The following is a 57671-nucleotide window of genomic DNA, read 5'->3' as shown; positions in this document are numbered from 1 at the left end:
AACATCCAGCCAGAGCGTGAAGAAGTGTTTAAGCGCTTACCGCGCAGTTCGGATCACAGGCGCGGGCCGTCAACGACGCCCCTCGCGCAACCAACCGCCCAGCAGGAAGCCGCCCGCCAGAAGCAGCACCAACCACGGCGGCAGCAAACCGGCCTGCGTGACGTCCCGAGTTTCATAAGCGTCACGCGGCGTCAGGCCAATCCAACCGCGCCCGGATGCCGGTCGTCCCGCACGCACGTTGCGGATCGCGGGCAGGCCGTCCTCCAACTTGATCGCCCCACCGCGCAATTCAGCCAGCAGCGGATCCAGAACGTCCGAGGTTGCGATGGTGCGCTCAAATTCTTTCGGCGCGGCCGGACCTAACCCGATAACGGCGGACAACTCGCCTTCCTGCAAACGGTAAAGTCCGATTTCCGGCCCGAAATACTGTGCCTCGAACCGGCCGGGGGAAATCATGTCGAGCGTGATGTCCAGCGTTTCCCCATTCGGGCGCGTGACCGTAACTGGACCGACCTCATCCTCAAGGGTCTGCCGAATGATCCGCATGATCTGGCCGTTGGCTTCGGCCCACAGCGCTTCTTCCTCAAGCTCGGGTTCTTTCATCATCCAATGCGCTAGCCGGCGCAGCAGTTCAAGCTGCGGCCCGCCCCCCTCGAACCCACGATTCCAAAGCCACGCATGATCCGAGGCCAGCATTGCCACGCGGCCTTCACCCACACGATCAAGAACCAAAAGCGGCCTGTCTTCAATCCCGGTCATCAGCAACTCGCCCGAGCGGTGCTTTACGTCGATCTGGCGCAACCACGCGCCCCATTGTTCGGAATCGCCAAGATCAGTCGTGACCGGATGGCGATGCCCCAGATCGGTCACCATCGGGACAAAGCGTTCCTCGATCACCCGTGCGGTTGGCTGCGCCGGTAGGATCGGTGCCAGGGGCGAGCGAAAGATACTGTCCGCGCTGGCAAAGTCAGGCCCGGCCGCGATCAGGACGGCACCGCCGTCGTTAATATAGTTGTTGACGTTGTCCAGATAGATCGCAGGTAAAATGCCGCGCCGCTTGTAACGGTCAAAGATGATCAGATCGAAATCGTTAATCTTTTCCAGAAACAGCTCTCGAGTTGGGAACGCGATCAGCGACAACTCATCCACCGGAACGCCGTCCTGTTTCTCAGGTGGCCGCAGGATCGTGAAATGCACCAGATCGACTGAGCTGTCGGATTTCAGCAGGTTGCGCCATGTCCGCCCGCCCGGATGCGGCTCGCCCGATACCAACAGCACGCGCAAACGATCGCGAACACCGTTCATCTGGATCAGCGCCGTGTTGTTTCGGTCTGTCAATTCACCTTCGGCTTCGGGCACCGTGAATTGAATGACATTACGCCCGCCATGGGGCAGGCTGACGGGCAATTCCACGTCGACACCGATAGGGATCGAGAATTGTTGGGGCTCGGCACCGTCGACCGAGATTTCAAGCGGCGCGCTGGTCGCGCCAGCAGGGGCTGCACCGCTATCTTCTACGCGCAAGGTCAGGGTGACCGGCTCACCGATAATGGCAAAGGCGGGGGCATTTCGCACAATCAAGCGGCGGTCCCAGTCGGTGGCGCGCCCGGTTTGCAGCAAATGCATCGGCGCTGGCAGGTCGGGTGCCTGATCTGCATCGTGCACAATCCCGTCGGATACAACAAGAATTCCTGCGATCCGCGCGCGCGGTTCTTCGGCCAACGCCTCGTTCAGCGCAGCCATGACCTGCGTACCTTCGTCGCCGTCGCCATCACCGACTTTGATCCGGCGCAACTCGGTATTGTCGCGCGACTCGATCTCGGCCGCCAGTTCTTCGGCTGCCAGCGCGGTCTGCTCGGCGCGGTCCGAAAGGGTCTGACTGGCGCTTTCATCCTCGATCATCAATACGATGTCCGTCAGGGGCGCGCGATCCTCGATCTGGTAGACCGGACCAGCCAGCGCACCGATCACGACAAGGGCCGCCAAACCGCGCAGGGCCCAACCGGACAGACCCTGCCAAAGGGCCAGAACCACCCCGGCAAGGGCTACCGCAGCAACGGTGGCCAAAACAGGCCACGGGATCAGGGGATCAAAGATAACGGTTCCTGTCATTGTCCCAACCTGTCCAGCAAGGCAGGCACATGCACCTGATCCGATTTGTAGTTCCCGGTCAGGACATGCATCACCAAATTGACACCAAAGCGATTAGCCAGCTCTCGCTGACGCTCACCTGCATAGCCGCGTCCAACGGGCAACAGGGCCTGACCGTTGCGGTCAACGGCCCACGCTCCGGCCCAGTCATTGCCGCCGATCACCACCGGCGTCACGTTGTCGTTGAGGTTGCGGAACGGCATCCCCTCGATCTGTTCGGCATCCAGTGGCGCGGCCTCGACCCAGACCTCGGTTCCGGCGTAGCGCCCGGGAAAATCCTGCAGCAGATAGAAAGCGCGCGTCAGCACGTGGTCACGCGGGACAGGCTCTAACGAAGGAATATTCAAGGGCGCGGCCAACTGCTGCAATTTGCGTCCATTGGGGCTGGAGGCGCCAAACCGCGCCACATCCGAATCCCGCGTATCAAACAGGATCATCCCACCCGAGCGAAGGTAAGCGTTGAGCTTGGCGTAGGCTTCGGCAGACGGTTGCGGTTGCTGGGGGGTTATGGGCCAGTAGAGCAAAGGGAAAAAGGCCAGCTCATCCCGTTCCAGATCAACGCCGATCGGTTCGGCCGGTTCGACGGACGTGCGATAGAATAGGGTTTGTGCAAGACCCCGCATTCCGGCACCTGCAATGTCATCGACCTGCGCGTCGCCTGTCAAAACATGCGCCAGCACCAATTCCTTGGTGGCGTTCAGCGCAAAATCGGTATCCGCGGGCGTCTGCGCGTCTGCTTGGGGCACAAACAGCAAAACTCCGATCGCAGTGGCCGCGGCCTTGGCCAGACCCAACCGTCCTGACAGCGCCAAAGACGCAATGACATCCACCGTCAGCAACAGCAGCGCAAGGCTGAGCAGGATACCTCCGATGGGCGTTTCCGTGCTAATTTCCTGCCCCTTGATAGGCACATCCGGCGGCCAGACCGCAGGGCTAAGCACCGTGTCGCTGGTCAGAACATTCAGCGCCAGCTTTTGCTTGCCGCTTTCGTAAAGCCCCGGACGCAGATCTGGGCCAATTGCACCCGACACAAGATCGACGCCATCAACGCCCGACAGATTGCCGGCATCAGACAAGGTGCCAAACCCATCCATCACCTGAATTGGCTCCCACGTGGTGCCCTGCAACTGGGACTCCTGCCGAGACTTGGCGGCCGAGGCGACGGCCAGCCGATCCAGCATTTCGACAAACAGGCCCGACAGGGGAAGGCTGGACCATTCTGCATCAGCCGTTACGTGGAACAGCACGACCTGACCCAACCCAAGCGCCTTGCGGGTCACCAATGGCGTGCCGTCCGACAAAGATGCAATCACGCGATCCGCCAGATTAGGGTCTGGTTGCGCCATGACCTGCGTGGTCACAGATACATCTCCGGGGACCTTAAGCCCATAAAACGGTGAGCCTTCGGGGAACGGTGCAAGCCCCTTGGCCTCACCCCAGCTCATCGCGCCGCCAACGGATCGTCCGCCGCTGCGCAGGCGGACAGGCAACAGGATATCTTCCTCGTCACGGCCCAGATCACTGGCAGCCATACGCGGTCCGGCAAAGCGCAACAGCAAGCCACCCTCTTCGACCCATTCAACCAGTGCCGATTGTTCGCCCCCCGACAGTTTGGCGACATCGGCCAGAACGATCACATCCGGGTTGGCCGGCAGTACGTCAAGCAATCCGCCATCAACAAAATCCGCTGTCGGGATCAAAACCTGCGTCAGGTAATGCAACGGTGACAGCAACTCCAAACCTTCGCGGTTCCGCGTCCCGGCGATCAGGGCAACTTCGCGCCGCCGCAGGCTGTCATCGGTCAGTGTCACAGCCCCCGCAGACCGTTCACCTTGAATTTCAAACCGCGTGATCCGCGCGCGCAGTTCTGACGGCAGGGCCAGTTCTATCTGGGCCTGCGTTTCGCCACCTGCAAATTCCACCTCGGCAGATTGAAGAACCCGCATCACCCCGGCCGGGTCGCGGCCCTGCGCCAGAACCGTGATGCGTTCAGCCGGGCCCGCCTCGGCCCGTTGCGCCGTCAATTGAATGACGCCATCCTGATAGCCGGCCGGCAATAGTCCAACAACCGAGGATGGCGACTGATACACAGTGACACCCCCGCGCGCCTGCAAAGCCGCAAGGATCGTTTCGCTGCGATCATATGCCAGACGGTCACTGAACCAATGCGTTTCAAATCCACCTTCAACCTCATCCAGCGCGGCCAAAGCCTGTTCAATCTGCGGCAGCGTAGGCTGCCATGGCATCGGAGCCAGCCCAGGCAATCGACCGCTCCACGCCTCGGCGGCCTGAAAGACAGGGACTTCGGGAACCGTCAGGTTAAGGATCGCGACCGTGCGCCCGGCACGCCCGGCCTCGGTCAGTTGCGCGTCGATCTGGTCCAGCGTCGAAGACCAACGGGATGCGCCCGCCCAGCTTCCGTCCAGCACCAACATCAATGGCCCTGATCCGGCTTGCTCTCGGGACGGGTTCAGAACCGGGCCAGCCAACCCGATGATAATCGCCGCCGCTGCCAGCATGCGCAAAAGCAGCAACCACCACGGGGTGCGGTCCGAAACGCTTTCTTCATCCTTCAACCCAAGCAGTAGTGTGACCGCCGGAAACAGTCTGCGGATCGGCGCTGGTGGCACGGCGCGCAGGATCAGCCACAGGATCGGAAGGGTCAAAAGACCCAGCAACACCCACGGTGCGGTAAATCCAATGCCCGCCAGAACCGTCATGCCGTTCCCCCGTCCAGCGCACGATAGAGCCACAACAGAGCCGCTTGCCCGCTGTCACCCGTGTGGTGCAGACCAAGCTGCCATCCGGTCGCGCGACACAGTTGCGTCAGCGCGTCCTTGCGACTGGCGAGACGCTCTAGATAGCGGTCCCGCAACTCTCCGGCCTTGAGGGTTTCGTGTCGCGCTGTGCCGCCAACGCTTTCAAATATGGTCCGCCCGCGATAGGGAAAGCTTTCCTCGGTTGGGTCCAGAACCTGCAACAGGACACCGCGCACGCCCCGGTCGGCGGCTTTGGTCAGGGCCAGTTCGACCTCATCCATCGGCCCTAAGAAATCGGAAATGAAGACGGCACGCGCATGTGGGATCATGGCCCTATGTTCGGGCGGGGCGTAATCGGCTGCGGCATCTTCGGACCAAGCCTGCGCCAGCCGCACGATTTGCGCGTTGCCGCGCCGGGGCGGAAGGGTTGTTCCGGTCAGTCCGACACGTTCCCCGCCGCGCACCAGCAGGATCGCCGTTGACAGACCAAGCAGGCGCGCCCGGTCCGCTTTGGTGTGCAGGGATTTGTCGGACGCAAACCGCATCGACGCGCCCTGATCGACCCAGAGCATCACCGATTGCGCGATCTGCCACTCGCGTTCACGCACGAATTGCTGATCCCCCCGCGCAGACCGCCGATGGTCGATCATCCGACGACTGTCTCCGATCTGCGCCGGTCGGTACTGCCAGAAATCATCACCCAGACCGGACCGCCTGCGTCCGTGATCACCCAGCAGGACGGTTCCCGCCAGATGTTCGGCCCGCGCCAACAGGGGCGGCAGCCGGGACGCCTCGGCCTCGGATCTTTCACGAAGGGTCAGCGCGGCATTCACGCCGCAGCCTCGGTGCGGATCAAGCCGGCAGCAGTGCTTTCGATCAGCTCAGCTAGGCTGTCCCCGCGTGCACGCGCCGCAAAGTTCAACGCCATCCGGTGGCTGAGGACTGGGCGGGCCATGTCCAGCACGTCCTCGGCATTCGGGGCCAGTCGCCCCTGCAGCATCGCCCGCGCCCGCACTGTCATCATCAGCGCCTGCGCCGCACGTGGACCCGGCCCCCATGCAACGGTTTCGGCAACACGCTCAGACACACCCGCCTCATCCGGGCGGAAGGCACGAACCAGATCGAGGATCAGCTCAACCACCGAATCTCCGACGGGCATGCGCCGCAACAGAACCTGAGCGGCCAGCAGCTCTTCTTTGGTGAAAATCTCATGCGCGTCATCTTCTTCAACGCCCGTGGTGGCCAGCAGAATGTCACGCTCGGTTTGGCGATCAGGGTATTCCACGTCGATCTGGACAAGGAAGCGGTCCAACTGCGCCTCGGGCAGCGGATAGGTGCCCTCTTGCTCAATGGGGTTCTGCGTTGCGAGCACGTGAAACGGTGTTCCAAGAGAACGATCTTCGCCCGCTACCGTCACCGTGCGTTCCTGCATCGCCTGCAGCAGCGCCGATTGGGTCCGAGGGCTGGCGCGGTTGATCTCATCTGCCATCAGCAACTGGCAAAAGATAGGGCCAGAAATGAACCGGAAATGGCGGCTGCCATCTTCGGCGGTATCCAGAACCTCGGACCCCAGAATATCGGCAGGCATCAGGTCCGGCGTGAATTGGATGCGGTTGCCGTGCAAGCCCATCACGGTCGACAGCGTTTCAACCAGTCGCGTCTTGCCCAGACCGGGCAGACCGATCAGCAACGCATGCCCGCCGCACAGCAGCGCGGTCAGGGTCAGTTCCACGACCCGTTCCTGTCCGATAAAGCGGCGGGTGATCGAGGACTTGGCCTCTTGCAGTTTGGTTTCCAGCGCTTCGATCTCGGACACGAGGTCGGCAGGTTCGGTCATGACTTTCCCTTCCGTGGACTAATATGGTTGAAGTGTATCGCGCGAAAAGGAAATGGCAAAAGTAATGAGCGGACAAAAACCTGTGACACCCTCTCCTGATGGCATTGCGGCATCAGTCAAAGCCGCCAAAACCAAGGGCTTGCCCCCGGTTCACCTGTGGAATCCTCCGTTTTGTGGCGATCTGGACATCCATATCGCCAAAGATGGCTCTTGGTTTTATCTAGGGTCACCGATCAACCGGTTCGAGCTTGTGAAGTTATTTTCCTCAATTCTTAAGAAAGAAGAGGGGAAATATTATCTTGTCACCCCGGTCGAAAAGGTGGGAATCACCGTCGAGGACGCGCCCTTCGTCGCGGTCGATTTCGATGCGACGGGCGCCGGCGCGGCGCAGGTGCTGACTTTCACGACACATGTCGGCGATACCGCCATCGCAGGGCCAGATCACCCGATCCGCATTGTTATCGACCCTGAAACAGATGAACCCGCGCCCTACATATTGGTGCGTGCCAACCTCGAAGCGCGGATCGACCGCAAAAGTTTCTACCGGCTGGTCGACATTGCCAAACACAATGGCGAATGGTTTGGCGTTTGGTCAGGTGGACAGTTTTTCCCCCTGATCCGGTCCGAGGACTTGCCGGACTAAGCCCGGCGCACCACCCGACGATCTTGCGCCAGCACCACGGCCACAGCCACGATCCCCGCGCCCAGCGCGCGAGTCCAGTTCCACTCGTCCCCCAGCACAAGCATGATCAACATCACGTAAAACGGCGCGATGTTGATGTGGAACGACGCCAGCGCCACGCCGATTTTCCCGACCGAGGCGATAAAGAACACCTGACTCAGCCCCATCGAGATCAGCGCATAGATCACCAGCATTCCCGCTTGCTGCATATCAACCGGAGCCGTGGGGATGACATCCATACCCAACTGCCCTGCCGTGAAGAACAGAAAGAAGGCCACGACCAACCCGCCCACGAATGTAATGGTACTGCGCCCGGTCTGGCTGAGTTCTGGAAAATCCCGCGCGGTTGCCATGCTGGCCCAGCAGAACAACCCCGTCGACACAATGGCACACCCTGCGCCAAGCCCTAGTTGAGCGGGGGCCACCGCGCTGGTTGCGATTAACCCACCGATGATCGACACTATGACTCCGATGGCAAAATTCCACCGCAAACGTCGCGTACCCGTCGCCAGCTCCAACAGAGTCGCAAACAAGGGCGCGCACGAGGCGATGATGGCCACGGTCACCGGGTCGGTCAGCTTTTGCGCCAGAATGATCAGGAACATCCCAGCGCCCAGCGTTCCACCGACCAGCATCGCATGCCCCCAACGGGCGCGCAGTACGCGGGTCGGCCCGTCAAACAACACCCAGATCGGCACCATCACCAACACCGCAATCGCCAGTCGCGCCACCAAGAGCGCGACGGGGGGCCAGCTTTGCAACAGCACCTCGGCCGCCGGAAACCCGGCTGCCCATGTCAGCATGCTTGCCACCGCCAAGCCATTGCCGGGCAAGGCAGAACTGCGCCCGGCAGACACAGAAAGAGTGTTCCCGCGCACGGGGTCAGGGCTCATTGCCATGGTGTCAGACCTTTTGTTGGAACGGCGACCGAAAATGATTCGCCGCATTGTCCCGAATGTCTCTGAATTGCCCCGGGCGATCTGGCCGATTTTCGACAATCTGTCGTTTTCAGTCCCTTTCCCTGAAATCACCCGACAGCTAAGGTCCGGTCACCAAAAACCCGGACCTGCCAATGCCCAAATTTGCCGCCAATATCTCGCTGCTCTTTGCAGAACTTCCCTATCTCGACCGGTTTCAGGCGGCAGCAGAAGCCGGGTTTCAAGCCGTTGAGATTTTGTTTCCCTATGATCTGGCCGCCAAGGAAACGCGGCGGGCCTTGCTGTCCAATGGGTTGGACCTTGTCCTGATCAACGCGCCGCCACCGAATTACACGGGCGGACAGCCGGGCTATGCAGCAATCCCCGGCGGCGAAGCGCGGTTCCAATCGGATATTCGTCGCGTGATGCGTTACGCCGATGTTCTTAAACCGGGGCTGATCCACGTAATGTCGGGTTATGCCTCGGGGCCGGACGCGCTGGACTATTTCGTAAAGAACCTGAAATGGGCTGCCGATTTCGCACCCCAGCAACAGTTCACGATTGAGCCGCTGAACCCGGTTTCGCAGCCAGACTATTTCCTGAACGACTACGATCTGGCTGCTGATGTTCTGAACCGCGTAGACCGCCCCAATGTCGGCCTGCAATTCGACAGCTTTCACGCCCATATGATCCATGGCAACGCGCTGGACGTGTGGACCCGGTTCAACGCCAATGTGGTTCACGCCCAAATTGGCGCGGCACCGGACCGATCCGAACCCGGGCGCGGGCCAACCGATTTTCCCGCCCTGTTCAGCGCGATGGATGATGCAGGATACGCAGGATGGGTCAGCGCCGAATACGTGCCCTCAACGCCGCAAACGATCAACAGCTTGAAGTGGATGCGCGCCTAGCTCTGGCATTTTTTCAAAAAATCCCGCAGATGACATGGGTCGAGACCAATAGGATTTAGTCAATGATCCCTGCCCGCTTTACCCGCGCTCTGTTCAGCCTGATCATGTCGGGCCTGATGTCCTGCATCGTTACAGGTATCGCTACGGTAAAGGCGATCGGGATAGGCCCAACCACGCTGGGCGACTGGATGGCGTCCTGGGCCTTTTGCTGGCCGATCGCGTTCTCGGTCATCCTGATTCTCGGACCTGCCGTGCAACGGTTGGTCAATCGCCTGGTCAGGCCGCAGGACTGACCCGCTGCGAAGAGGGTCCGTCGGACCTGATGAGAAGCGCGCCGGAGCGCCTCAGTGTGCCTCGGCCCAGTTCGCCCCCTGCCCGGCATCGACACTCAGCTTGACGTCCAGTTTCACCGCCGGGTCCGATGCGCCTTCCATCACGTCGCGCGCGACGCCGATCACCTGATCCACCGCATCCTCGGCCACTTCAAACAGCAATTCGTCATGCACCTGTAACAGCATCTTGGCGGGTAGCCCGTTGATCGCATCCGGCATCCGCACCATCGCGCGCCGGATCACATCCGCCGCCGTGCCCTGAATCGGCGCATTGATCGCCGCCCGGCGCGAGAACCCGGCATGAGGCCCCTTGGCATTGATCTCGGGCGTATGGATCTTGCGGCCAAACAGTGTCTGGACATAGCCATGCTCTTTGGCAAAGGCGACAGTGTCGTCCATATAGGTTCTGATCCCCGGAAAACGTTCGAAATAGCGGTCGATAAAGCCCTGCGCCTCGGCCCGTGGAATGCGCAGGTTGCGCGCCAGACCAAAGCCTGAAATCCCGTAGATCACACCAAAATTGATTGCCTTGGCCTGACGACGAATATCCGGCGTCATCTCGTCCAGTGGCACATCGAACATCTCGGAGGCGGTCATGGCGTGAATGTCCAACCCATCCGAGAACGCCTGTTTCAACGCCGGGATATCGGCGATATGGGCCAGAATCCGCAGCTCTATCTGGCTATAGTCGAGGCTGACCATCACATTGCCCGGCTCGGCGATGAACGCCTCACGAATGCGGCGGCCTTCTTCGGTGCGCACCGGAATATTTTGCAGGTTCGGATCGGTCGAGGCCAAACGGCCCGTGTTGGCCCCCGTGATTGAATAAGACGTATGTACCCGGCCCGTATCGGGGTTGATATGGGTTTGCAGCGCATCCGTATAGGTCGATTTCAGCTTGGACAACTGCCGCCAATCCAGCACCCGGCGGGGCAGTTCATGCTCGGTGGCGAGGTCTTCGAGGATGTCCGCGCCGGTCGAATACTTCCCGGTCTTACCCTTCTTGCCGCCCTCAAGCCCCATCTTGTCGAAGAGAATCTCGCCCAGTTGCGCGGGCGAGCCGACATTGAAGTTCTCACCGGCCAATTCGTGAATATCAGCCTCTAACCCAGCCATTTTCTGCGCAAAGGCGTTGGACATGCGGGACAGAACATCGCGGTCCACCTTGATGCCGTGCATCTCCATTTCCTTGAGGACCGGCACCAGAGGGCGTTCGAGTGTCTCATACACCGTCGCCACCTGCACCTGATGCAGTTGCGGCTTGAACAGTTTCCAAAGGCGCAGCGTGATATCCGCATCCTCAGCGGCATAAGCGGTGGCCTCGTCAATTGGCACCTTGTCGAAGGTGATGGCCGATTTGCCGGACCCCAGCAGCGGTTTGATTGGAATCGGCGTGTGGTTCAGATATCGTTCCGACAGCGTATCCATGCCATGCCCATGCTCGCCCCCATGCATCGCATAAGACATCAGCATCGTGTCATCGATCGGTGCCACCTCCACACCATAGCGCGCGAATATCTTGGCGTCATACTTCATGTTCTGTCCAATCTTCAGGATCGACGGATCCTGAAGCATAGGTTTCAGCAGTATTAGAGCCTCATTTAGCGGCATCTGCCCCTCGGCCAGTGCGTCTGAGCCGAAAAGATCATCAGCGGCTCCGTCGCGGTGGGTTAGCGGGATGTAACAGGCCGAGCCCGCCTCAACGCACAGCGAAATGCCCACCAGATCGGCGATCATTTCGTTCAATCCGGTGGTCTCGGTATCGACGGCTACCCAACCGGATTCATAGATGCGGTCGATCCACGCCTGCAGCGCTGCTGCATCCCGAACGCACTCGTATTTCGCGGCGTCAAAGGAGATATCCTCGGCCTCAGATACAACCTCGGGCGCGGGGGCATCGGCGATCACCGGGGCCTCGGCCCCCAGCTTGTCTGCAATGCGTTTGGTAAGGGTGCGGAACTCCATATCCGCCAGAAAACCCAGCAGCGTGTCCGGCTCGGGGTCCTTCACTTCAAGATCGTCCAGCGTGAAGTCCAGCGGGGTGTTTTCGTCCAACTGCACCAGCTTTTTCGACAGCTCGATCTGGCCGCGCTTTTCGATCAGGGTCTGGCGGCGTTTGGGCTGCTTGATCTCTTCTGCGCGGTCCAGCAGCGTTTCCAGATCGCCATATTCGTTGATCAGCAAGGCGGCGGTCTTGACTCCAATGCCCGGAGCGCCCGGCACGTTATCCACGCTGTCCCCGGCCAGCGCCTGCACATCGACCACCCGTTCGGGTCCGACGCCGAATTTCTCGAACACACCATCACGGTCGATGCGTTTATTCTTCATCGCGTCCAGCATTTCCACGCCGTCGCCAACCAACTGCATCAAGTCCTTGTCGGAACTAACAATCGTCACGCGCCCACCCGCGTCACGCGCCTGAACGGCCAGCGTGGCGATGATGTCGTCGGCCTCATACCCCTCCAACTCCTTGCAGGCGATGTTGAAGGCGCGAGTGGCTTCACGGGTCAGAGGCATCTGCGGTCGCAGGTCCTCAGGCATGGCCTCGCGGTTGGCCTTGTAGAGGTCATAGAGGTCATTGCGGAACGTGTGCGAGCCCTTGTCGAAAATCACCGCCACATGGGTCGGCGCATCCGGCCCCGCGTTTCCTTCGACATATTTCTGCAGCATGTTGCAGAACCCCGAAACGGCGCCGATCGGCAGCCCATCGGATTTGCGCGTCAGCGGGGGCAGAGCGTGATAGGCCCTGAAAATAAAGGCCGATCCATCGATCAGATGCAGGTGACATCCTTTTCCGAAATTGCTCATGCGCGCTCTCCCTGTCGGTCAGGGATGGTTCTGCCACAGGGCCGCGCGCGTGACCAGTCAGGAACGCGGCTTATCCACCAAACAGACCGCTGAAAACGTCCGAGAAACTGTTCAGCAGCGCCATGATCACCAGCACACCGAGGAAGGCAAAAAATGCAAAGGCAAAGAACTGAAACAGGATCGCCCCCACACCGATGACAACGCCTGCAATAGCCGGGCGTCTCTTTTCGTGACGCAGGATACCAACAACGGACAACACAATTGCCAGCCCGCCCAACATGGCGACCCCGATACGCAGGAAATCGTCCAGATCACGGGTCGGCGCAACCGGTTCGGGCTGCTCAAGCCCGGCCGCGGCGCGCAGCGTGGATTTACCGATCTCGGCCGCCAATTCCCCCAAGGAAACCCCGGTGGATTGCTGCGGCGCGAACGGTCCTGCCCAGAACACAAATAGCGCTGCAACCAGCGCAATCGACGCAAGGCTAAACCCTGTCCAACCAAAAACAGGATTTGCTGTGTCAGTAGCGTGAAGGTCAGTCATCACTCTCACCCGGGCTGGTTCCGGTCGAGCCTTAGCACAAAAAACGCGGCGAGATTTTGGCGTTCATTCTTTGTAAGGGCGATCAGCCCTGATCTGTGCCCTTCAGGACATATTTGCAATCGCAATAGGGGCATTCGACCCAACCGGTATCCTCGGGGATTTGCAGCCACACGCGCGGATGGCCCAACGCGCCTTCGCCGCCGTCACAGGCAACTCGGGTGGTTTCCACGATCTTGGTTTCCGGCGCTTCGATGGTCACGGCTGGCGATCCTTCTTCGGTTGTCGGCCTCGCGGGGCATGTGTGACTGCGTTTATGAGCGATGCGCAAACCGGGGGCAAGTGCCGCGTGTGAGATGCGGCAATCAGGATCAACTGTGACCTGGCAAAGCCAAGCGACCCGCTTCCTGCGCAAAGGACTCGAAAAAGAACAAAACGTGAATATAATATGGAATCGCCATGTATGCCGAATTGTCGATCACGTCGAACTTCACCTTTCTCACCGGGGCATCCCACCCCGAGGAATACATGGAGCGCGCCGTGATGCTGGGCCTGCCTGCCATTGCGATTGCCGATGACAACTCGGTGGCCGGGATCGTACGCGCCCATACCCAAGCGCGCGAGATCGCCCGAAAGGTGCGCGAACGTGTGGAATGGGAAGGGCAGAACACGCCCATAGGCCCAACCTGCCCCGATCATATCCCCAAACCACCCTCATATCTGATCCGCGCGGTGCCGCGCCTAATCCCTGCGGCACGGCTGATCTTCACCGACGCGCCCACCGTCACCGCCCTGCCGCTGAACCGGCAGGGTTGGGGCAACCTGTGCCGTATCCTGTCTGCGGGCCGTCTGCGAGCCGAGAAAGGCGACTGTATCCTGCACCTGTCCGACCTGATGGAATTCTCTGACGGTCTCCACCTGCTGCTCTGGCCACAACCGACCCCGTCACAGGGCGGCGCGAGCCCTTGGCGGACACAGGCACAACGGTTGACGCGCCGCTTTGGCAGGCGGATGCATCTGTTGATGCATCCCCGGTATGACGGTGCAGACAGTGCGTATTTCTCTTTATTAGAGACTGAATCAAAGCAACTTGGCATCCCCACAATCGCCAGTGCCGCGCCGATGATGCACCACGGGGCCCGTCGCAAGCTGGCCGATGTGCTGACCGCCATCCGCCTGCGCCGCAAGGTCGATGATTTGGGCCGCGACGCGCTGGCCAATGGCGAACAGCGGTTGCGATCCGAGGCCGAGATGTTACGTATCTTCAAGAATCATGAGGGCGCCATCACCCGCGCCCATGCGCTCAGCGAAGACCTCACCTTTTCGCTTGATGAACTGCGCTATGAATACCCCAGCGAGGGCAGCGATCAGGAAACCCCGACCCAGCGCCTGCACCGTCTGGCGCATGAAGGGTTGAAATGGCGTTATCCGGCTGGGGCCTCGGAAAAAGCCAAAAAGATGCTGGCGCACGAGCTGACCCTGATCGGCAAGCTGAAATATGAGCCCTACTTCCTGACCGTCCGCGACATCGTTCATTTCGCCCGCTCGCGCGATATCCTGTGTCAGGGACGCGGATCTGCGGCCAATTCGGTGGTCTGCTTCTGTCTCGGCATCACCGAGGTCAGCCCCGAGATGGGTACGATGGTGTTCGAGCGCTTCGTGTCCGAGGCGCGCGATGAACCGCCCGATATCGACGTCGATTTCGAACATGAGCGCCGCGAAGAGGTGATCCAGCACATCTATGACCGCTATGGCCGCCACCGCGCAGGGCTATGCGCCACCGTGATCCATTATCGCGGCAAGCGTGCGATCCGCGAGGTCGGGCGCGCCATGGGCCTGACCGAAGACACGATCTCGGCCCTGTCCTCGCAGCTATGGGGGTTCTTCTCAGCCAAGGGACTTGAGGCCGAACGGATGCGCGAGATCGGCCTTGATCCCGAGGATCGCCGCCTAAAACAGACTCTAATGCTGGTCTATGAGATCGACGGCTTCCCCCGGCATCTCTCGCAACATGTGGGTGGTTTCATCATCACCGAAGGACGCCTGGACGAGCTTGTCCCTATCGAAAACGCCACGATGGAGGACCGCACAGTCATCTGTTGGGACAAGGACGATATCGACAGTCTGGGTATTCTGAAGGTCGATGTCCTCAGCCTTGGGATGCTGACCTGTATCCGTAAGGCATTCGATCTGATCACACAGCACCACCAGACCGGCTATACCCTTGCCACCCTGCCGCCCGAGGATCCCGAGGTCTACGATATGCTGTGCAAAGCGGACTCGGTGGGGGTGTTTCAGGTGGAATCACGTGCTCAGATGAACTTCCTGCCCCGGATGCGGCCCCGCACTTTCTATGATCTGGTGATCGAGGTCGCCATCATCCGCCCCGGCCCGATTCAGGGCGACATGGTCCACCCCTATATCCGCCGCCGGAACGGAGAAGAAGAGGTCAGCTTCCCCTCGGACGCATTGGGTGAGGTGTTGGGTAAAACACTGGGCGTGCCGCTGTTTCAGGAGCAGGCGATGCAGATCGCCATCGTCGGCGCGGGCTTTACCCCGGAACAGGCGGACCGGCTGCGCCGATCGCTGGCGACCTTCAAGAAGCATGGCAATGTCAGCGAGTTCCGCGCGCTGTTCCTGCGCGGGATGAAGCGCAACGGTTACGAACAGGATTTCGCCGAGCGGTGTTTTTCACAGATCGAGGGCTTCGGCTCTTACGGCTTCCCAGAAAGCCACGCGGCCAGTTTTGCGCTGTTGGTCTATGCCTCAGCCTGGATCAAATGCCACCATCCGGGCATCTTCGCCTGCGCACTGCTGAACTCGCAGCCAATGGGCTTTTATGCCCCTGCCCAGATCGTGCGGGATGCCCGCGAACACGGGGTGCAGGTGCGGCCGGTCTGCATCAATGCCAGCTTCTGGGACAATGTGATGGAACCCGACGGCCATGGTGGGCTGGCCCTGCGACTGGGGTTCCGCCAGATCAAGGGCCTCAGCGAGGAAGACGCCAGCTGGCTGACTGCCGCGCGGGGCAATGGCTACACCCAAGTGGATGACGTCTGGCGCCGCGCGGGGCTGAGCCCGTCGGCGATCGAACGTCTGGCCGAGGCCGATGCCTTCGCCGCCTGCGATCTGACCCGGCGCGAGGCGTTGTGGCAGGCCAAGGCGATTGCGACCGCGAAGCCCCTGCCGCTGTTTTCACAGGATCTGGAGGGCGAGGCATTGGATGAACCCGAGGCCTATCTGCCGCAGATGACGCTGGGCGAACAGGTGGTCGAGGATTACGTGGCCACCCGCCTCAGCCTGAAGGCGCATCCGGTGGCCCTGATCCGGCATCTGCTGACGCCAGAGCCGCGCGACAAAACCACACCTGTTGCCTGACCTGCGCCCCGGATATGTCCCGGTCTAGAGTCGAAACCTGAGACCACCATGACCAGACCCACCTTGCCCCCGCGTTTTCCTGCGACACCAGGCCAGATCAACGCGCAGGTCCACGCCTTCTATGCCCGCGTGCGCGAGGATGCCGTTCTGGGGCCGGTGTTCAACAAGCACGTCCATGACTGGCCCGCGCATGAGGACAAGATCGTCGCCTTCTGGCGCAACGCCATCCTGTTTGAGCGCAGCTATGACGGTAATCCGCAGCGGGTCCATATCGAGCGGCCTGACGTGCGCCCCGAGATGTTCGCCCACTGGCTGGACCTGTTTGAAGAGGTCGCCAGCCAGATCCTGCCGCCTGAAACCGCCACCCCATGGGTCGCGCTGGCGCGCAGGATCGGCGTAGGGATGAAGGCAGGCGTTCAGTCCGCACGCCAGCCAAAAGACGCACCGCCGATCTTGCGATAGCGCCCCAACCAAAAACCGATGTTAGCGGTAAAATTGAGGCTACCAGACTCGGCCAAATAGGGGTAAGCAACAGGCCACCCACCTGACATATTGCCGAGACCTTCAGGATGTCCACGCAAAACAACACCCTCAAGGGCCTTGGCTATGCTTTTGCAGGCTTTGCGGTCTTTGCCAGCCATGACGCCCTGATCAAGGTTCTGGGTGGCACCTACTCGGTGATGCAGATCATCTTTTTCGCCACGCTATTCTCGTTTGTACCAATGGCAGTCACGATCCTGACCGACCGGGCCACCGGGAATTTTCTGCCGCACCACCCGTGGCTGGTCCTACTGCGCTCGGCCCTGATGGTCACCGGCATGTCCTGCGCGTTCTACGCCTTTTCAGTCCTGCCACTGGCCGAGGTCTACTCGTTGTTGTTTTCCTTCCCGCTGATCGTCACAGTCCTGTCGATCCCCATTTTGGGAGAGGTCGTGCGCGCCCAGCGCTGGGCCGCCGTTGGCGTCGGTCTGATCGGCGTGCTGATCGTTTTGCGCCCCGGGGCGACGGACATCACGATAGGCCATCTTGCCGCCCTGACAGCCGCGTTTTGCAGCGCCTTTGCATCCGTTCTGGTGCGCAAGATCGGGAATGAGGAACGCTCGGCGGTGCTGATCCTCTACCCGATGCTTCTGGCCATCTTGGTGATGAGTCTGGCCCAACCCGCGGTCTACCTGCCGCCCTCGCTGCTGCATCTGGCGATGATGGCGCTGGTTGGTGTGTTTTCAGTGATCGCCCAGCACCTGATCATTCTGGCCTATCGCGCCGCGCCAGCCGGGGTCGTCGCGCCCAGCCAGTACAGCCAGATCATCTGGGCCACGCTGTTCGGCATGGCCTTTTTCGGCGAACGGCCCGACGGCTGGGTCGCGGTCGGAGCCAGCATCATCATCGCATCCGGCGTCTTTGTCGTCTGGCGCGAGAGCCGGGCGAACACCTCGTCTGTCAACACACCGGTTCTACGGGTGCGGTCACCGCGCTCGGATACGGGGGCGACGCGGCCGGGGGCGTAACGCGATCCAATTATTTTTCCAAATATCGCAACCTGAAGTTTCCATTCGCGTCGGCTTCATCAAAACGACCAAGACCGCGAACCAGATCGCTCAGCTTGGTATAGCCATAACTGCGCGGATCAAAGTCCGGATAAATCTTACCCAGTTGCCGTTCCACAAAGGGCAAAGTCGCCCACCCATCGGGATCGTTTGTGGTATTGACCACATTTCGTATCAACTGAAACGCGTGATTTAGGCTCTGTTTTCCTTTTGCTTCACCATCTTTGATTGCGGGTACGCAAGGCGCGGTATCCCGCTTGATATTCTCGATATAGATGAACCGATTACAGGCTGCGACCAGCGATTCCGGTGCCTTGCGCTCGCCTATCCCAAAGACGTCCAGTCCTTGTTCGCGAATGCGGGTGGCGAGGCGGGTGAAATCACTGTCAGAGGACACAAGTACAAACCCGCTGAACCGCTCGGAATGCAGGATATCCATCGCGTCAATGACCAATGCGATATCGCTGGAGTTCTTGCCTATCGTATTAGCGAACTGCTGATGGGCAACGACGGCATATTTGGCAAGAGATTTGGCATCCCAGCCTTGTGGTGCTCCGTTCGAGAAATCACCGTAGATACGGCGCAAGCTGGCTTCACCCAATGTGGCAATTTCTTCAAAAATCTCTGCCGCATGTTTCGCAGGCACATTGTCTGCATCAATCAGAACCGCAAGGCGGTCAGTATTCCGTGTCGTCAATTCAAATCCTCAACCTGAGATAGTATTCTTGAGGATGAATGTAAGAACAAGAAAGGGCGGGCAAAAGCCCGCCCTGTGAATTTAATTTTCCTATTTCAGTAGATTACGACCGATCGGATGCTTTCACCCTTATGCATCAGGTCGAACCCTTGGTTGATGTCATCCAGACCCATCGTATGAGTGATCATCGGATCAATCTGGATCTTGCCTTCCATATACCAGTCGACGATCTTGGGTACGTCGGTCCGACCCCGCGCGCCGCCGAAGGCAGTGCCGCGCCATGACCGACCGGTGACCAGTTGGAATGGGCGGGTCGAAATCTCGGCCCCGGCAGGTGCCACGCCGATGATGATCGATTCACCCCAGCCCTTGTGCGCCGATTCCAGTGCGGCGCGCATCACGCCCACATTGCCGGTAGCATCAAAGGTGTAATCCGCGCCACCTTTGGTCAGATTGACCAGATAGGGCACCAGATCGCCTTCAACCTCGGCCGGATTCACGAAATCGGTCATGCCAAACTTGGTGGCCATCTCGACCTTGGCGGGGTTCAGATCAACGCCGACGATCTGATCGGCCCCGGCCAGACGAAGGCCCTGAATCACATTCAGACCGATACCGCCCAGACCGAACACGATGGCACGGCTGCCGATTTCCACCTTGGCGGTGTTGATGACAGCGCCGATACCAGTGGTCACGCCGCAGCCGATATAGCAGATCTTATCAAAGGGCGCGTCCTCACGAACCTTGGCCAGCGCAATTTCGGGCAGAACCGTGTGGTTGGCGAAGGTCGAGCAGCCCATGTAGTGCAGGATCGGATCGCCGTCCAAGGTTGAAAAGCGCGAGGTACCATCGGGCATCAACCCTTGCCCCTGCGTTTCGCGGATCGCCTGACACAGATTGGTCTTGGGGTGCAGACAGTATTCACACTCGCGGCATTCAGGGGTGTAGAGCGGGATCACGTGGTCGCCCGGCTTCAGGCTGGTCACGCCCGGGCCGACCTCGACCACAACGCCCGCACCTTCATGGCCCAGAATCGCGGGGAACAACCCCTCGGGGTCGGCGCCTGACAGGGTGAATTCATCCGTGTGGCAGATACCGGTGGCCTTGATCTCGACCAGAACCTCGCCCGCTTTGGGGCCTTCAAGGTTTACATCCATCACTTCCAAAGGTTTGCCCGCCTGAACGGCGACGGCGGCACGGGTACGCATTGTGCTTGTCTCCCTGTCTTATATGCCTCGACCCTGCGTCAATTGCAGGGTGTTTTCAACTGTGCTTTCGTGACAGATTGGCTAATTGTTTGATATTGCAGTAACGACGTTGTCACGAGGAGAAACGCCAATGCACCGATTTTTACCCGCGCTGGTCCTGTTGGCAGCCTGTGCAGAGACCCCCGCGACCGAAACAGCGGCGACTCAGCCCGAAGCTTCTCCGGTTGATCTGGCCTTTTGTCAGGGCGAGACATTCGCCGATTCCGTCGGCCAACCGGTCTCGACCATCCAGGCGCAATTGCCTGAACGGTCGCGCATCCTGGGGCCCGATGGGATTGCCACGCAGGATTACCGCATTGACCGGCTGAACGTGTATGTCGATGGCGCAGGGATCATTCAACGTCTGACCTGCGGGTAAGCGTGGACTCGGGGTGTGATTCTCGGATAAGAACAAAGTGGGAACATTTTGATGTCTGCCGATGCCCAAACGCCGAATACTTTCACTCTGGTTCCCCCGCCTGGGGGCTGAACGGCTGGTCCGCGCCGCGCGGGGGCTGCAGGATGGGCCTTTGGCTGTGGTGGCCGAACAGTCGAACATGCAGGTTGTCACCTCGCTGAATGATCAGGCGCAGGCCGCCGGGTTGCGTGTCGGTCAGCCTGTGCGTGATGCCCACGCCATGTGCGCCGCCCTGATCACCCGCCCCCGCAACGTCCCGGCCGAGGCTGCTTTTCTGACCGCGCTGCGCCGTTGGGTGGGCAAGTTCAGCCCGTGGGTGGCCGAAGAAGCACCGGATGGGTTGATCGTTGACCTGTCGGGCTGCGCGCATCTGTTCGGCGGGGAAGAGGCGTTGCTGAACGTGATTGAGACCGACTGCGCTGATATGGGTCTCAGCGTGCAGATGGGCATCGCCGATACGCTGGGCGCAGCTTGGGCGCTGGCGCGTTATGCCGGGCAAGAGGCTACATCGGACCGCAACGGCGACGCCATCAGCCAAGAGGCGCGCGCCACCCGCGCCCGCGCCACCAAGCGGCGGCACTGGACCAAGGGCGGGGCCGCGCCGCAGGTGATGGCATTGGGTGGAGGCGCGCGGATTGCAGCACCAGGGCAATCTTATGGCGCGCTCAGCCCCTTGCCCATCGCGGCGCTGCGTCTTGAGGATCAGGTGGTGGCGCAGTTGAACCGTCTGGGCCTGCGCCGGATCGGGGATTTGCTGGGCCAACCACGCGCGTCATTGGCGCGGCGGTTCGGGCGGGGGTTGGTCTTACGGCTGGATCAGGCGATGGGCAGCGCGCCCGAGCCGGTTTCACCCGCCCGCCCGCCACATCACTTTGCGGTGCGGATGACCCTGCCCAACCCGATTGGCCTGACCGAGGATGTGATGGCCGCCATCGACCGGGTTCTGCCCATCCTTTGCTCCAAGCTGGAGGAGAAAGCCCGCGGGGTACGAACATTACGGCTTGAGGCACATCGTGCCGATCAGGCAGCCGAGGTTATCGAGGTCGGTCTGGCCCGCCCGAGCTATGACAAACATCGCATTCGCCCTTTATTAGAGATGAAAATTGATAAGATTGACGCGGGTTATGGCATCGACATGCTGCGGCTTGAAGCGGTGCAGACCGAACCGATCCACGCGCGCACCATGACCGGCCATGCCGAAGCACGCCGCGCCGTGCGCGAGCGGTTAGCGGGCAACACCGCCGTCGAGGACCTGATCGGTAAACTGGGCGCACGGGTCGGGTTGGAGGCGATCACACGACGGCACCCTGCGGCCTCGCACATCCCCGAGAAGACCGCGCAGGTGCTGGCTGCCGCATGGTCGGAACCTGCGCGCGACTGGCCCGCGCCGCCGCGCCCGCGCCCCTTGCAGATGTGGCAACCCGAACCGGTGATGGCCCCAGACACTCCGGACGTGCCCAGCACCTTTCGCTGGCGTGGGCGCGACTGGCAGTTGGCACAAGCGACCGGCCCGGAACGGATCGCGCCGGAATGGTGGCTGGACGACCCCAACTGGCGCAGCGGCGTGCGCGATTACTGGGTGGTGGTGACCGAACAAGGGGAACGGCTCTGGCTGTTCTACGGACATGGCGGCACCATGTCAGCGGGTTGGTTTTGCCACGGTCAGTTTTGTTAGAGTCTATTTTCCGCGATAGACAAGAATATCAGGCAGATAGTCGATCAATCGGATCACCCAGGAAAACGGAGCAGGGAAATCAGTACGGAACCGACGCCGCGACATCGCCTTGACCACGCGATTCGCGGCATCCTCGGGCGTCATCAGCATCGGCATCTTGAAACTGTTCTTCTCGGTCAGGCGGGTTTTGATGAAGCCCGGATTGACGATCCGCACGGTCACGCCAGTTCCAGCCAGATCGTGTCGCATGGTTTCCGCCAATGAAATCAACGCCGCCTTGCTTGCCCCATACCCGATAGCGGCTGGCAGGCCATGATACCCCGCCAGGGACCCGATCAAGGTAATTTCACCGCGACCGGCTTGAACAAATCCCGGAACTGTTTCCCCCAACACGCGAATGGCACCCAGATAGTTGACATCGCTCATGGCCAGGGCCGCTTCGGTGTTCCAGTCAGCACTACGCATCGGATCATAAGCGCCCGCATTATAGACCAGCCCATCAACAGGCCCGGCCTTGGCTACTGCGTCACGAACTGAGTCTAAATCGGTCACATCCATCGGTATGGACCGAGCATTGGGAAGCGTTGCGCAGATTTCGTTCAGACGATCGGCATTGCGCGCGGACAGGATCAGGTGCGCCCCCTGATGGTTAAGCGCGTCGGCCAGAGCGCGCCCCAAGCCCTCGCTTGCGCCGATAATCCAATAGGTTTTTCCTTCAAAGCTGCTCATGCGACGACCGTTTCGTTTCGTGTGATGCTTTTACGGCCACGCCAAGGCAATGGATCACGCGCCGGGACCGGAAACAGGCCTCAATGCCTAAAGATTTGGCAATATTCACTGCTGAAATTCTCATAACCCGATTGATCCACCCCGGCCCTTTCTGCGTATCTTATTGTAAAATGTCACATAACGAGGCTTGAATGTTCGACGAATCCCGGGGCGTCCGGAAAAAAATCGCAGTAATTGGCGCAGGAATCTCAGGTCTCTCCGCAGCTTACTACCTTTCAGAAAATAACGACGTGACCGTCTTTGAGGCCGAACCCAGACTGGGCGGCCACGCCAGAACGGTAATGGCGGGCAAGAATGGCGATCAGCCGGTGGATACCGGTTTCATCGTCTTCAACTATGTGACCTACCCCTATCTGACAAAACTGTTCGATGAGCTGAATGTCCCCGTCATCAAATCGGAAATGAGTTTTGGCGCGACAATCGACAATGGCCGCATCGAATACGGCCTGAACAATCTGCGTACATTGACAGCCCAGAAACGCAATCTGGCGCGTCCGGCATATTACAAGATGATCGCGGACATCCTGCGGTTCGGCAAAGAGGCCCCTATTGCGGCGCAGGATGATGACACCACCATCGGTGAATTGGTCGACCAACTGCGTCTTGGTCACTGGTTCCGCCATAATTACCTGATGCCGATGTGTGGTGCGATCTGGTCAACCCCGGTCGAGTTCGTGGATCAATTCCCGGCTCGATCTCTGGTTCAGTTTTTCCGCAACCACGCGCTTTTGGCCAGCGGACGCGCCAAACAGCATCAGTGGTACACGGTCAAAGGCGGCAGTATCGAATATGTCCGCCGCATCGACGCCGCCCTGCGCGGGCGCGGCTGCGACATCCGTCTGGCCGCCCCTGTCGATCACGTGCAGCGCGACGAGGCCGGTGTCACTGTTCACAGCCAAGGACATATCGACCAGTTCGATGAAATCATTCTGGCCACCCACTCCGATCAATCTCTGGCCATCCTCGGCGATAGTGCGACACCTGACGAAAGGGACGCTCTGGGCGCGATCCGGTATCAGCCGAACACCGCGATCCTGCATTGCGATCCCCGCCAGATGCCCCGGAGACGCGCGTGCTGGTCCAGTTGGACCTATCGCTCGCAAGCTGGAAACGTGGGCGTGACCTATTGGATGAACCGTTTGCAGAACATCCCCGACAGCGATCCATTGTTTGTATCGCTGAACGCGGGTTCAGACATTCCTGCGGATAAAATTTATGACCAGGTCGAGTTCGCCCACCCGGTATTCGACAAGGCAGCCCTAAAGGCACAAGGGCAAATCCGCGAAATGCAGGGACAGAACCGAACCTGGTTTGCCGGTGCTTACAACCGGCACGGTTTTCACGAAGACGGGATCGCCAGCGCGATGCATGTCGTCGGGCTTTTGAACGGCGCCCCGCAAACCCTCGGAGCGGAAAATGGCATTCTTGCAAAAGATCCGGCCATCCCTGTCTCAGCGGATCTGTGATACCTGCTGCGCTGCACTGGTATCCCTTACGGTACTGATACCGGGGGGGCTGGCGGCCTCTCCGATCTCGCAAAACCTGTCCAACCCGCAGCAGATCGGCAGCGCGACCTTTCGGTTTCTGGGCATACCGGTTTATGACGCGCAGCTTTTCACTCCGAACGGCGCGGCGTTCAGTTGGGACGCCGATTTTGGCCTCAAGCTGACCTACCGGAAGACCCTCAAGCAAAAGGCTCTGGTCGAGTCCACGTTGGAGGAGATGGCACGGCAGGGAAATCCCGCGCCGCCGCAAAGCGCGCTTGAGGATTGCTATAAGGCGGTCGGCAAGGGCGATAGCTATATCGCGATATCAGAAGGCCCCAACAAGGTCGGGTTTTGGCGCAACGGACAAAAGACCTGCACGCTGTCCTATCCCGGCGCAAAACGGGCCTTCATGTCCATTTTCCTCGGCGCAGACACTCGAAGCGCCAGCTTTACCCGTCAGTTGAAGGGGCAGTGATGCTGTACCCGCGCGTCAGTCTCTATGCGCTGATGCTCGCTGCGGCGGGTATCCCGCTCTATATTCACTTGCCACGTTTTGTTGCCGTCAATCTTGGTATTGGGCTGGGGGTCATCGGAACCGTGCTTTTGGTGATCCGTCTGGTGGACCTGATCCAAGATCCGTTGATCGGCTGGGCCATAGATCGCTGGCCAAGGGCGCAGGCACTGTTCGCGACATTGGCCGCACTTGGCCTCGCCGTTGGGTTTCCACTACTGTTTTCGTTGCCCGATGGGGCCAAACTGTCCGTGTTAGTGTCTGTTTTAATACTTCTCTTTTCCGCCTACAGCCTTGGGACAATCCTGCTCTACGGCCGCAGCGCCACGCTGGCGAAACACCCCGAGGCCAAAGAGCTTATGACCCTTGCGGCTTTTCGCGAAGGCGGGCAATTGGCCGGAGTCGTTCTTGCCGCAAGCGCACCCGCCCTGTTTGTGGCCTTTGGCGCGGGCGCTCAGGGCTATCCTGCCTTTGGACTGTTTCTGGGCGTTCTGGCCATCGTCACGCTGATCTTGACCTTTCCTATCTGGCAGCGCACCCCGATCACCGGTCAGGGATTGTCTGTTGCTGGGTTAGGCCAGTCTGGGGCGCTGCGTCTGCTGGCGCTGGCGCTGATCAACAGCTTGCCTGTTGCGATAACATCGACGCTGTTTCTGTTTTTTGTGGAAGACCGTCTGCAACTGCCCGGAATGGCCGGTCCTCTGCTGATCCTGTTCTTCCTCAGCGCCGGGGCGAGCGTTCCCTTGTGGGCACGCCTTAGCAATCGAATTGGGCCGAAACAGACTCTGATGATCGCGATGCCGCTGGCGATTGCGGGGTTTATCGGCGCAGCCACATTATCCGCCGGAAACCTGACCGGGTTCGCCCTGATCTGTCTGGCTTCAGGTGCGGCGTTGGGTGCGGACATGGTCGTGCTGCCCGCAATGTTTTCGGTCGCCCTGACCCGTGCCGGTCTGAACGCGTCGGCTGCGTTTGGTATCTGGTCCTTCGCAGGCAAGCTGGGCCTTGCTCTCGCGGCCTTCTTCACTCTGCCGTTGCTGGAACGCAACGGCTTTACACCGGGACAAACCAATTCGGCGGCGGCGTTGCAGACGCTTAACCTCGCCTATGCCGTTTTGCCCTGCATCCTGAAACTCGGCGCGTTCGGAATGGTCCTGACGCTGCCAACTGAGGTATCAGCCAAATGAACCTTGTCGTAACCCTTCTACTCGCCATCCTCGCCATTCTTGTCGCCAGAGGCCGCCTTCTGAGTTTTCGCGCGCAATCGCCTGCGGACTATGCCGGGACAGGACCCGCATTCAAAATGAAAGAAGCGCTGAACGGTGAAATCCTGTCCGAGGGGCTGATCTATGGACCCAACGGCAAGATGTCGAACAGCTTTGTCGCCCGCATGGTCGGGGAATGGGACGGAAATACCGGAACGCTGGCCGAGTACTTTACCTATTCCAACGGCAAGGAAATGGCCCGCAAATGGTATCTGACACTGGGCACCGGGAACACCTTCATTGCGACTGCGGATGACATCGTGGGCGAAGGGAAGGGTACGATTTCGGGTGCGACCGTCAAACTGACCTATCGCATCATCCTGCCCGAGGACGCCGGAGGGCATACGCTGGATGTTACCGACTGGATGTACCTGACCGAAAACGGGGTGATCATGAACAGGTCCGAGATGCGCAAATTCGGCATCAAAGTCGCTGAACTGGTTGCAACGATGCGCCCTGCACCGGAAACAAAGGCCGCCCATCTGAACGGCGCGAATGGCTATGACAGCACAACAGAAACGAGGACGGTTCAATGAACTGGCGGCGTTTTCTGATCTGGGCGATTGCGATCGTCGGTGTGACCATTCTGGCATCCTGCTCGGCCAAACCGCGCGTGCCCAAAACCTTCTTGTCTGACCGCCAGTTGAACCTTGAAGAGTTCTTTGAAGGCAAGACCGTCGCCTATGGTCAGTTTCAGGACATTCTGGGCAACGTCCCACGCCGGTTCACCGTCGAAATCGAAGGCACATGGGATGGTGAAACCCTGACGCTGGTTGAGGATTTCGTCTATGATGATGGTGCCAAGGAACAGCGGATCTGGACGCTGACCAAAACGGGTGAGGACACCTGGACCGGTACCGCGCCCGGCGTTCTTGGAACCGCCAGCGGAGTAGAGCGCGGAGACACGTTCAACTGGAAATACAAGATCGACCTGCCCGTCAAGGACGGCACGATGCGGGTCAATTTCGATGACTGGATGTGGCTGCTGTCAGACTATCGCCTGCTGAACCGCGCCTATGTCTCGCGGTACGGCGTCCGGCTGGGCGAAGTCATTCTGTTTTTCGAAAAAAAGTAGAAAGCTGAAACAAGAAAGGGCGAGTCAGACGACCCGCCCTTGAACCTTGATGGTTCAGGTCAACTTAGAAGTTGAACTGAGCACCGAAGTCAGCACGGATGCGACCATCGTCGTCACCGTCCTTGATCTCGCCTACTGCGCCGCGCAGCGATGCACCGCCGCCCAGGTCGTAGATGGCGCCAACACCGATGTTGCGGGTGTCGTCGTCAGCCGAACCGTCGCCGTAAACCAGCTGCAGGGTAGTTGCTGCGCCCAGGTCGTAAGAAACCGAGAAACCGTAGGCGGTGCCGTTTTCTGCGTCGTCGATGACGTCATCGTCTGCAACGAACAGGGTGCCGTAGAAGTCGCCCAGTTCAGCGCCCAGCGTGAAGACGGTCAGGCTTTGGTCTTCGCCGTCAACCAGATCCGTTTGACCATAGGCCAGCGATGCGGTGATGTTGTTGAAGACGTAGCTTGCGAAGATGTCCCAACGGTCCGCGTCTTGGGGTTGACCCGCCAAAGCCAGGGTACGCTGGTCATACGACGCACCGAACGACAGATCGCCAACTGCGTACTGGAAGAACACGCCGTTTGCGCCCGAACCGGTCGAGCTGTACTCGAGGAACGAGTAGTTGACGCCCGAGTACTGACCCAGGAACTGTTCCAGGCCCGGCTCGGTACCGAAGTAGTCACCCAGGTTGTCGAACGAACCCGAAACGTTGCCGGCGTCAACGCGCAGACCGCTGTAGATGACCGAGAAACGTGCGCCGTTCAGACCGGCTTCGTTTTGCTCGCCATTGCCCGAGTCGTCGTCAGCTTGCAGACGAACACGGCCCTGGAATTCAACGCCGCTGTCGGTTTCGACGTTTGCGTCGATGTTCAGACGGAAGCGCGAGACCAGGATGGTGTTGTCGGTGTCGACGGTAGCGCTGGCGGTGGTGCCGGTTCCACGAACGATGTCGCCGCTAGCGGTGGTGGTGAAGTTCGCAACCGTGCCGGTGCGGTCTTCTTGGTAGCCAACACCAAAACGGCCGTAACCGCTGAACCGAATTTCAGCCGCGGCAACGCTTGCGGTCGCAAGCAGTGCGGTCGATGCAAAGAGTACTTTTTTCATGGTTTATCCATAAGTTTTGAGAGGAGTGTAGCCACAAAATTGCGGCTGGCCGCGTCTTCAAAGAAAATCCCTACGTGCACAATGGGTCCGCAGCATTTCAAATTGAGAGCGCGGAATTCTGTTGCATGTTTGCACAACATTTTTTTCGAAACACAAAACCATTTTGCGTGTGTTTACAGGCGGTTCAGGGTCGTCACCGGAATCGTTACAAAAATTTGAACACAAAAATACAAAACCACCCCTTTAAATCTGGGCAAGTGTACCGTGCGCTGAAATTGTAAGTTCTTCAAGCATTTGAAATTTTTACCTAATTCGAGCAGTCCAGCAAGAGAATCCTGCTCGAACAGGCATTGGTGAAGGGCCTGAATCGGCGCAAGTCGCACGCCCGGCTGTGCAATCAGCCCACATGTGGGATCCTTCAATTGCTTGTATAGAAGAACGAGAGTTTTCGGCTTACCCCACCCGGCGGCGGCGGGAAGGGCGAGGCCGCCCGCACCTGCGCTCTGGCTGCGCGGTCCACTTCGGGCGATCCGGAGCTGTCCACGACATCAACCCAAGCCAGCGATCCATCCGGGTTGATCTGGAAAAACACCTGCGCAAAGCCGCGCGCAGACACAAACACCACCGGCGCGCGGTTTAGATGTACCAGCACCCGGCCCGCGTAATTGGTCGTGTTCGAGTTCCCCGGTCCGCGCCCGCCAGAGCGACTGCCGGTATTGCCCGAGGTGAATGCGTCTATCCCCCTGCGCCGGTAAGTGGTCAGTGGCGACTCTACCTCCTGCGACGGAAATCTAAGCGCGCTGAAATCCCGCGCACCGCCTTGAACCCCCTGTCTTTGCGGAGCGGGCGTGCGCTCTGGTCGCTGCGGGCGTATCGAAGACGTCACCGCAAGGTCTGAGGTTTCGCCGGTGTCGTCCGGGGATTCAGCAGACGTCGGCAGATCGGGCTCAACGGCTTCGTTTTCCAGCGGCACCACTGGGACAGGCGACACTTCGAGGACAGGCGCGACTTCGGGTGATGGAAGTGCGGCAAGCTGTTGCGGCTCTGGCTCCACGGGTTCAACCTGTGTTGCAACCACGTCAGGCGCACCTTCGGGCGTTTCAACAACCTCGGACGGCTCAACCGGTGGCGTCTCGTCCACCTCCTGACTGGCGGCGTCGTCACCTTCTGACGTATTCTCGGTCTCAGCTACATCCGGTTCAACAGGCTCGGTCGCAATCGGTTGTACGACCTCTGCATCCCCTAAATCCGGCGAGGGTGTCACCTGCGGGTTGTCAGACGCAACAAGCGCCTCGCTGACGGGCACCTCGTGCGGTTCTTCCGGCGCTTCGACCGGCGGTTCAGGCGCTTCGGGCGGTTCTGGCTCAACTGGTTCGGCAATCACTTCGGCAAGGTCTTCGAACGTGTTGCCCAGCGCCACGGAGTCCGCCGGGCTTTCATTAGTTGGTTGTTCCGACAGGCTTGGGGCCGTGAACGTCAGGCCCATCACGTGAATAAACAGCGATACAAGAATGGCCACAGCCGCTATGACGACCGACCCCCGGATCATTCCAGCGCCTTCTCGGTGACAACATAAACCGATGTCGCGCCCAGCCTGCGCAATTCGCCCGTAACCTCGATCAGTCGGGGGGCGGGCGCTGCGCGATCGGGAACGATCCGGACCGCGCCGGGTTCGCGACCCTCCATATAGGCTTGAGCGTCGGTCGTCTGGCCTCGAAAACTGATGCGGCCATCCTCATGCAGGATCAGGGCATCGGGCGGTTCGCGACCTTCAAGATCCGATGTGTCGACAAGATCCAGATCTGGATCCAACGGAGGCGCCACGGTTCCCGTGATCAGGAAAAAGATCAGCATCAGGAAAACGACGTTGATCAGCGCGATGGTGGAATCGCGTTTGCGGTGGGGACGCATCGACCGGATCATTCCAACACCAATACGCTGAGCTCGTCACGCCCACGCAGCCGGACCAACAGGTCAACCAGACGCTGCGACGTCGTATCGGGATAGAGGCTGACAAGAACTTGCCCGGTTTCAAGCTGATTACCCAGCTCATCCAGCGTGATCGGCGCACCGTTCAGATCAAGCCGCTCGGTTCCAAGCTGCACAAAATGCCTCTCTGCCGGGGTTTCTGAGGCCGCGCCTCCACCTGTCGCATTGCTCAGCTCGATCTCGCCGTACTTGGCGAATGTTGATGACAGCATGAAAAACAGAAGCAACAGAAAGATAACGTCGATGAGCGGGGTCATCGACAATCTTCGCCTGACGAACGGTGCAGGGTTACGCATGCTCGGGCGCGACGGCTGTCGCAGAGGTATCGACCGGACCGGGAATACCCTGACCCGGCACCAGCACCGTGCGCAGCGCCTTGTCCGCGAAAACCCGTTCACGCGCCGTTCGGCTTTCGAACCAGGACAGAACCATCGAGGTCGGCATGGCCACAGCCAGACCAACGGCCGTCGTGATCAGCGCAACCCAGATACCACCAGCCAGTAAGGACGGATCAACCGTTGAGCCTGCGGACTGAAGGCTGCGGAAGGCTTCGATCATGCCAAGCACAGTGCCGAACAGACCCAGCAAAGGAGCAAGCTGGGCCACGGTATCCAACAGCCGGAACCCTCGCTCCAAACCTGCCAGCGCCAGCCCCGCCTCTGCGTCCAGCCGTTGATCCAGCCCCGGCGTGTCCGGCGCGTCCATAGCAACCCCGACAAGCGGAGCAAGATAGCTGCGGCTCTCGGCCAAACGCGCACGCGCGCGCCGGACATCACCGTCATCCCACGCCGCAAGCGCCTGAGACAGAACACGGTGCCGCCCAACGCCCGACACAGCAAACTGCCAGAGTTTGTAGAGCGTCACTGCAAGTGTCACCACGGACATTGCGATGAGAATTCCGACAACCGGCCCGCCAAGGGCCAGAATTTCGCGCAATGCGTCCAGCGGGCTCATCCAAGTAACTCCACTTCTGTCCGGCTGTTCAGTTTCAGCGTGTCATCGCATAATTGACTGTCCGCGCCTTCAACAACGCAAGTGTTTGCACCGTTAATCAACGCCCGACCCACCCCCGCGCATGTCATGCCCGGCAAATCGAACTGACGCACGCGCGGCCGACCAGCGGGCAGATCGCGAAAGTTGAACAGCGACAGGCTGACCACACTGCCCGAAGCATCGAAAATCACCGTTTCGAAACTTGCGGCGTCAATTTCGGAACCGGTCTTGTTGTCAATCAGGAACGTCAATCGGCAGGCCCCTTCGACATCCTGAAGGGTGTTCAGTTCCAGCAACAGCCCGGTCTGGTCCGCCCCTTCGGACTGCGCTGCTGCTGCAAGTGGTAGTGAAACGAATATCGCGGCAAGCACCACACGGCGAAACTTCATTTGCGCGCTCCCAATTGTTCGACGCAGTCATCAGCAACCGGCATGTCTGACGGGCGCTGTAACCGTCATATCCAAGACAGTTAGGGCACGAAAGGGTCACCGACACCATTGTGACCCCACGAGATTACGCGTGCTCGGATTTCCGCCGTTGATAGACAGCCATAGAAGCCGCACCAATGAGAGGCCCGGAACTGGGCCGATGTCTACCCGTCATGCTCGGGAGGCGCCTCTGGTGCTTGGTAATTGACCATGGCGCAGGCGATCAGCCATTCCATCGCGTTGGCCTTGATATCGTGCTCGGACGAGATCGCGATTGTTCGGCTTTCGAAAATCTGGGCATATTTCGGCCAGGCCAGTTGATCGGCCGGGTAAATTGATCCGTCAGTCTTTTGCTGTTCCCATTTGTGCATGACACCGCCAGCGACACCAAAGCTGATCTGGCCGGGAATGGGCGGTTTGCCCCTCCCGTCAATCAACAACGGATCAGCGTAATCCCGACGACCCAGGCCCTGCACAAAGCTTACATTTGCGGGATTGCACCCCAATCCGAACCACATCCCTTCGACCACCGCCGCCTGCATTTCAGGCGGAAGCTCACCATTGGCCGCAAAGTACAGGGCAAAATGCGCCGCCCGCCAATTCGACCCCGGCCCAAACCGAAGCCAACCCGGACCCCACGGATAGGTCGCGGTGCTGTGCAATCCAAAATCACGCCCCATCCGCTCGGCCCGTTTGACGCGGTACCTAATCCAGCCTTTGATCGACTTGACGATCTCGGGGTTTGTTGGCCTGCCTTCCTGTCCCGCCTGAAGATAATCATAATACGAGAACTGGAAGATTTCCCGTTGAATGCCATCGGCGGGATCATCAGATAAGGGCTCGAACGGGTTGTTATCCTCGAAAACCTTCAAGGCCGTCGCGTCGCCGCTGGCGCGGTAGATACTTGCGGCAGCCGCGACACGGGATCGCGACACGACGCTCACCCATTTTTCCGGTTTTGGCTCGGTCCCGTCTTCGTTCAGTGGGACGGGTGCATAAGGATTTTTTGACAGAAACTCCTGCTCGGCCCAATACCAGGCGCGGACCGCCTCATCTATGAGACTTTCGCCCAGGGTGATGTCACCGCACACGTGCTTGATAACGTGGCCCAGTTTCGCCGCACTAAAGGCAAACCAGTACGAGGCCCAGTCTTCCGGCCCATAGCCGTACGCAATCTGAACAGGGTTCCATGAAACCGAGCCGAATATCCCCGAATTCGAGTATTCAACGCCTCCGCCTATGCCGCCATCCTCGCGCTGGGTTCTGCGCCACAGGGAAATGCCCCACAATGCCTCGTGTATAAGATCGGGCAGAACTGTCTGTCCGTCCCCGCGATCGTCGCTGTTCTTACGGGCGCGCACGGATTCATCGGAAAATGGCTTGCCGCTTTCGGGAATATTCAGGTCCAGCGTCCGGGCATAGTCGAACGCCTCGACGATATGCGCCATGTGATAGACGACATCGGTGTGCTGAATACGGCGATCCCAATCCCCTGCGTCGTGCCATCCGCCCCAGGCATTTGGGTTGAGGTCCTCGGACCATGCAGCGGTGGATCCAGAAAGACCCGCGTTTCCGATTGGTTGCTCGCGCAGGATCTTGAAAACGCTCGACCCGTCATAGCCCTCGGATGTTCGCCCAAGCTGTACGTCGGTTTGCCACACCACCAGCCCGTCTTCGGGGTGGCCATTGCGAGGTCGGGTTCTGCCTTCGCCATATGGCTCGGCAATTTCGCACCCCGATCTTTGATGATAATACCAGCGCGCAGCCAACCTTAGCGCATCGGCATAAGGGGTATCGGAAACCTTGAATGGAAAGGAATCCCCTAATCCATCGACGTGCAGGTGATAATCGCCATTCCTGTCCAAATCCGAAAAATCAGCCTGATAGATATCACAGCCATTGAAGTTCTCTTCATTCCAGTGCGGTTCGGTCGCGGGTTTGACAAGCTCCAGCGTGCCGGTGCGCACAACCGTACGGTCCAGCTCATCAATCAAGCGCCAGCCGGTTTGTTCGGTCAGAATGACATCGGTGTTGCCGGGCATTCCGTTCTGATCATGCCCCCACCACTCGCCGACATAGGCTTTTTTTGGGCCCTTCACCGGATAGCCTGCCTGACAGACGTGCACGGCTTCGCTGAAGGCTGTGACGGGCTTGTGCCCTTGGATGGTCGCGACAGTGGGTCCTTTGAAGGAAAGCTCTGCCCCTTGCGGAATTGGTTGGTCCAACACGAAAGTCAGAATGTGACGCTTGGTGCTGTCCCATCGGCGGACGTCCAGTGCCTCGGTCCGGATCGGGGTAGACTTGCGATACAACGCGACAACGGTGACGGGTTGTCCATTGACGGTAACGCTCCAACCTTCCGGCTGGTCTGCAAGCGCGTGCTTCTGATGCGGCTCTGATCCGGTGCGGAAACCAGACAGCCTGCTATCGCGCACCACTTTGGGCCACGCCGTGAAAAGCTGCGGCTGGGTCACGTTTGCATCGCCCGAGAAATACCCGTCCAGCCCGTTGAGCCGACCGACCGAACCAAATGAGACATAGGGGTCAGGAACCCATTCGCGATTGTCTTCGGGTTTGACCGGCACTGGATCGGATCTTTCGAACAGCGTGTCGATTACCGTGATCTGAACGGTGTCATCACCCACGAAACTCAATTGGGTTTCGACCTGATTGTCCGCTCGCAATGAAGAAACCAGCGCGATCGCAATCGGGGCGGACACTGCCAGAGCAGTACCCTGGAGCAATATGGCACGTCGCGAGAACATCATGAGCCGCATACTCTCCCGGGATCAAACAAAGCGAGCGTACCTCATTTCGCCGTCCGATCCAAACTCTGCAGGAAACGCCAGATCAGGCGGGGGCGCAGCAGGCTGTCGGGGTACAAAACAGCACCGCAGGTGCCTTCGAACAGAGCCGCCGACTTGCGCCCGTACTGGTACTGATTTCGCACGCCCGACCAGAAGATATCAATTTGCCGCGCACGCAGAAGCGACCGCAACCGCGACCCGAACCGTTCTTTCATCAAAGGATTCACCGCAATTTTTTCGATACACGGTACACGCCGCGCAAAGGCCGGGCCACGCGCCCCGAAATTGGCGCCACTGGCGACTTGGCGATAGTTCAGCAATGCAGGCCCCTGCACGACGGCGAATTCACCCAAAAGGGCCAGTCGGCACCAGAATTCCCAGTCTTCGCCATTGACCAAAGACTCGTCGTACCCACCGCAGCGTTGGGCGCCTTCGGTTCGGACGGCTAGTGCCCCCCCATTGACCACAAAGTTCTTTCGCAACAACGCGGCCAACTGATCCTGATCAGGCACAAGGTGGCGGTTGTCGGCCCCGCGCATAGGGTGCCCGTCCACGTCGATCCTCTGCACCCCTGCTACGGCGGCAATGGCGTCGGAGTTTTTCAAAGCTTCGGAAAACGTGCCCAACGCCTGCGCATGCAGCAGGTCATCAGCGTCCAGAAACAGAACAAACTTTCCTTGGGCCCGGCTCAAGCCAAGGTTTCGGGCCGCGCTGACACCTTTGGCCGGGCCGTCCACGGCGTGAAACCTGTCGTCCGATTGGGCAAAACGATCCGCAATCTGTCGGGTGTTGTCCGTTGAGCCATCGTCGACGCAGATCACCTCAAAATCAGCAAAGGTCTGGTCCTGCACACTCTGAAGCGTTTCTTCCAGAAACCGCTCCATATTGCGGGCCGGAATGACAATCGAAAAGACCGGTTCGTCAGAGGTATGCGCCACAATCACCCCTCCTTCACGCGGTCGACTTTGACGGCCGCGCTGCTGTATTCGGCAAAGTCAAAGCGCAACAGCCCCGCAACCATGCCCGCCCCCCTGAGGATTTCGAGCCACCCCCTGTAAAACCTAGCCCGAGAGCCGAAGCCGAGGCACAAACAGGTCAGCGCACCCCAGCCCATGGCCGCAACGCTTTTCAGGGCGCGCGTTGCGATACCCTGCCGCCGGATCAGGGCGATGCGACTTAACGTGTTGCCCATTCGGAACCACCGTCGGCCAAGCCAGCGCAATGTCATGCGGTTTTCAGGGACATCATCCCAAACCAATGCATCTGCTGCGGCCCGGATCATTCCACCGCCGTCCCGCAGCCGAGAAAAGAACTCTTCGTCTTCGCCCCCGGTGATATTGAATCGCGGATCGAACCGCAGGCCACGTTCCCGAATGATTGCCGCATCCGCCATCGCGTTATTCGTCGCCGCAGCCGGCAGCGCGGCCCCTTGCACATAAGGTCCCATTCGAAAAAGATTAAGCGCCTCGATCCAGTCCGGTGGAGGTTGCCGGTACCGGGGCTCTACGGTCCCTTGCACAGCTACGGTGTCAGGCAGAACCATCGTTTGCATCATCTGCGCCAGCCAGTCCTCGGACACTTCTTCATCATCGTCCAGAAAGGCGATGTAATCTGCGTCAGCCGGGGCTTCGTTCAGTGTCCGGTTCCGTGCAGACACGATTCCGCGTTCGTATTCAATGGTGTAGATGACCGGCCAATGGCTGAGTTTTCCGATATCGCCCAGTGCCTCGGTCGCTGGCGCGTCAGGCGCGTTATCGGCGATCACCAAGGTCACACGAATTCCAGGGGCTTCTAGTACTTGCCGGTTCAGGCTTTCGACCAAATTCCGCAGTCCTTCAGGCCGCAAGTAGGTTGCAATGCAAATGGCGATATGCGGCGCAGCTTTATGTGATTGTTCAACCGTCATCGGCGAAGCAAGTTTCCGCTCTTGCAGTTCCGGTTTCTTGCACCGGTCCTGTCTGGGTTTTGCGTCGGCGATGATCCTTGCATGGTTATCCCCTTTGCTCGGCATCCGCTGGTCGCAGATCGCTCCAGGTGGACCACGGCAGGGTTTCACGCCCTGTAAGTTCGGCCACAAATTCCATGTCGGGCCTGAACTGGTTCGCCAGCCTTTCCCGCGTTTCAGATGTGGGAGGCGGAACCATGATGTTCAGATGCTGCTTGTTCATCGACAACATCTGTTTCAAACCCGGAAGGGTCTTCAGCTTTTTCACCCCGTCACCCATTCCCAGCGATCGCATCATATCGCCACCGAACCGAAGCGACTTTTGCAAAGTCTTGTTCCTGTAGGTGATGTTTTCATGAAACCTTTCTGAAATCGCCTCTGACCCTTCCCGGGCCGAAAGGCCCAGATGCTCGCAAATCTGATCATAGGACTCGTCTGGATTTGCGGCCACTTCTTCGGAAAACAGCACCAGCAAGGCGTCCCGGTCAAAGTGCTGCAGCCAGTTTTCCAGATTGGTCTTGTACTGGCTTTGCTGCACATAGGCGGGGTTTTGGGCCAGACCCGCCTCGACCGAAGTCGAGGGCGCAATGTGGCCTTTGCGAATCTCATGCAAATGGTTCGAGAACACGCGCCCAATCGGATCCCTGAGGATGCAGATCAGCTTGAGGTCCTTGTTATAGGCCCGCGCCCGCCGGGGCGCATCTGAACTGAAGAAGTAGGTTGGAGAACACTCTCCACATATGTTTCCGGGCGGGGCGTTTGCGAAACAGCTTTCGTACCATGCATAGCCCCGGTCAAAATTCGCGGTGAAGAAATTCAGCTCTTTGGTGTCATTCGTCGTCACCGAACTGTGTTCGGACAACACGTGATGCAGCCAAGTCGTCGCGGCCTTTTGCGCACCGATTCCTATGAAATCCACCTTCCCCACACGAAATCCCTTCTGAACAAACCAACTTACCAATACTTCTGGCAAAACTCCGGGAAATTCAGTTCAGCCAGTCTTTGCGCCTCTCTACCTACGCTCGAACCGCTTCGGCACATCTTTTCTAAGCACAATGCTCAACGCATGCGGCAGCGTCCGCATATGCCTTCTGAACAGATACCGCGGACCGGTCGCCATTCGATGCAACCACTCTAGCCCCATTTTCTGCATCCACAAAGGCGCGCGCGGATAATCCCCGACGACAAAATGAAAACAGCCGCCGCAGGTCACTATCCAGGCACAATGATCCAGTTTTGAGGCTATGTGGTTGGCAAACAACTGCTCTTTTGGCTTTCCAAGCCCGACCCACAGGATATCGGCCTTGCTAGCGTTGATGTCGGCGATAACGGCCTCTTCCTCTGACGCATCAAAATACCCGTTTCGCCGGCCCACGACCTTCAGACCGGGATACAGGGCGGTCAACTCTTCAGCGCATCCGCGATTAATCTCTTCGGTGCTGCCCAGAAGGTAGAATCCCACATCGTTCTTCGCCGCCGCCGCAGCGGCTGAGTGAATGAAATCGGTAGTGGCCGTGCGTTCGGGAATGCCCTTGGACCCCTGTGTCCACTTCGAGGCCCAGACCACGATCTGCCCATCGGCATGAATGATATCGGCCGCGTCTATCGCCTTGGCGAATTGTGCATCTTCGGCATAAAGCGAGATTCCCTGTGCGTTCGAATCGAACACTGTCAATGTGCGGTGGCTTTGCCCGGCCCTGCGCCGTTCAACATCGTCCAGCATCGCCGACGTAAGCTCGGCGTCGCTGACGAGAGCGACGGGCATACCGCCTACAATTGTGTGCGACAAACGCTTGTCGAGAATCTTGTTCATCTCATAGCCAACTGGTTAAAACACATACAGTAACGGCAGGTTATCAGGACTGCCGATTCTCGCTAATACATACTCCACGAACTGCTCAGTTAATCGGCGCAGCCCCGTGCGAATTAGCAAACCCTCCTAAACTTCCTATCTTTTCGCAGCCAATCATGGTTTTCTAGACCCATTGTTGACGCCATCTGTTGATTTCACTGTTGATATAAGCCCGCTGACACTATGCTCGGGCCTATCCTTACCGCACGTTGTTTTTTGTTATGACTGATCAGTATCGCCGAGGATTAGATGTAGAACTCTCTGGGACGGGTCTAGCTTCGGCAGGCGACCCAGAGCTTAGAACGCTGTCCAATATTGCCTGGGCCATAAGGCGCTCACTTCCGTGGATCATTGCAATGGGGTTTGTGGGTGCTGTTATAGCATACATTTTCACGTACACCTCGGACACAAGATACACGTCCAGCGCAAAAGTCATGATGGAAACCCGTGTTCAGACCGAAACGCAGTTCACGCCTTACGTTTCAGGCCTGCCGCTTTCGCTGACATCGCTGGAAAGTGAACTTGAGCTTTTACGCTCTACCGACTTGATCGAAGGTGTTGTCGACCGGATGCAGCTTTATCTGGATCCCGAATTTTCTGGGGAAGACACCAGTATCAACCTGTCGCCAATCGCACTGGCGCGTAGCCTAAAGAATAGTCTGGTCGACGCCCTGAGCGGTGATAATGACGAAGTGGTGGGCAGCGATTCCTCGGCGGAAGAGCTTGCGCGGGAAACGACCATTGAGAACCTGCTAAAATCGACACGGATCGAACAGATTGGCGATATTTCAGCGGTCTACCAGATTCGCGTCACGGCGAAGTCACCGCAAAAGGCGGCCGACATCGCCAACAGCCTTGCGTCAGAATACCTGTCAAATCTGACGACCATGAAACGCAATGATCTGGTCCAATCCCAGAGTTGGCTTACAACGCGGATCGGGCATTTGCGGGATGATCTGAACAAACTGAGCTCGGATCTGGAAACACATTCTATCGAAATCCCTTATTCCCCGGACGAATACGCAACCATCAAGGCCCAGCGCATTAAGGCCGAGCGGCGCGCCCAACTGGTGGAAAATGAGCTGGCCCGGATCAAAGAGCAAACCAGCGCGATCCACACCCTGCGCGCGCAAGGAAAATCCCAAGAAGCGATCGACTTTGCCAAGAAAATCGGGTTGCTTCCGCCGGACCTTGGACAGGATCCCAATACCGAGGAAGCGCTAAAGCGCCTCAGCGCCGCGCAGGACATTGCCGAAAAACGGGTAGAGCAGTTGGACGACCAACTGAACGACCTGAACCGCAGCATCGAAGTGTTCCGCGCGCAGCAGGCCGAACAGGTTCAGCACGACTCGGTCACCAAGCGGATCGAAAATGAAATTCTGGTCACCGAAGCGATTTACCGGGACTTCGTATCCCAGCTTGGGCGCAGGGCCGAACAAGGTGATTATCTGGACGCTGGTGCGCATCTTATCGAGCGGGCCCGTGTCTCGGTCGACCCGTCGGAACCCAAGCGGTCGCAGACATCCATCGGCGTGATGTTCATGATCATCTTCGCCGGTCTCGGGTGGACCGTGATGCGCGAAATCTTCCAAAAGCGGCTTAGAACCACCTATGAATTCGAAGGCGCGACAGGGGTAAAACTGTCTGCTATCCTTCCCGAGATCAAAAACGCCCCGCAATTCGAGGCGTTCTTTACCAATGACGGAAAGCTGGACCCCGAGTTTGTTCGATATGGCAAAAAGCTATTGGCCAGCAGTGACGTTGGATTGCGATCCCTGCGCCAGCAGGGCGAGCCGTCCTTCTCGCAAGCGGTCGAGTTTTTCTCGAAAAGCCTGGACGGCAAGCCTAACCAGAGCTTCTCGAACAATGGGTGCGTCATCTTTTCTGGCGCGTCCGCGCTGCCGGATGAAGGGAAAACATCATCCCTTCTGTTGATCGGATCCGTCTGCGCCAAGACAAAATTTCGGACGCTGATTATTGATTGCGATACGGTCGCGTCTGCTTATCGAGATCTGTCAAAACTGTCGGTCGATGAACTGAAATACTGCACCGCTAATCCCTCATCCTTTCAGGAACACATTGTTGCGACGCCTCAGGATGGGTTGGATATCCTGCCGCTTGCCGGCAATCTGGATTCCGAGACAAAGGTATCGCTTGTTGAAGAGTTCCTGCGCTCTCCGGCCTTCATTAATTTGTTGATCACCCTGTCCGATATGTACGAAGTGATCCTTCTGGACACACCGCCCCTGCTGGCGGCGGTGGAATCTGCGTATCTGTCACAGATTTCCCAACGGGTCATTTTGTTTACAAGATGGAACGACACGCACAGAAATTCCGTCTTTCAAGCGATACGTGAGTTGGAAAACGCTGATGTCAGACCTGCGGCCCTGGTTGCGACGCGTGTCGATCTGAAACGCGCCAAAAAATATGGTGATCCCAACCTGGGATAGCGCCTGACACAACAAGTTTTCCTGTAGGCATTTTCAGACTGCACATGTTGCTAGCCCGTTTTCATTGTTCCGTGTTCTGGCCCGAGCCCAAAATGCGCCGCGAGAACAGAAAGTTTATAACCATCCCGGCCAGCGTCGCAGGCACCAATGCAATGACCGGATAGGCACCTGCTGTCTCGTTGAGGCGGATCAACGCCACGAACACCGCGTAGTTCACCGCCAGACCAAAGCTCATTGCCAACACATAGCTTGCGAATTCTCTCAGTGTCGGACGGCTGACAGTGGCGAACGTAAAGGTCCGGTTCAAATACCAGGTTGTCGTGACGGCCCCGCAGAAAGAGATAATGCGCCCGATCTCGGGGATCAGTCCAAACCACTCGGTTGTCAGCAACAGCAGACCAGCATCCACGAAGAACGCGATACCACCCACGATTACGAACCTGAAAAACTGAGAGGAAGGCATGTTCACAAGTCCATTGTCGCCATTGATAAAACAATCTCATTTCAAGTGGCCGGGCTTTTCTTGGACCCCACCGAAAGCTCTGGAAAGACCGCAGCAAATTGGCCGCAAAACAGGTTAGAGCTTTGACCCTTATGTCAATTTTTCTTTTGGCATAGGCGAATATCTGGTATCCCAAAACATATTCTGTCAATCCGTGTTTTTTGTTTTTTTGGAGGATGAGTGCCGTGTTGAAGGAGGAGGCAGCTTCGGGTGTGAAGGGTAGCAACCCAGATCACGTTGCTTCGGATGATACGGTTCGGATTGCGATCATTTTACCCTGCTACAACGAAGAAGCGGCGATTGAACTGACCGTTTCTGAATTCAAGGAAGCCCTGCCAGACGCCGACGTGTATGTGTTCGACAACAATTCATCGGATGCGACGATCGAGGTGGCACAGCGCGCGGGCGCGACCGTCCGATCCGAAACAAATCAAGGCAAGGGAAACGTGGTTCGACGCATGTTTGCGGACGTGGAGGCAGACGTTTATGTCATGGCCGACGGCGATGCCACCTATGACGCCAGCAATGTCACTGAGCTGATCGCATTGCTGCGGAACAACAACCTGGACATGGTGAACGGGGCACGAAAACACTCGGATGACGCAGCCTATCGGCCCGGCCACAAATTTGGCAACCGGATGCTGACTTCATTGGTCAAGCTGTTCTTTGGCCGAAACCTTGAGGACATGCTGTCGGGGTACAGGGTGTTCAGCCGACGGTTCGTCAAAAGCTTTCCCAGTATGTCCAGCGGGTTTGAGATCGAAACCGAACTTACCGTTCACGCGCTTCAAATGCGGCTTCCGATTGATGAGGTACAGGTCAAGTATCGCGCACGGCCCGAGAATTCAGTGTCCAAGCTGTCGACCTATGGAGATGGTCTGAGAATCCTGCGCATGATCGGCTTTCTGGTGAAGGAAGAGAAACCACTGTTGTTCTTTTTCTCACTCGCCGGGCTGATCTTCATCCCTTCGGGCCTTGTGTTCCTATCGGTGCTTTTGGAATTTCTGGAAACAAGTCAGGTCGCACGGTTTCCATCCTTATTCGCGGCACTGACCGGGTTCCTGATGTCAATTGTCTGTATCGCCTGCGCCCTGATCCTCGACACCGTTTCGCGCGGCAGAAGAGAGGCCCGCCGCCTCAGCTATCTGCAGTATGAGGCCCCCAAACCCTAAGACCCGGCGCGACGCTGATTGATATGAAATACAAGGTAGGTCGCCAACAGCGGCAATAGCCAGACAACGCGCGCCTGATACCGGTGATGCGGATCCGACAGAACGCCGCATACCACCGCATTTACCACAAGCGTTGCCAAAATCAGAATGCCCAAAGCCAAGGCCGCGTCTGAAACAGGTCGTGACGCGTAGATGTAAAACACTGTCATCAAACTGAAGGCCGCAACCACATAGATCAGGGTTGACAATGCAACAAACGGATAGGCTCCGGTGACGGCCTTCGAGTCCCCGTAATTTTTCAGATCGACCTCGGACATGAACAGCGGTGCCTGCTCAAGAAAGACCCGCTTGGCCGTTTCAAACTCGTACAACCCGAACAGGCCGAACTGTTCGGCCGAGTTTTTTAGCGACGCCGCGATTTGCATCCCCGGGTATTCCAGTGCCGCCGTCAGAAAAACCGAGGCGTCCTCATTGCTGAGTTGCAGCTTGGTGTCCGGATCGGACGACCGGAAAAACCCGTCCGGGTGCCACAGAAAATGCTGCGAGTCCCGGCTTTGTAGCGGAGCCGCGCCGCAGATTGTGAACCCGTGCTGTTCGCAGTCATTGTCAATCAGTTCCGCAACCGGTCCATCTTCGATCCCCCGTGCGGTCAAAAAGGGGATGCTTTGCGGCCAGCTTCCGAACATGGTGAAGGCGACATAGGCGAACAGGAAAACCGCAAACACACCTGCGCCAAAGGCGGAACATGATACAAGCAGACCGGAAAACGTGGGCCTGAGCCGCGGCCAGATCGACATGAACAACAAGATTGTCAGCAATCCGAAGATCACCAGAATATGGCTGTTATGAAAGGCGGCGGCGGCGGCCAACGTGACCCAACAGAACACTTTCTGAAGGACCGACAGATTCTTTCTGCCGTAACACAGAAGGAACAGGCAAATAGGTGCCAAAGCCGCAAATATGTCCGGCATAGTGTAAGTCGAAAAATACGGCAGCGGTGTCGCCAAAGCGCAAATCGCCCCGGCGGCCAGATAGGGTTTTACAGGATCAACTGGGCACAGCTGCCTGACCGTCAACCACGCAGCATAGCCAACTATGAGCGACTGAAAAAACGCTAGCAAGTAAGGCTGAACACCGAAAAAGACGTACACGAAAATCCCGTAATATGGGGACCGTGACATGGGTACCGCGAACTTGCCGCCGTTTTCCGAGTTTCCCGGTTGCGCAGTTGTCTCTTCATTCGCGCTCTGCGCTTGTGATCCGGTGTTTTCAGCGATCAACTCTTCGGCAGGTTTTCCGGCAATCGTCTGAACCACCGCTTCACCCGCCTTGTGATACCCTTCCGTGTCAAAGAAAACGAAAGGAAACCCGTTTATGGCCGCTGGCAACATCAGCATGACCGCAAATGTGACGACCAGCATCAAGGCCTTCAAAGTGGTCATGTTCGCTGTATCTGATTGCGGGGAAACACCGACACCAATGGACGCCACGCTGGATGCTTCGTTTTTCATGCTAAAAACCACATTCGAAATTCGTTACCCGTTTAACAACTATGGCGAGGCGGACGGACACCCGCTTTTCAAATTTGCGCCGCGCCGAATGTGCCTCCTCTGACTGGTGATGTATTTGCTGGGCTCACTCGGTCAGAGGCGCTTCGGGCAGCAACTCTTCAACCTTGATCTCCAGGCTGTCACCCGGAAGCAAACGTGTTTGCTTGTCCCCCGGAACCGCCTGCAATTCACCTTCGATCAAACGATAAATTCTGACCGTGTAGTCGATGTCGGTAATTAGACTATCAATCCCCATCTCATTGGACGCCCCTGCCAGATATTTGGCGATCGTGTCCATTTGCAATGTCGATTCCCTAATGGCCAGATTCGCATCCCGCCGCTCCTGCAACAGACGCAAAGACCGCTCTTGTTCGTATTGTTCGCGATCCCGTCTGAGCCGGGTCAGGACCAGACTGGTTGCAGCAAGGTCCTCGTCTACATCCAGCAGACGTGTTGCGGACAGAACGGTTGTACGACGGGTGTCGGCGATACGAGAACCCGGCGCCAGACCACGATCCACAAGACTGATGACCCGCGCTTCTTCTTCTTCGTCGGCAGCCAGCGCCTTAGCCAGTTGGAATTTTTGCTTTTGAAGGATCGCGATACGCTCGCCTGCCTGTTCCTCGGCATCTTCAAAGAAATGCCGTTCACCCGTTTCATTGGCCAGGTTCACCGTGCGAATCTTGATCTGCTCAGCGATCAAATCCGCCAGAACTGTTTCCGATACGGAAACATCATCAATCAAGGGCTCAGGATGGTTCATATTTTGCAACAATTCAGTTGTTACACGCCATTTCCGGGTCAGCGCTTCCGCTTGGTCCAGCGCCGCCTGACCATAGGCTGTTTGCCAGCGCATCAGTTGAATGGGGTCAATGGTGACGTCATCGGTCAGAAGCTGGCTTCTGACACCGCCAGCCAGCGCGACGGCTTCGCGGGCTGTGACACCGGGTCGATAATCAATCTGGCCCGTCCGCGCGACATCCCCGCCAATGATGATCGGTCGATACCCGTTCCGGGAAATCTCAATCTCATCACCATCCAACTGAATGATGAATATCTCACCGTTGTTGTTGTATTGCTTCACGATTTTGCCAGAGGCGTCCAGGCGCACGCGCTGCTCCAGTTCCTCCAGCGACAAACCCTGTGCTTCAAACTGACCAAGCCATTGCAGGTTCACGTAACCATGTACGTCTATTACCGATTCGAAAGACAGGTAATCCAGTCCTGTAAACGTCACACGGACGTTATCGCCGGGCTCAAGATCGAAATCCGCAAGGGCGGCTCCGGCGTAAAGAGTAAAAAAGATCGCAACCAGGCCACGAGCAAACGACCGAAATTGATCGCCAATCCAGCCGGACGCCTTACCACACAAATCACACAGTACAAATGTCATCTCGGTCACCACTTAACATGCAGGCAACAAGCCCGGAAATTTCAGTAACCGGTCGCGTTACACACTGCGCCTACGGTTCGGAAGAGAATCTTGAGGTCGAACCAGAACCCGATTTGCCTTGCATAGTCGCTGTCAAACAGCGCGCGATGCGAGAACTCTACATCGTTGCGATCGGAAACCTGCCACAGACCGGTGATTCCGGGCTTCATCAAACCGTATTCCAGCCCCGGATATAGAACCTGCTGTTCAGGCAGCATCGGACGCGGGCCAACCAGACTCATATCCCCCACAAGGACGTTCCAAAGCTGCGGCAGCTCATCCAGCGATGTCATACGGATGAACCGGCCGAACCGTGTGACCCGTGGGTCATTTTCCAACTTTTGATGCTTGCGCCATTCAGCGGCCGCCGCCGGGCATTCTTTCAGATGTTGTTCCAGCATCCGCTCCGCATTCGGAACCATCGAGCGGAATTTCAGAAAGTCGAATTCCTTGCCGCCGATGCCCACACGTCTTTGCCGGTAAATGGCCGGACCACCATCCAGTTTTACAAGGATCGAAATGACAAGAATGATTGGCAGCACAAATGGTGCACCGATCAGGATAAGAAAGATGTCCAACAGACGCTTACCCTTGACGGCGTAAAAACTTTTTAAATTGCAGAACTCGACAACTTCAGAAATAGAGTTTTGATTTGGTTTGCAAATTTCAGAATCTTCTATCCGAATAGAACTTCGAACATGGTTCATAATAACCCCCAAGACAACACAACAGCACTCAAAACGTCGGCGGCAAAACATGCCACATACGCTTCGCCACACGCTGCTCCGTTAAGTGCGGATGCAGCGGCGACTACAAATTCTATTCGCTCGAATTTGGGGTACAGCGCACCAAGTGCGTGATCCCACCCATGTTATAACCCGACTCGGTGCCAACACCGACCGGGATTATTGCCCCGCAATATGATCGCACCTTTAAAATAAAGAGACAACTTATTTGTTGGAGTTTATCGGAGCTCACAAACTTTTGCATCGAAACAGGGCATCATGGGGGTCAGCAGATGGCCAACCGACTGCAATGGTTTCCAAATTGGAAACAGTAAGGCACATTTCTGTGCGCCGTTTCCAAATTCGTTACTGACCGATCTTCGAGGGCAGTTTACTGAACACTTTCAGGCGCAACTTACGGCTGAACGTGAAATGCAAAACGGCAACCAGAAACGGCGTAAAGCATCCAATCAGCAATCCACCCAGCACGGCCACCCCCGTACTTGCGCCCGTGAGAATCAGCGCGACACAGCACAGAACGGCAACCAGCGGCCCAGAGAGAAGATAAACGATTACCATCTATTACGTTGCTCTTGTTCGGTCTTTTGTCATCTTTATTTCACCTGCCATTTTGACCTCATGCTCTTGTGTGCTCAGGCAGTTGGCTTTGAATATAGATCGCCCCACACGATAAGCCATCAAGTGACACAAAATCTTGAGATCAGTGACAATCTAACATCATATTCAGCTAACCACGAGGGACCCAATCGCCCGATTCAAGAAACCCATGGCAACTGGGCAAAATTATGCCCACACACTGAAGGAACTGTGGCCAAACAGAGGTTAATATATTGTTAAGTATAATTTTTCCGCAGTGGCAAAGTTCGGCTAACGCGCCCGAGGCCGTATTCTATTCCAGACTGTGACAGCCGCGGTTTGCCGAATGAGTACAAGAGTGACGAACATCGCCAAAGACCCAGCCAAAAGCAAAGCGGCCTGAACGAGCAGCGTTGTAGCATCTTCAGCCATCACACCGAACGGCACAAAAATCAGCCCCCCTGCAAAGGCTTTGGTCAATTCCCGAACGGGGACTTTCAGCGGATCGACCTTTCGTCCGATATAGAAATACACGACAAAACTGACAAGGCTGCTGACCAGGAACGCATAAGATGCGCCGGGGGCTCCGAACAGGTTGATGACAGCCAGCGACAGCAGGGCATGCACGATCAGCGTCCCGAACGTAATGACCAGTTGCAAGCCGGTCTTTTTGGACCTCATGAACGAATAGCTAAAATAAGCCCCCTGCAGGCCCGTCACAAAAGCCGCGATTGCCAGAACACGCAGGTATCCGGCCGTTTCCTGAGCAAAGCCGTGGTCAAACAGCAGGTTCGCAAATACGTCTGCCGCGCTGACCAGCGCCACGACAATGGGCATCGAAATCAGCATCAGGAACGAGAAATAGCGATCAAGAACCGAGTCGGAATGCGCAATTCCCTTAACCTCGTGCGCTTCAAAAACCGAAGGCGCAACCACATTCGAAAGAGTACTCATCGTCAGCACAAGGGACCGCATGGTCAGGGCCTGAGCCGCCGCAAAATAGCCCGCCGCCTCGATCCCCACCAGCACCGCCAGCAACGATTGGGTGGACATCGCACGAAAGACCGAGGTTGACCCGACCACGGCCAATGGAAAGCCAAAGAAAAGGTATGTTTTCGCCTCGGCCCGTTTGGGGAAATAGACGCGCGACCGTCCGACCGTAACAAGCACCGCATAGGCCCCTGTCAGCGCGGCACCAAGCGAAATTCCGATCACGGCGCTTTCGTAACCGCCGCCATTGACGATGAATGCGACGGCCAAAGACACGCCCAGCGCATGACGCAGCAGTGTCACGGCCGCAAATTTCGGCCCTTCGTTATACTGCCGCAAGCAAACGGCGCCGATCTCGTGGATCGCATGGCTGATGCAAAACACGGCAGCAAAGAAAAAGCTGTTTGCCCAGGCAAAGGGCAGAATGACGTAGGACATCGCCACAATTGCCAGCAAAGCAAAGACAATCAGGACGGCAGCCCCCAGAACCGTTCCGATGGTTTTGCCTTCGAACTCCTTGGCGTGGTGAAAGCGCCCGACTGAAATCACCAGCCAAAAGAATGTGAACGAGAACAACAGCGTGCCCAGCAGCAGGGTCAGGGTATAGCGCCCAAACTCTGCCGGCCCCAGCACACGCGTCATCACCACGAGGATCACAACAGACAGGAATGCGGACAGCATTCTGGGAACAAAATACCACGTCATGAAAGTCCGTTATGCGTAATAGGGCGCGGAGCCGTCATAAAAATACCCAACCGTCAGAAGCTGACATCAACTCATAAGACACAATGCACCCGGAAGTTTTCACATGGGGCCGCTCCCATCAGCTTGCGGGCCAATTCCTGAAAATGCCTCGTGACTACCCGGCGCAGAAACCGAATTTGTTAAACCATATTCCGCGCGCGATGTCGATTTGCTGAAATTATTGGTGAAACTGGGATTTGCCGTGCGCAAACCATCACGGAAACAGCACGAAGATGGACTCAGGCCGTTGGGCTTTGCTAGGCTTGGCTTTGTAGTTTTCTGAGTGATCTGTTGAATCGCGTATTCAGCATGTGGGTATTTGGGTTTGTTGGCCGTGTCATGAGGCATTCCTTTAGCAGTATTCCCTATCAGCAGGTGGCGGGCACTTCGTTCCACCACAATGTCCTGCTGATCTGCATGGTCTTTCTGATTCTGGTCGGATCGGACCTTCTGTCCGTCGTCCTGTATCGCAACAACCTTGCCAATCGGATCGAGATCCTCACGCTGCTGCCGATCCTTGCAACCGTTGCTCTTTACTATCGACACCTGTTGCGCGGCGCATTCGCCTCACCCGAAATCGCGCTCATGATTATCATTGCCATTCTGTCTGCATCCTGGAGCGATTACCGATTGCTTACGATGGAGCGCACCGTTCCCTTGGCGGCGACCACCCTGTTTGGCCTGACCTTGGGCAGCATGATGTCCATGCGGGGTCTGGTGCTGTTCGTGGCAATGTATTTTGCCCTTTCCATGGCCCTGTCCCTGGCCGCCATCGGAGCGCTTCCGCAAGCTCGTGGATTGCCGCCGTGGGAAAACTCGTGGAACGGCATCTATCTGCACAAGAACGAGCTGGGCGCGAATTCAGTAATGGCAATTCTGTCGTCATTCTTCGCGATGAAGATCACGACCGGACGGCTGCGCATGTTCTTTCAGATCACAGCAGGTGTAGCGGTTGTTCTTTTGATTGCGTCCGATTCAAGAACGGCGCAGATCATCGGGCTGTTTGTGATCTCGGGTTTCCTCATTACCAAAATAATGCCCCGGCTCGAGTTTCTATGGGCCTTGGGATTCATACTGTTTTCCGCGTTTGTGATTGGAATGGGAACACTTATCCTGGCCTCCGACATTGCCGAGCCACTATTTGCGATGATCGGGCGTCAACCCACGCTGTCCAACAGGATTCCCATTTGGGAACTGACCTGGCCCTATGCCATGGATCGGTTTTGGTTGGGATATGGGTATGCTGGCTATTGGCACGACGCGGCCCCCCATATGCGCATCTACGAAAATCAGTACCAGCTTGGATTCACGCCCTACTATTCGCATAACGGCCTGATCGAAACCTGGCTGAACATCGGTTTTGTTGGCGTCGTGCTGCTGTTTCTTGCCTTCTTTCGGTTCTTCAGCTCGGTGTTTTACTGCATGCGACACCTGAAACCCCGGGATGACTTTGTCCTCGTGTTCGCGCTGAGTGTGGGTTTCATCTTTCTGAATATTACTGAAAGCAACGTTATGGGGCGTCTGGACGGGATGTGGATCCTGCTGGTCATGTACATGACCAAAACGAATCTTGTCGCCAAAGCGCTGGTCGCAGATTTCAGGTTGCGGAGCGCGTCATTGGCATGAGGTACTTCTGCGAAGATAGACAACAGGTTTTTGGGCAGTGCGCTCAAATCAATTCGATCAATTCGATGTCGCCAGCCTTAATTCAAGGCCTCAGGTTTCAACGATTGACAGCGGCCTGCCCTGTATTGTCGACTTTGACCATTCGTCGTTTTGAATCTTTTTTCCAACTTTTGTATCCGTTCGGGAGGCACCATTGAAAACAGCCATTTTTGCAGGTGGTAAGGGTTCTCGCCTGATCGAGGAAACCCGCGTTCGCCCCAAGCCATTGGTCGAAATCGCCAACCGGCCGATCCTGTGGCATATCATGCAGCATTATTCGACCTATGGGCATCATGACTTTGTGCTGGCCCTTGGCTACATGGGTGACCTGATCAAACGCTATATTTCCGATCTGTGTCAGTATGACGGGAATCTCAGGATCGACTTTGCCAAGCGCGAATTGTTTGGCGAGCCCGATTATCACAACAGTGTTCTGGATGCGCAGATGCCGCCCTGGACAGTCGATCTGATCGACACCGGGACGGAAACCATGACAGGCGGGCGACTGGCCCGACTGCAACCGTATCTGGGCGACGAAACGTTTATGCTGACCTACGGCGACGGTGTTTCAAACGTCGATCTGGACGCTCTTGTTGCCTTTCACAAATCACACGGAAAGCTGGCCACGATCACGATGGTGCGCCCGCTGACGACATTCGGGCATCTGCAAGTGCGCGAGGACGGGTTGGTCGAAGGCTTCATGGAAAAGCCCGAGACAGCCGCCGACTGGATCAATGGCGGGTTCTTCGTGCTTGAACCCGAAGTGTTCGACGCCGTCGCCAGCGTGAATGGCGACGAGATTATGTGGGAAGAAGGACCCCTGCCCAAGCTGATGGAATTGGGTGAGTTGATGGCCTACCGCCATCCTGGTTTCTGGTATTGTATGGACCATCTGGCGGATAAACGCCGGCTTGAGGAGATGTGGAAAAATGGCAACCGACCGTGGGCAACATGGGAAAATTCAAAAGGTTCTGTTAACGGGTCATCTCGGCTACGTGGGGACGGTCACCGCCCCGGTATTGGCCGAGGCGGGAATCCAGGTGACTGGGTGCGATATAAATCTCTTTGACCGGGCCGATTTCGCCCCCGGCGGTGCCGTTCCCGAAATCCCGAACCTGGCCAAGGACATTCGCGACCTGACGGTTGACGACCTCGAAGGTTTTGACGCCGTGGTGCATCTGGCGGCCCTGTCGAATGATCCCTTGGGACAGCTTCGCCCCGGCCTGACACAGCAGATCAACCACGAAGGCACGGTCCATGTGGCGAAACAGGCCAAGGCCGCTGGTGTGCGTCGGTTTGTTTTCGCGTCCTCCTGCTCGAACTATGGCCGGGCCGGAGAGGATTTTGTCGATGAAGATGGCCAGCTTAACCCACAGACGGATTACGGCGTATCCAAGGTTCTGGCCGAGCGGGACCTGAAGCCACTGGCAGATGACAGCTTCACGCCCACTTTCCTGCGCTTTGCGACCGCTTATGGTGCAAGCCCCCGAATGCGGTTCGACATTGTTCTCAACAACCTGATCGCACATGCCTATACCTCGGGTCGCATTCTGATGATGTCAGATGGCACGCCGTGGCGTCCGATCATCCACGTCGAAGACATGGCCCGTGCCTTCCTCGCCACGCTCGAAGCCGATCCTACCGAGATTTCGGGCGAGGCGTTCAACGTTTGCCGGACCGAAAACAACTATCAGATCCGCGATCTGGCCGAGATCGTCGCCGACACGGTTCCGGGTGCGAAAATCGATTATGCGGCCGATGCCGGGCCTGACAACCGGTCATACCGGGTCAGTTCAGCCAAGATCGAAAAGTCCATCCCGGGCTTTCAACCCAAATGGGACGCAGTCCGGGGGGCACAGCAATTATATGATGCGGTCAAGGCCTGCGACCTGCAGGTCGAGGATTTCGAAGGTCGCAAATATAAGCGACTGGCCCAGTTAGAGGCCCTATTGCAGGAAAACCAACTGGATCAGGATTTTCGCAGAACCGTGCCGATCGCTTCGTGATCGGCACGCGCCGCGCTAGACGGCCTGAAGCTCTTGAATGACGGTTCGGGCGCCGCGCTCACCGGATTTGAACGCTTCATCCGTCCACTGATAACCCCACTCCCCGAACCGCCCAACATAGGTAACCCCAACCTCGTCCAGCCACTTGTGAACGATTGGCAGAGCTTCCTCGCGGTCAAGGTCGAAGATGATGTTGGCGTGAGTAATCAACCGGGCATCCGTATGCAGAATCTTTTCGTCCTCGGCGATCAGGCCAATTTTGACGAGGTCATCAATCACCGGCTGGATCAGCTCTTCGGGCGCGACGTCCAGCGGTCTGTATTTGTGTGAATAGTAGCATTCCGCCTGAATAGAGCCGCATCCTGGCGGGCAAGTCCGGGTCGACATCTTGTGAGGGAAGCTCAACCGGGTAAAGACGATGTCCTCATCGTAAATATATGTCCAAGTCGCAGGCGTGAAATCGTCGCGCGCCAGCCCGATATTCACAGTCACACATGTGGTACAGGCCAGTTTTGCCGCAGCATCCAGAACATGCTGGGGCGCCCCTTTGACCATGGGGATCAGGTCAGGCAGCGGGATGGATGAAATCAGCTTGCCATATTCTTCGGTCACGCCGTTTTCAAAACGGACAGTTTTTGCAATGGGATCAATGGCGACAACCTTGTGACCCAGATGCAGGTCAGTCTTTTTCATGAACGGCTTGAGATAGGAAATGAACCCACCTTCGGTCGGGTAGCGGAAGTCGGTGATATAGTGCACGTCCGGCGTTTCCGCGAAAACCGCGCCGCGGATCACCTCTTCCATCGACGGGCGGTACAAACGCGGCCCCATCCAGACCGTGCTCATCTGATCGGCGTCAACGGTATGGTATTTCTTGCCATAAACCGCTGGAAAATGCGTGGCAAAGGTCTCACCAAAGACCGAGATTAGCCATTCCAGATAATTGGCGGGTTTTTCCACCACGTCCTGCTTGGAGGCTTCGATAAAGTCCAGAATACAATGGGTTTTCAGCTCATCCGGCAAGTTGTGCAAATTCGCCTGCGCCGGATGTTTGACCCATGCGCCGTGGTAATAATTGTTCACGTAAGCCTGCAGTTTCTCAAACTTGCCATCCACATTGCTTGAAAACAGCTCTTGAATGCGGGGGTCCTTCGAGAACGAGATATGCGGGCCGTCGTCAAAGATGAAACCGCTGTCATGCGCGAATGTCGCGGTATGACCACCGGGGAACGGGTTTTTGTCATACATTCTGCTCGTCACACCCTCAGAATGTAGATGATGCGCAGCGCCGAGTCCGGCCATGCCAGAGCCAAGGATAACTATGTTCTCGTTACTCATATCAGGATTCTTTCACAATTTCGCGGCGCCACCAGGCGATGGTATCCGCAACTCCGGTTTCCAAATTAAACTTCGGGGACCAACCCAGCTCGCAACACAGGCGCGAGTTGTCAGCCTCGACCAAGGGCGGATCACCTGCGCGTGCTTCCCGTGCGCCCAACCGAACCAAGTCTTCGGCGTCGATCTGACGGGCGATCTCGGTTATCAGGTCGGCCAGCGGGATCGCGGTGCCGCTGCCGATATTCAGCGGGCCTTGCAGATCGCTGCCCAACAGATCAACCAAAGCGCGGGCAACATCGTCAACATGTAGAAAGTCCCGTTTCTGACGACCATGCGTGCACAGGGCTTCGCGACCTTCCAGCAGCGAAACGATCACATCCGCCGCAAGCCGTTTTGGGCTTTCACCCGGTCCATACAGGAAGAACGGCCGCGCCCATGCACCAGATAGCCCCAGCGCAGCACGCATCCGTTCAAATACAACCGAAAGGCCAGCTTTGGCCGCGCCATATTCCGTGGCCGGAACCAGCGGAGTCACGCCTTCGCGGAGTTTGACGGGCGCACTCCAGTCATACTCCATGCATGAGCCGCAAAACACGACACGCTGCCCTCCGGCCTCGGCAAAAGAGAACAGCAAATCCACCGAATGCTGTACCCAGCGAAAGTTTTCCAGCGACTGCTGGTTGCCCGGCCCCATATACCAGGCCAAGGCCAGCAAGTGGCTGGGCTTCTGGCCCTGCAACAAGTCTCTGACCGCAGCGGTATCTTCCATGTCGACCTTTACCCACTCCACATCGCAATCCATTGGCGGCGGTGGATCAGTTCGATGGGTCGCGATGACCCTGTACCCGGCAGCAGCAAGGTTTCGCACACAAGCCCGACCGATGAAGCCAGAGGCACCCGTGACCAGCACTTTTGAATTTTGGGTCTTCAAATTCATCTGGTTTCAAGCTCCGGTCACAGAATCTGTGGGCGTTACGTGTCTAGCAGAGGCCAGGACGCGTCCTTTTCGGAAACAATACTGACTTTAATGGGCCATTGTATCCCGAGAGAAGGGTCATCGTATCGAATCCCCCCCTCCACACCGGGCGTGTAGAATTCACTGGCGGAATAGAACGCCTGCGCGCCGTCCGTCAGTGCAAGATAGCCATGCGCAAACATTTCTGGCACGTACAGCGCACGACGGTTCTGCGCGGACAGCTCAATTCCGAAATGCTGGTGATAGGTCGGGCTTTCCGGCCTTAGATCGACGATAACGTCGTAGATAGCGCCCGAGATACAACGCATGAACTTGGCCTCGGCCGCAGGTGCGTTTTGGTAATGCAGGCCACGGATCGTTCCCTTTTTCTCGTTATATGAGAGGTTTACCTGTGCGACCGCTGGTTTGAGGCCGTGCTGTTCGAATTCCTCAGCACAGAAGGCGCGGGCAAAAAAACCGCGATCATCCGAGATTTCCTGCAGATCGACAACAAAAGCGCCCTGCAAAGGCGTTTCAGTAAAAATCATTAACCATCCGCCTGTTCCAACGGTCACCAAATATCGGGTGGTTCAGATTCTGAGACCGGACGTGGATCAGTGGTAAGAAAAATGACCCTAAAAAAGAGCCCGCGAAGTGAACCAGACGTAAAAACTTAACCAGACAACGCGGATTATTTCCATAGTTTTTGAAGCGGTCAGCCGATATCGTCCGGGCAATGCTGAAATCTCGATCTTACAGGGCAATCAGCCGGGCAAGTTGAAAGGTTCGGGAAGAAAGTCTTTGAATAGGCCACGTCGTGGTTGTGAAATACATTTTGTCTGGAATCCTTAAAAGGAATACGTATTTGACCAGCCCAGCCCCATCCGCAAAGACGCCCAGAGAAGTTCTGATTTTCTCCCAGCGCAGCCTGAACGACAACGTCTCGCGCTGTTCGGGGTTTGAGTTCGAAGACGTGATTGCCGAAATCGAAAACGCCGAGATTCTGGCGCCAAAGCGCGCCAAGGAACGGCGCCTGCCCTTTAACCCCAAGCGATGGCTGTCCAAACGCTCGGATCTGTTCAGGCACTGGCCGTCCGGCGTGCAGAAAACCAAGCTGGATCGCGACTACGACCTGTTCTTTTGCGATGCGCAAAAACCAGAAGAGCTTTTGGCGCTGGACGCGATTTCTAACTGGCGCGCACGCTGCGGTCTGGCCGTCTGTGTTCTGGAAGAGGTCTGGTCGAAGGAGTTGGATCTTCATCTGCCGCTTCTCAAATATCTGGCCCAATTCGACCTGATCTGCTGCGCCTTTGCTGAAACTTGCGATGACCTTCAGCGCATAACAGGAAAACCCGTCATTCACCTGCCTGGCGCGGCTGACATGGTTCGCTTTGCACCAGAAGCAGCAACTTCGGACCGCCCGATCGACGTTTATTATATGGGCCGCAGACGTCCGGAATTGCATGACAGGTTGCTTCAAAAGATCAAGGAACGCGGCGGTTTCTACCTTTATGACTCGGCGACCAAGCCACCCGTTGCCGCGCAACACCGCGTGCACCGTGATCTGCTGGCAAATCTCGTTCAGCATTCCAAACTGTTCATGGTCGATATCGCCAAAATCGGCCACGAAGATCAGATAAAGGGCAACATCGCGTGGGGACCGCGCCACGTGGAAGGCATAGCGGGTGGGGCCGCGCAGGTTGGCTACGCCCCCGAAACCGAAGACTATGAACGGTATTTCGACTGGCCCGAGTCCGTGGTCAGGCTGTCTGAAGACCCTAACGCGGCCATCGACCAAATTGTTGCTTTGCTGGACGACACCGCAGAACTGGACCGCATGCGCAGGATCAACCTTGCAGCGGCAACGCAAAAACACGACTGGCTGCATCGCTGGACACAGATTCTGGACCACCTGCAAATGCCCCAGACAGACGGGATGGCAAAGCGCCGTCAGCATCTTGCAAATATCGCAGCCGGTTACAGAAGTGATGATCCTTCATACACGGATGCGACCAAGCTCGTGAGTGCGCCCTGACCGATCTGAGCCACGCCCAAGCACCCGACACAAGGCCGACGCTCATACACTAATTGTAGCGAAAGTCGCGGGGCGGCAAGTTGCACTCTACAACCCCCTCTAACCAGTCAATGAAAAAACCGGTATGCGCTCAAAACAATAACATGCCGCCCACCTTACGATGATGACATTGTGGCAAAACTGTGTCCACGATTCTTGCGGAAACGAATTGTTTCCGAAGTGGAAACCTATAATTTTCAGTAAGTTAATATCATGTTACGTGAATATCTGCAATAATATTTCACTAGCGTGAAACGCAAGGCAGTTACTGTTTCCGGATAGAAAACAGTATCCCTCGATGCCTTGAGTCAGGCTGTACGGAAGCCGTTCATAGCGACGCCCGTAAAACAGGGTATGGGATCAAAATTGAGCTTTTCCACTGGCAGACGCCTCTCAATCGAACCGGTAACCAAAGGCCTCAATATCTTCGCCATAGCGCCGGCCGATGATCTGACGGGTGCGCTCATCAAACGCCGTGTGATAGCTTTCTGCGGCCGGTTTGACATTCTGCGCTGCGATTCTGGGGAATGTCACACCGGTCAGGCTTTCAACCCTATCGAGATCAGCATCAAAGCTTTCGATCTTGCCCACGAAATCGCAGATCTGCACACCCGCACTGGTGGACAGGTGGCGCGTCTGCGACAGCCAGTGACGGTCCGCCACAGCATCGCTTCCATAATCGCTGTCCAGCCACTCGACAAACTCCGGGAACGGCATAAACGGGCGAATTCCTTCAAACCGCGACAGAATCGACAGCTTTGACGCCGTCACTGCATCGGCAATTTTGTCCTTCCAGCACGAATGAACCCGAGACCAGGGATTGCGTACAAAAGAGAACACAAAATAGTCCGGAAAACCGGCGGCAATCTCATCTGGCGTGCTGTCGAATTCATGACCCGGCGCATTGCCGCTGGCCTGAGCAAACATCGCCTGAACGGTGCGGCTGGCAACCTTTGGAATCGGAGCAGCCAGAACCTTCTGTTGCCGCAACACAAACTTCTCGGCCCTTGGATCGCAGCTTGGCGGCGTGCCTTGCCTAAGCAGCCTCAACCCTTTGAACGCGGCCTGCGACATGGTTGGGGAAAAAAGGCGACGGTGCCGAAGCTTCATCCTAACCCTCTGCTCGCCATACGGCTGTCTGGTGTCGCGTCAGCACGTTCGAATCCCTTTCGTATGGCCCTGTTTTTGAAAGATAACACATCCATTTTACCTTGTCCCAGCCCCCGCAAGGACTCCGACGCCACACCTGCTGTTAACTGCACAAATACAAAGCCGGTCCGAATGGTGAGCAGCCTCATCTGACTGGTCCAAATTGATTGTTAGTGCATCGTCGGCCTGTA

51 protein-coding genes are annotated in these 57671 nt (G+C 57.6%); 19 read left to right on the top strand and 32 right to left on the bottom strand.

The features are described from left to right. Window positions 1–69: 69 nt before the first annotated feature. Genes GOV87_RS09675 through GOV87_RS09660 form a run of 4 tightly spaced genes read right to left on the bottom strand, consistent with a single transcriptional unit; the run spans window position 70 to window position 6747 of the window. Window positions 70–2112 (bottom strand): hypothetical protein, encoded by a 2043-nt coding sequence (locus tag GOV87_RS09675; protein ID WP_171211625.1) that lies wholly within the window; start codon window positions 2110–2112, stop codon window positions 70–72. Beyond that, window positions 2109–4871 (bottom strand): DUF4159 domain-containing protein, encoded by a 2763-nt coding sequence (locus GOV87_RS09670; RefSeq protein WP_171211624.1) that lies wholly within the window; start codon window positions 4869–4871, stop codon window positions 2109–2111. Before GOV87_RS09670 ends, GOV87_RS09675 begins: the two co-directional genes overlap by 4 nt. Then, window positions 4868–5743, bottom strand: coding sequence for a DUF58 domain-containing protein (locus tag GOV87_RS09665; protein ID WP_171211623.1), 876 nt, complete (start codon window positions 5741–5743; stop codon window positions 4868–4870). Before GOV87_RS09665 ends, GOV87_RS09670 begins: the two co-directional genes overlap by 4 nt. After that, window positions 5740–6747, bottom strand: a complete 1008-nt coding sequence (locus GOV87_RS09660; RefSeq protein WP_171124072.1) for a MoxR family ATPase — start codon at window positions 6745–6747, stop codon at window positions 5740–5742. Before GOV87_RS09660 ends, GOV87_RS09665 begins: the two co-directional genes overlap by 4 nt. A gap of 64 nt (window positions 6748–6811) precedes the next feature. Between GOV87_RS09660 and GOV87_RS09655 the strand changes: the two genes are divergently transcribed. Further along, window positions 6812–7390, top strand: a complete 579-nt coding sequence (locus GOV87_RS09655) for a DUF1285 domain-containing protein (RefSeq protein ID WP_171211622.1) — start codon at window positions 6812–6814, stop codon at window positions 7388–7390. Here GOV87_RS09655 and GOV87_RS09650 read toward each other — a convergent pair. After that, window positions 7387–8322, bottom strand: coding sequence for a DMT family transporter (locus tag GOV87_RS09650; protein WP_254428741.1), 936 nt, complete (start codon window positions 8320–8322; stop codon window positions 7387–7389). The two genes, GOV87_RS09655 and GOV87_RS09650, sit on opposite strands and share 4 nt — an antisense overlap. 179 nt (window positions 8323–8501) lie before the next feature. Here GOV87_RS09650 and GOV87_RS09645 point away from each other — a divergent pair, with 179 nt between their 5' ends. Together GOV87_RS09645 and GOV87_RS09640 are read left to right on the top strand one after the other, a co-directional pair. Then, window positions 8502–9257, top strand: coding sequence for a hydroxypyruvate isomerase family protein (locus tag GOV87_RS09645; protein ID WP_171211621.1), 756 nt, complete (start codon window positions 8502–8504; stop codon window positions 9255–9257). A gap of 62 nt (window positions 9258–9319) precedes the next feature. Beyond that, entirely contained in the window at window positions 9320–9550 is a 231-nt protein-coding gene (locus tag GOV87_RS09640) for a DUF2798 domain-containing protein (protein ID WP_171123107.1), read from the top strand. Window positions 9551–9601: 51 nt separating this feature from the next. Here GOV87_RS09640 and polA read toward each other — a convergent pair whose 3' ends face one another. The 3 genes from polA to GOV87_RS09625 all read right to left on the bottom strand — a co-directional run bounded on the left by polA (window position 9602) and on the right by GOV87_RS09625 (window position 13197). Further along, window positions 9602–12397 carry a DNA polymerase I gene (gene polA / locus GOV87_RS09635; RefSeq protein ID WP_171211620.1) on the bottom strand — a complete coding sequence of 932 codons (2796 nt, stop codon included), beginning with the start codon at window positions 12395–12397 and terminating at the stop codon, window positions 9602–9604. A gap of 70 nt (window positions 12398–12467) precedes the next feature. Further along, the gene (locus tag GOV87_RS09630) at window positions 12468–12938 is read right to left on the bottom strand and encodes a hypothetical protein (protein WP_171211619.1); all 471 of its coding nucleotides are present in this window, start codon (window positions 12936–12938) and stop codon (window positions 12468–12470) included. A gap of 82 nt (window positions 12939–13020) precedes the next feature. Further along, entirely contained in the window at window positions 13021–13197 is a 177-nt protein-coding gene (locus GOV87_RS09625; protein ID WP_171123113.1) for a zinc-finger domain-containing protein, read from the bottom strand. 197 nt (window positions 13198–13394) lie between these two features. Here GOV87_RS09625 and GOV87_RS09620 point away from each other — a divergent pair, with 197 nt between their 5' ends. The 3 genes from GOV87_RS09620 (at window position 13395) to GOV87_RS09610 (ending at window position 17821) form a co-directional block, all read left to right on the top strand. Further along, the gene (locus GOV87_RS09620; protein ID WP_171211618.1) at window positions 13395–16313 is read left to right on the top strand and encodes an error-prone DNA polymerase; all 2919 of its coding nucleotides are present in this window, start codon (window positions 13395–13397) and stop codon (window positions 16311–16313) included. Window positions 16314–16361: 48 nt separating this feature from the next. After that, a complete protein-coding gene (locus tag GOV87_RS09615) occupies window positions 16362–16775 on the top strand; it encodes a group III truncated hemoglobin (RefSeq protein WP_171211617.1) in 414 nt (137 codons plus the stop codon). A gap of 107 nt (window positions 16776–16882) precedes the next feature. After that, entirely contained in the window at window positions 16883–17821 is a 939-nt protein-coding gene (locus GOV87_RS09610; RefSeq protein ID WP_171211616.1) for a DMT family transporter, read from the top strand. 10 nt (window positions 17822–17831) lie between these two features. Here the strand turns inward: GOV87_RS09610 and GOV87_RS09605 are convergent, their stop codons facing one another. Together GOV87_RS09605 and GOV87_RS09600 are read right to left on the bottom strand one after the other, a co-directional pair. Continuing rightward, window positions 17832–18557: an NYN domain-containing protein gene (locus GOV87_RS09605; protein WP_171123121.1), complete on the bottom strand. Its 726-nt coding sequence runs from the start codon at window positions 18555–18557 to the stop codon at window positions 17832–17834. Between the two features lie 95 nt (window positions 18558–18652). Beyond that, on the bottom strand, window positions 18653–19765 hold the full coding sequence (locus tag GOV87_RS09600; RefSeq protein ID WP_171211615.1) for an S-(hydroxymethyl)glutathione dehydrogenase/class III alcohol dehydrogenase: 1113 nt from the start codon (window positions 19763–19765) through the stop codon (window positions 18653–18655). 130 nt (window positions 19766–19895) lie between these two features. On the opposite strand from GOV87_RS09600, the gene GOV87_RS09595 reads away from it, so the two are divergent. Both GOV87_RS09595 and GOV87_RS09590 read left to right on the top strand, forming a co-directional pair. Continuing rightward, window positions 19896–20183, top strand: coding sequence for an I78 family peptidase inhibitor (locus GOV87_RS09595; protein WP_171124060.1), 288 nt, complete (start codon window positions 19896–19898; stop codon window positions 20181–20183). A 61-nt stretch (window positions 20184–20244) separates the two neighbouring features. After that, entirely contained in the window at window positions 20245–21897 is a 1653-nt protein-coding gene (locus GOV87_RS09590; protein WP_171211614.1) for a DUF6504 family protein, read from the top strand. Between the two features lie 3 nt (window positions 21898–21900). Here the strand turns inward: GOV87_RS09590 and GOV87_RS09585 are convergent, their stop codons facing one another. Beyond that, window positions 21901–22626 (bottom strand): SDR family oxidoreductase, encoded by a 726-nt coding sequence (locus tag GOV87_RS09585; RefSeq protein ID WP_171123129.1) that lies wholly within the window; start codon window positions 22624–22626, stop codon window positions 21901–21903. 191 nt (window positions 22627–22817) lie between these two features. Between GOV87_RS09585 and GOV87_RS09580 the strand changes: the two genes are divergently transcribed. Genes GOV87_RS09580 through GOV87_RS09560 form a run of 5 tightly spaced genes read left to right on the top strand, consistent with a single transcriptional unit; the run spans window position 22818 to window position 27024 of the window. Further along, window positions 22818–24152, top strand: a complete 1335-nt coding sequence (locus tag GOV87_RS09580; RefSeq protein ID WP_171211613.1) for an NAD(P)/FAD-dependent oxidoreductase — start codon at window positions 22818–22820, stop codon at window positions 24150–24152. Beyond that, the gene (locus tag GOV87_RS09575; protein ID WP_171211612.1) at window positions 24103–24648 is read left to right on the top strand and encodes a hypothetical protein; all 546 of its coding nucleotides are present in this window, start codon (window positions 24103–24105) and stop codon (window positions 24646–24648) included. Before GOV87_RS09580 ends, GOV87_RS09575 begins: the two co-directional genes overlap by 50 nt. Then, the gene (locus GOV87_RS09570) at window positions 24648–25871 is read left to right on the top strand and encodes an MFS transporter (RefSeq protein WP_171211611.1); all 1224 of its coding nucleotides are present in this window, start codon (window positions 24648–24650) and stop codon (window positions 25869–25871) included. The genes GOV87_RS09575 and GOV87_RS09570 overlap by 1 nt, the downstream gene beginning before the upstream one ends. Continuing rightward, the gene (locus tag GOV87_RS09565; protein WP_171211610.1) at window positions 25868–26485 is read left to right on the top strand and encodes a DUF3833 domain-containing protein; all 618 of its coding nucleotides are present in this window, start codon (window positions 25868–25870) and stop codon (window positions 26483–26485) included. Before GOV87_RS09570 ends, GOV87_RS09565 begins: the two co-directional genes overlap by 4 nt. After that, window positions 26482–27024, top strand: a complete 543-nt coding sequence (locus tag GOV87_RS09560) for a DUF3833 domain-containing protein (RefSeq protein WP_171211609.1) — start codon at window positions 26482–26484, stop codon at window positions 27022–27024. The genes GOV87_RS09565 and GOV87_RS09560 overlap by 4 nt, the downstream gene beginning before the upstream one ends. A 64-nt stretch (window positions 27025–27088) precedes the next feature. On the opposite strand, the gene GOV87_RS09555 is transcribed toward GOV87_RS09560, so the two are convergent. The 11 genes from GOV87_RS09555 to GOV87_RS09505 form a co-directional block, all read right to left on the bottom strand. Then, on the bottom strand, window positions 27089–28117 hold the full coding sequence (locus GOV87_RS09555) for a porin (RefSeq protein WP_171123141.1): 1029 nt from the start codon (window positions 28115–28117) through the stop codon (window positions 27089–27091). Window positions 28118–28535: 418 nt separating this feature from the next. Continuing rightward, on the bottom strand, window positions 28536–29666 hold the full coding sequence (locus GOV87_RS09550; RefSeq protein ID WP_171211608.1) for an energy transducer TonB: 1131 nt from the start codon (window positions 29664–29666) through the stop codon (window positions 28536–28538). Further along, a complete protein-coding gene (locus GOV87_RS09545) occupies window positions 29663–30040 on the bottom strand; it encodes a biopolymer transporter ExbD (protein ID WP_171123145.1) in 378 nt (125 codons plus the stop codon). Before GOV87_RS09545 ends, GOV87_RS09550 begins: the two co-directional genes overlap by 4 nt. Further along, window positions 30037–30363, bottom strand: a complete 327-nt coding sequence (locus tag GOV87_RS09540; protein ID WP_171211607.1) for a biopolymer transporter ExbD — start codon at window positions 30361–30363, stop codon at window positions 30037–30039. Before GOV87_RS09540 ends, GOV87_RS09545 begins: the two co-directional genes overlap by 4 nt. 31 nt (window positions 30364–30394) lie before the next feature. Further along, the gene (locus GOV87_RS09535) at window positions 30395–31060 is read right to left on the bottom strand and encodes a MotA/TolQ/ExbB proton channel family protein (RefSeq protein WP_171123149.1); all 666 of its coding nucleotides are present in this window, start codon (window positions 31058–31060) and stop codon (window positions 30395–30397) included. After that, window positions 31057–31488, bottom strand: a complete 432-nt coding sequence (locus GOV87_RS09530) for a hypothetical protein (protein WP_171211606.1) — start codon at window positions 31486–31488, stop codon at window positions 31057–31059. The genes GOV87_RS09535 and GOV87_RS09530 overlap by 4 nt, the downstream gene beginning before the upstream one ends. 203 nt (window positions 31489–31691) lie before the next feature. Then, window positions 31692–34295: a glycoside hydrolase family 9 protein gene (locus GOV87_RS09525; RefSeq protein ID WP_171211605.1), complete on the bottom strand. Its 2604-nt coding sequence runs from the start codon at window positions 34293–34295 to the stop codon at window positions 31692–31694. Window positions 34296–34336: 41 nt separating this feature from the next. Then, window positions 34337–35272: a glycosyltransferase gene (locus GOV87_RS09520; protein ID WP_171211604.1), complete on the bottom strand. Its 936-nt coding sequence runs from the start codon at window positions 35270–35272 to the stop codon at window positions 34337–34339. A 2-nt stretch (window positions 35273–35274) separates the two neighbouring features. Then, complete coding sequence (locus GOV87_RS09515) at window positions 35275–36240, bottom strand: glycosyltransferase family 2 protein (RefSeq protein ID WP_171211603.1); 966 nt, start codon at window positions 36238–36240, stop codon at window positions 35275–35277. 85 nt (window positions 36241–36325) lie between these two features. Further along, window positions 36326–37198: a sulfotransferase gene (locus GOV87_RS09510; RefSeq protein WP_171211602.1), complete on the bottom strand. Its 873-nt coding sequence runs from the start codon at window positions 37196–37198 to the stop codon at window positions 36326–36328. A gap of 93 nt (window positions 37199–37291) precedes the next feature. Then, on the bottom strand, window positions 37292–38092 hold the full coding sequence (locus tag GOV87_RS09505; RefSeq protein ID WP_171211601.1) for a WecB/TagA/CpsF family glycosyltransferase: 801 nt from the start codon (window positions 38090–38092) through the stop codon (window positions 37292–37294). Window positions 38093–38352: 260 nt separating this feature from the next. Here GOV87_RS09505 and GOV87_RS09500 point away from each other — a divergent pair, with 260 nt between their 5' ends. Beyond that, window positions 38353–40581 carry an AAA family ATPase gene (locus tag GOV87_RS09500; RefSeq protein WP_171211600.1) on the top strand — a complete coding sequence of 743 codons (2229 nt, stop codon included), beginning with the start codon at window positions 38353–38355 and terminating at the stop codon, window positions 40579–40581. A gap of 61 nt (window positions 40582–40642) precedes the next feature. Here GOV87_RS09500 and GOV87_RS09495 read toward each other — a convergent pair whose 3' ends face one another. Further along, on the bottom strand, window positions 40643–41044 hold the full coding sequence (locus tag GOV87_RS09495) for a GtrA family protein (RefSeq protein ID WP_171123164.1): 402 nt from the start codon (window positions 41042–41044) through the stop codon (window positions 40643–40645). A 224-nt stretch (window positions 41045–41268) separates the two neighbouring features. Here GOV87_RS09495 and GOV87_RS09490 point away from each other — a divergent pair, with 224 nt between their 5' ends. Next, window positions 41269–42255: a glycosyltransferase family 2 protein gene (locus GOV87_RS09490; protein ID WP_371813484.1), complete on the top strand. Its 987-nt coding sequence runs from the start codon at window positions 41269–41271 to the stop codon at window positions 42253–42255. Here the strand turns inward: GOV87_RS09490 and GOV87_RS09485 are convergent. The 5 genes from GOV87_RS09485 to GOV87_RS09465 form a co-directional block, all read right to left on the bottom strand. Then, window positions 42252–43766 (bottom strand): hypothetical protein, encoded by a 1515-nt coding sequence (locus GOV87_RS09485; RefSeq protein WP_171211598.1) that lies wholly within the window; start codon window positions 43764–43766, stop codon window positions 42252–42254. The two genes, GOV87_RS09490 and GOV87_RS09485, sit on opposite strands and share 4 nt — an antisense overlap. Before the next feature lie 124 nt (window positions 43767–43890). Next, the gene (locus GOV87_RS09480; protein ID WP_171211597.1) at window positions 43891–45198 is read right to left on the bottom strand and encodes a polysaccharide biosynthesis/export family protein; all 1308 of its coding nucleotides are present in this window, start codon (window positions 45196–45198) and stop codon (window positions 43891–43893) included. A 41-nt stretch (window positions 45199–45239) separates the two neighbouring features. Continuing rightward, on the bottom strand, window positions 45240–45815 hold the full coding sequence (locus GOV87_RS09475) for a sugar transferase (RefSeq protein WP_171124029.1): 576 nt from the start codon (window positions 45813–45815) through the stop codon (window positions 45240–45242). A 513-nt stretch (window positions 45816–46328) separates the two neighbouring features. Then, a complete protein-coding gene (locus GOV87_RS09470; RefSeq protein ID WP_171123174.1) occupies window positions 46329–46541 on the bottom strand; it encodes a hypothetical protein in 213 nt (70 codons plus the stop codon). Window positions 46542–46850: 309 nt separating this feature from the next. Further along, window positions 46851–48254, bottom strand: coding sequence for an oligosaccharide flippase family protein (locus tag GOV87_RS09465; RefSeq protein WP_171211596.1), 1404 nt, complete (start codon window positions 48252–48254; stop codon window positions 46851–46853). A 378-nt stretch (window positions 48255–48632) separates the two neighbouring features. On the opposite strand from GOV87_RS09465, the gene GOV87_RS09460 reads away from it, so the two are divergent. The 3 genes from GOV87_RS09460 (at window position 48633) to GOV87_RS20430 (ending at window position 51964) form a co-directional block, all read left to right on the top strand. Next, window positions 48633–49919: an O-antigen ligase gene (locus tag GOV87_RS09460; protein ID WP_171211595.1), complete on the top strand. Its 1287-nt coding sequence runs from the start codon at window positions 48633–48635 to the stop codon at window positions 49917–49919. Between the two features lie 193 nt (window positions 49920–50112). Continuing rightward, window positions 50113–51027, top strand: a complete 915-nt coding sequence (rfbF, locus tag GOV87_RS09455; RefSeq protein ID WP_217350997.1) for a glucose-1-phosphate cytidylyltransferase — start codon at window positions 50113–50115, stop codon at window positions 51025–51027. Beyond that, on the top strand, window positions 50954–51964 hold the full coding sequence (locus GOV87_RS20430) for an NAD-dependent epimerase/dehydratase family protein (RefSeq protein ID WP_371813496.1): 1011 nt from the start codon (window positions 50954–50956) through the stop codon (window positions 51962–51964). Before rfbF ends, GOV87_RS20430 begins: the two co-directional genes overlap by 74 nt. A gap of 15 nt (window positions 51965–51979) precedes the next feature. Here the strand turns inward: GOV87_RS20430 and GOV87_RS09445 are convergent, their stop codons facing one another. The 3 genes from GOV87_RS09445 to rfbC are packed head-to-tail and all read right to left on the bottom strand — an operon-like array spanning window position 51980 to window position 54805. Then, complete coding sequence (locus GOV87_RS09445) at window positions 51980–53302, bottom strand: NAD(P)/FAD-dependent oxidoreductase (RefSeq protein WP_171211593.1); 1323 nt, start codon at window positions 53300–53302, stop codon at window positions 51980–51982. A 1-nt stretch (window position 53303) separates the two neighbouring features. After that, window positions 53304–54239: an NAD(P)-dependent oxidoreductase gene (locus GOV87_RS09440; RefSeq protein WP_171211592.1), complete on the bottom strand. Its 936-nt coding sequence runs from the start codon at window positions 54237–54239 to the stop codon at window positions 53304–53306. A 35-nt stretch (window positions 54240–54274) separates the two neighbouring features. Beyond that, window positions 54275–54805 (bottom strand): dTDP-4-dehydrorhamnose 3,5-epimerase, encoded by a 531-nt coding sequence (gene rfbC / locus GOV87_RS09435; RefSeq protein WP_171123186.1) that lies wholly within the window; start codon window positions 54803–54805, stop codon window positions 54275–54277. Between the two features lie 317 nt (window positions 54806–55122). Here rfbC and GOV87_RS09430 point away from each other — a divergent pair, with 317 nt between their 5' ends. Further along, window positions 55123–56292: a glycosyltransferase gene (locus GOV87_RS09430; RefSeq protein WP_171211591.1), complete on the top strand. Its 1170-nt coding sequence runs from the start codon at window positions 55123–55125 to the stop codon at window positions 56290–56292. Window positions 56293–56724: 432 nt separating this feature from the next. Here GOV87_RS09430 and GOV87_RS09425 read toward each other — a convergent pair whose 3' ends face one another. Beyond that, entirely contained in the window at window positions 56725–57441 is a 717-nt protein-coding gene (locus GOV87_RS09425; protein ID WP_171211590.1) for a sulfotransferase family 2 domain-containing protein, read from the bottom strand. Between the last annotated feature and the right edge of the window lie 230 nt (window positions 57442–57671).

It is taken from the genome of Ruegeria sp. HKCCA5426 (assembly GCF_013034585.1).
GTDB lineage: Bacteria > Pseudomonadota > Alphaproteobacteria > Rhodobacterales > Rhodobacteraceae > Ruegeria.
The sequence above is the reverse complement of the archived record's forward strand: the minus strand, read 5'-3'. Positions and strand labels throughout refer to the sequence as shown.

Bases quoted from the DNA above. Each gene is read 5' to 3' on its own strand.
- GOV87_RS09525 (WP_171211605.1), bottom strand. From the start codon at position 34,295: ATGATGTTCTCGCGACGTGCCATATTGCTCCAGGGTACTGCTCTGGCA.
- GOV87_RS09645 (WP_171211621.1), top strand. From the start codon at position 8,502: ATGCCCAAATTTGCCGCCAATATCTCGCTGCTCTTTGCAGAACTTCCC.
- GOV87_RS09560 (WP_171211609.1), top strand. From the start codon at position 26,482: ATGAACTGGCGGCGTTTTCTGATCTGGGCGATTGCGATCGTCGGTGTG.
- GOV87_RS09545 (WP_171123145.1), bottom strand. From the start codon at position 30,040: ATGATCCGGTCGATGCGTCCCCACCGCAAACGCGATTCCACCATCGCG.
- GOV87_RS09640 (WP_171123107.1), top strand. From the start codon at position 9,320: ATGATCCCTGCCCGCTTTACCCGCGCTCTGTTCAGCCTGATCATGTCG.
- GOV87_RS09610 (WP_171211616.1), top strand. From the start codon at position 16,883: ATGTCCACGCAAAACAACACCCTCAAGGGCCTTGGCTATGCTTTTGCA.
- GOV87_RS09515 (WP_171211603.1), bottom strand. From the start codon at position 36,240: ATGACGGTTGAACAATCACATAAAGCTGCGCCGCATATCGCCATTTGC.
- GOV87_RS09530 (WP_171211606.1), bottom strand. From the start codon at position 31,488: ATGAAGTTTCGCCGTGTGGTGCTTGCCGCGATATTCGTTTCACTACCA.
- GOV87_RS09595 (WP_171124060.1), top strand. From the start codon at position 19,896: ATGCACCGATTTTTACCCGCGCTGGTCCTGTTGGCAGCCTGTGCAGAG.
- GOV87_RS09570 (WP_171211611.1), top strand. From the start codon at position 24,648: ATGCTGTACCCGCGCGTCAGTCTCTATGCGCTGATGCTCGCTGCGGCG.
- GOV87_RS09425 (WP_171211590.1), bottom strand. From the start codon at position 57,441: ATGAAGCTTCGGCACCGTCGCCTTTTTTCCCCAACCATGTCGCAGGCC.
- GOV87_RS09440 (WP_171211592.1), bottom strand. From the start codon at position 54,239: ATGAATTTGAAGACCCAAAATTCAAAAGTGCTGGTCACGGGTGCCTCT.
- GOV87_RS09630 (WP_171211619.1), bottom strand. From the start codon at position 12,938: ATGACTGACCTTCACGCTACTGACACAGCAAATCCTGTTTTTGGTTGG.
- GOV87_RS09445 (WP_171211593.1), bottom strand. From the start codon at position 53,302: ATGAGTAACGAGAACATAGTTATCCTTGGCTCTGGCATGGCCGGACTC.
- GOV87_RS09470 (WP_171123174.1), bottom strand. From the start codon at position 46,541: ATGGTAATCGTTTATCTTCTCTCTGGGCCGCTGGTTGCCGTTCTGTGC.
- GOV87_RS09590 (WP_171211614.1), top strand. From the start codon at position 20,245: ATGCCCAAACGCCGAATACTTTCACTCTGGTTCCCCCGCCTGGGGGCT.
- GOV87_RS09485 (WP_171211598.1), bottom strand. From the start codon at position 43,766: ATGAAAAACGAAGCATCCAGCGTGGCGTCCATTGGTGTCGGTGTTTCC.
- GOV87_RS09480 (WP_171211597.1), bottom strand. From the start codon at position 45,198: ATGACATTTGTACTGTGTGATTTGTGTGGTAAGGCGTCCGGCTGGATT.
- GOV87_RS09540 (WP_171211607.1), bottom strand. From the start codon at position 30,363: ATGACCCCGCTCATCGACGTTATCTTTCTGTTGCTTCTGTTTTTCATG.
- GOV87_RS09555 (WP_171123141.1), bottom strand. From the start codon at position 28,117: ATGAAAAAAGTACTCTTTGCATCGACCGCACTGCTTGCGACCGCAAGC.
- GOV87_RS09585 (WP_171123129.1), bottom strand. From the start codon at position 22,626: ATGAGCAGCTTTGAAGGAAAAACCTATTGGATTATCGGCGCAAGCGAG.
- GOV87_RS09575 (WP_171211612.1), top strand. From the start codon at position 24,103: ATGGCATTCTTGCAAAAGATCCGGCCATCCCTGTCTCAGCGGATCTGT.
- GOV87_RS09550 (WP_171211608.1), bottom strand. From the start codon at position 29,666: ATGATCCGGGGGTCGGTCGTCATAGCGGCTGTGGCCATTCTTGTATCG.
- GOV87_RS09460 (WP_171211595.1), top strand. From the start codon at position 48,633: ATGAGGCATTCCTTTAGCAGTATTCCCTATCAGCAGGTGGCGGGCACT.
- GOV87_RS09675 (WP_171211625.1), bottom strand. From the start codon at position 2,112: ATGACAGGAACCGTTATCTTTGATCCCCTGATCCCGTGGCCTGTTTTG.
- polA (WP_171211620.1), bottom strand. From the start codon at position 12,397: ATGAGCAATTTCGGAAAAGGATGTCACCTGCATCTGATCGATGGATCG.
- GOV87_RS09660 (WP_171124072.1), bottom strand. From the start codon at position 6,747: ATGACCGAACCTGCCGACCTCGTGTCCGAGATCGAAGCGCTGGAAACC.
- GOV87_RS09500 (WP_171211600.1), top strand. From the start codon at position 38,353: ATGACTGATCAGTATCGCCGAGGATTAGATGTAGAACTCTCTGGGACG.
- GOV87_RS09495 (WP_171123164.1), bottom strand. From the start codon at position 41,044: ATGCCTTCCTCTCAGTTTTTCAGGTTCGTAATCGTGGGTGGTATCGCG.
- GOV87_RS09620 (WP_171211618.1), top strand. From the start codon at position 13,395: ATGTATGCCGAATTGTCGATCACGTCGAACTTCACCTTTCTCACCGGG.
- GOV87_RS09600 (WP_171211615.1), bottom strand. From the start codon at position 19,765: ATGCGTACCCGTGCCGCCGTCGCCGTTCAGGCGGGCAAACCTTTGGAA.
- rfbC (WP_171123186.1), bottom strand. From the start codon at position 54,805: ATGATTTTTACTGAAACGCCTTTGCAGGGCGCTTTTGTTGTCGATCTG.
- GOV87_RS09580 (WP_171211613.1), top strand. From the start codon at position 22,818: ATGTTCGACGAATCCCGGGGCGTCCGGAAAAAAATCGCAGTAATTGGC.
- GOV87_RS09505 (WP_171211601.1), bottom strand. From the start codon at position 38,092: ATGAACAAGATTCTCGACAAGCGTTTGTCGCACACAATTGTAGGCGGT.
- GOV87_RS09535 (WP_171123149.1), bottom strand. From the start codon at position 31,060: ATGAGCCCGCTGGACGCATTGCGCGAAATTCTGGCCCTTGGCGGGCCG.
- GOV87_RS09615 (WP_171211617.1), top strand. From the start codon at position 16,362: ATGACCAGACCCACCTTGCCCCCGCGTTTTCCTGCGACACCAGGCCAG.
- GOV87_RS09565 (WP_171211610.1), top strand. From the start codon at position 25,868: ATGAACCTTGTCGTAACCCTTCTACTCGCCATCCTCGCCATTCTTGTC.
- GOV87_RS09465 (WP_171211596.1), bottom strand. From the start codon at position 48,254: ATGACGTGGTATTTTGTTCCCAGAATGCTGTCCGCATTCCTGTCTGTT.
- GOV87_RS09650 (WP_254428741.1), bottom strand. From the start codon at position 8,322: ATGAGCCCTGACCCCGTGCGCGGGAACACTCTTTCTGTGTCTGCCGGG.
- GOV87_RS09670 (WP_171211624.1), bottom strand. From the start codon at position 4,871: ATGACGGTTCTGGCGGGCATTGGATTTACCGCACCGTGGGTGTTGCTG.
- GOV87_RS09655 (WP_171211622.1), top strand. From the start codon at position 6,812: ATGAGCGGACAAAAACCTGTGACACCCTCTCCTGATGGCATTGCGGCA.